We start from the raw sequence: 46,619 nt of genomic DNA on the forward strand, positions 1-46,619 counted from the left end.
ATTGTGGCTCCGCGGCCGGTCGTGGACCGCCGTACCAACACGATCGCCCCGTTCCAGGGGCCCGGGTTCGGCCTGCGCCTGACCGAGGAGGCAGCGCGCTGGACTGCTCTGACCTGGACGGACAGCAGGTCGTGGCTGCCTGTTGCCTCCGGCCTGGGGCAGTTTGTCGGCAGCCGGCCGGTGGGGGCCGATCGCGCAGTTCCCCGCGCCCCTTGAGGGCTGCGCCCATCAAGGGGCCCGGTCTCGTCCCCCATGTCATCAGTTCCGCCGAGAGGAGAGCATCCATGACCGTCCTATTCGAATGCGTGTACGAAGGTGAGCGGTACGTCGGGTTGGGCGAGCCCGAGGACACCGCCCTCACCCTCTTCCCCCTCGCCGGCGCCGACCCGCGTGCCGCGGTCCTGGCGGCCGACGGCGACGTCCCCGCCCTGCTCGCCGCGCTGACCGAGGGCCGCGAGCCGGTGACCGCGGCCGTGACCGACGTACGCTTCCGGCCCCCGCTGCTGCCCGACTCGGTCGGGGACGCGCTGGTCAGCGGGTTCATGGCCACCCACAACGTGAAGGCGGACTCCGGGGCGCCGACTCAGCCCAACTGGTTCTTCAAGGGGCTGGGCGAGGTCCTGAAGGTCTCCGGCGAGCCGCTGCGCGTGCCGCAGGACGCCCTCGCGGTGACCGAGGAGGCCGAGGTCGTCCTCGTGTACGTCGGTGACGCGGACGGCGCTCCGAAGTACGCCGGGTACACCTTCGGCAACGACCTCACCGACATCGGCCGGTTCAAGCGGCACGCGGGGCATCTGTCGTACGCGAAACTGTGCGACGCGGGCGTGGCCCCCTACCTCTTCCTGGGCACCCCGCCGCAGCAGGTCACCGGGCAGGTCACCATCGAGCGGGACGGGGAGCAGGCCTGGCGGGGGCCGTTCGCCACCGGGGTGAAAGCGCTGCACTACGGGCTGCGGGACATGACGGCCGGGCTCTTCGCGAACGCGTCGCTGCTGCACCCCGGCCGCGTGCACTACGTCTACCTCGGCGCGGACCGCAGCAGCTTCCACCACGGCTTCACGATGGCCGACCGCGACCGCGTGACGATCGAGTTCGCCACCCACGGGGTGACGCTGTCCCATCCCCTGCACTGGGGCTGAGCACGGCGAGCGGCGGTCGTACGACGGCTCAGACCGCGCCCGCCGTGACCCGGTTCGTCGTGGCGATCGTCGCCGAGCCGACGACGCGCGTGCCGTCGTACAGGACGATCGCCTGGCCCGGCGCCACCCCGCGTACGGGCTCGGTGAACGTGACCTCCAGGCGGCCGTCGACGAGTTCGGCGCTGACCTCGGTCTCGCCGCCGTGGGCGCGCAGCTGGGCGGTGTAGGTGCCGGGGCCGGTGGGGGCCGCGCCGCACCAGCGGGGGCGGATCGCGGTGAGCGCGTCGACGTCGAGGGCGGCGGCCGGGCCGACCGTCACCGTGTTGTTCACCGGGGAGATGTCGAGGACGTAACGCGGCTTGCCGTCGGCGGCCGGGGTGCCGATGCGCAGGCCCTTGCGCTGGCCGATGGTGAAGCCGTACGCGCCCTCGTGCGTGCCGATCTTCGCGCCCGACTCGTCGACGATGTCACCCTCCGCGCGGCCGAGGCGGCCTGCCAGGAAGCCCTGGGTGTCGCCGTCGGCGATGAAGCAGATGTCGTGCGAGTCGGGCTTCTTGGCGACCGCGAGACCGCGCCGCTCGGCCTCCGCGCGGATCTCGTCCTTCGTGGTGAGGGTGTCGCCGAGGGGGAACATGGCGTGAGCGAGCTGCCGGTCGTCGAGCACCCCGAGGACGTACGACTGGTCCTTGGCCATGTCGGAGGCGCGGTGCAGCTCGCGCGAGCCGTCCTCGTGCGTGATCACCTGCGCGTAGTGGCCCGTGCAGACGGCGTCGAAGCCGAGGGCGAGGGCCTTGTCGAGGAGCGCGGCGAACTTGATCTTCTCGTTGCAGCGCAGACACGGGTTGGGGGTGCGCCCGGCCTCGTACTCGGCGACGAAGTCGTCCACCACGTCCTCGCGGAAGCGCTCGGCGAGGTCCCACACGTAGAAGGGGATGCCGATGACGTCGGCGGCGCGGCGGGCGTCACGGGAGTCCTCGATGGTGCAACAGCCACGCGCGCCCGTGCGGAACGACTGCGGGTTCGCGGACAGGGCGAGGTGGACGCCTGTCACGTCGTGGCCGGCTTCCGCCGCACGGGCGGCGGCTACGGCGGAGTCCACGCCGCCGGACATGGCGGCCAGTACGCGGAGGGGCTGCTGCGAGGTCTGAGTCATAACCCCTCCAGGGTACGGGGCGCCGGGAACCGGGGCGCGCGAGTATCCGTTCTCGCTGACATGGAGGAAACACAGGCTCGGCGGGACACCGCTCGCGGCCTTTCGCGCGATGTCCCCCAGCAGTCGCGCAGCGAGGGCCTCACCAGGGCGTCGCGGGACGGCGACCGGCGGATCGGGCGGCGCGCGCTGCTCATCGGCGGGGCGGTGGCCGCCGTCGCCACGGGCGTGCTCGCGCGCGGTGAGCTGGGGCATCTGTGGTGGCGGGTGCCAGGGGTGTCGAAGCCGCGCAAGGAGGGTGACGTCGACTACGTGGGCGCACGCTGGGTGGCGGCCTCGGCGGCGAACTGGCGGATGGCGGACCGGCCCGACGACTACGACGTGGACCTGGTGATCATCCATGTCACGCAGGGCAGCTACGCGAGCGCGGTGAAGGTCTTCCAGGACCCGGACCACGGAGCGGCGGCGCACTACATCGTCCGCGAGGACGGGCGGATCACGCAGATGATCCGCGAGCTGGACGTGGCGTTCCACGCGGGCAACCGGGAGTACAACGAGCGGAGCGTCGGGATCGAGCACGCGGGCTTCGTGGAGCGGCCCGAGGACTTCACGGACGCGATGTACGCGGCCTCGGCGCGGCTGACGGCGAGGGTCTGCGCGCGGTACGGCATACCCGTCGACCGGGAGCACATCATCGGGCACGTGGAGGTGCCGGGCACGGACCACACCGATCCCGGGCCGGGCTGGGACTGGAAGAAGTACCTGCGGCTCGTCGAAGAGGCGACCAGGGCCCCCGCCTGAGACCCCCATGCGTCTTGGTGACGTGCGTCATGCGTGCGCGACACCGTGAGCAATTCGGGTGTGTCGGCCGCCCCGATGTGTCCCACGCCCCGAAGGTGACCCGCGCATCCCCAATCCCGCCTCGCCGTAGGGGAGTCGGCGTACACGCCGATCGCACAGCCCCCGGTGCGCGCTCCCATTTCCGCCCCGGTCTTTACACAGGGCTTAGCCCAGCGGTCCAAGCCATGACCATGACCCACACCACAGATCCGGCCGACGACACGAACAAGCGGGCGAAGAGCCTGAGCGGCAGGGGCCTGCACCGGCGCAAGTTTCTCGGCGGCTTGGCCGGCCTCGGCCTGGGCGCCGTGGCGGCGGGCGGGTCCTTCGGGCTGATGACCGCCGGGGGGCGCAAGGCCAGCGCGGCGACGAGGACGCGCCCGCTGCCCGTCCCTGACCTCCTGGAGGGCACCGCCGCCCTCGGCACCACCACCTTCACCCTGGAGGCGAAGAGCGGCACCAGCGAGGTGATCCGCGGTGTCAGCAGCACCACCGCCGGCTACAACGGGTCGTTCCTCGGCCCGACCCTGAAGTGGACCACCGGCGAGAAGGTCAGGCTGAACGTCACCAACCGCCTCGCCGAGGAGACCTCCGTCCACTTCCACGGCGCGCACGTCCCGCCCAGGATGGACGGCGGCCCGCAGAACGCCTTCGCCGCCGACGCCACCTGGGCCCCCACCTTCACCGTCCTGGACGAGGCCAAGACCCTCTGGTACCACCCGCACGCCCTGGGCACCACGGCCAAGCAGTCCTCCCGGGGACTGGCCGGGATGATCATCGTGGCGGACGACTCCCCCGCCTCCGCCGCCCTGCCCAGCGACTACGGCGTCGACGACATACCGCTCGTCTTCCAGTGCCTGGCCGTCTCCGCCTCGGGCGACATCAAGTACGACCAGCCCGGGTACCTCGCCTCCGGCCTCCGGTTCCCGGTGCTGGTCAACGGCGCCAACGTCGACGCCACCACACTCACCTTCGATGCCACCAGGACCCGCAACCGCTTCCGGGCGCTCAACGCCTCACCGTCGGACATCATCACCCTGCGGCGCCGCGACGGCGGCAAGCTGACCCAGATAGCCACCGACCAGGGGTATCTGACGAAGGCGACCGAGGTGGACACCATCCGGCTGGTGGCGGGCGCCCGCGCCGAGTTCACCATCGACGTCACCGAGGACGTCATGCTGCAGGCCGTCATCACGACCGGCTGGATCCGCGGCGGCTCCGGCACCTACGACGTCCTCACCGTCGCCGCGGGCGGCGACGACACCCCGGACGACCTGCCGCGCCGCCTCAGGACCATCGAGCGGTACGACACCACCGACTTCACGGCCCGCACCATCACGCTCGGGAACACGGGTCAGGCGATGACCATCAACGGTTCGGCCGGACTGACCATGGACGGCATGGCCATGATCAGTACCACGCTGGGCGCCAAGGAGATCTGGACGATCGCCAACCACTCCCAGCTAGAACACTCGTTCCACCTGCACGACGTGCCCTACCAGATCGTCGCGATCAACGGGTCGCCTCCGACGGGGGTCGAACTCGGCTGGTACGACACGTACGAGGTCGTCGGCGGCGGCTCGATCACGATCGCCATGGAGTTCACCGACTTCGCCGACGACACCTACATGTACATGCTCCACTGCCATCTGCTGCAGCACGAGGACCAGGGCATGATGGCGTCCCTGATGGTGACGGAGAGCTAGCCAGTCGGTCGGGCGGCGCGAGCGGCGCGGCGTTACGCCAGGCCCGCCGCGCGCGCCCGCTCCACCACCGGGGCGATGACCTTGGCGACCGCCTCGACGTCGGCCTCCGTGGAGGTGTGGCCGAGGGAGAAGCGGAGGGTGCCGCGCGCCAGGTCCGGATCGGTGCCGACGGCGAGGAGGACGTGGCTGGGCTGAGCCACCCCGGCGGTGCAGGCGGACCCGGTGGAGCACTCGATGCCCTGGGCGTCGAGCAGCAGGAGCAGGGAGTCGCCCTCGCAGCCCGGGAAGGTGAAGTGGGCGTTGGCCGGGAGGCGGTCCACGGGGTCACCGCCCAGGATCGCGTCCGGAACCGCCGTACGGACGGCCGTCACCAGGGCGTCGCGCAGGGCGCCGATCTCCCGGGCGAACCAGCCCTGCTGCTCGGCGGCGAGCCGTCCGGCCACCGCGAAGGAGGCGACGGCCGGCACATCGAGGGTGCCGGACCGAACGTGCCGTTCCTGCCCGCCGCCGTGCAGCACGGGTACGGGGCTGTACTCGCGGCCCAGCAGCAGCGCGCCGATGCCGTACGGGCCGCCGATCTTGTGGCCGGAGACGGTCATCGCGGCGAGCCCGGAGTCGGCGAAGGAGACGGGCACCTGACCGAAGGCCTGTACCGCGTCGGCGTGCAGCGGAACCCCGAACTCGCCTGCCACATCGGCGAGTTCACGCACCGGCAGGATCGTGCCGATCTCGTTGTTGGCCCACATCACAGTGGCCAGGGCCACGTCGTCGGGGTTGCAGGCGACTGCCTCGCGCAGGGCGTCGGGGTGGACGCGGCCGTACGGGTCGACCGGGAGGTACTCGACGACGGCGCCCTCGTGCTCGCCGAGCCAGTGCACGGCGTCGAGGACGGCGTGGTGCTCGACGGGGCTGGCGAGGACGCGGACGCGGGCCGGATCGGCGTCCCGCCGGGACCAGTACAGGCCCTTGACGGCGAGGTTGTCGGCCTCGGTGCCGCCCGAGGTGAACACGACCTCGCTGGGCCGGGCACCGAGCGACTCGGCGAGCGTCTCGCGGGCCTCCTCGACCGTACGTCTGGCTCTGCGGCCGGCCGCGTGGAGCGAGGAGGCGTTACCGGTGACGGCCAGTTGCGCGGTCATTGCCTCGACCGCCTCCGGAAGCATCGGGGTGGTCGCGGCGTGGTCGAGGTATGCCATGGTGCCGTGATTCTACGGCGCCCCGGTGACCCGCCCGTGGCCGGAGGCCGTGCGCCCGGCGTCCATGTGAAGTACGCCCACATCACGGCGGCAATTCCTGCACGTCCGCTGCGGGCAAACGCCCCTTGAGCCGCAGCCAGGCCTATTACGCTTTTCAAGCACTATTCGGACTCACTGAATGTGGGTAGGAATGACGGTTCAGTCCGTTCAGCGCGCCGCTCGCATCCTGCATGAGCTGGCGACTGCGGGCCCTCGCCTGGGCGTCACGGACCTCGCTGACCGGATCGGTGTCTCGAGGCCCACGGCGCACGCCCTGCTGCGCACCCTCGAGGCCGAGGGTCTGGTGCGCCAGGAGAAGGAGACCAGCAAGTACCTCCTGGGCCCTGCCCTGCTGCGGCTCGGCAACTCCTTTCTGGAGACCCAGGAGTTGCGGTCCCGGTCGGTCGCCTGGGCCGACACCCTGGCCGAGCGCATTGGCGAGGCGGTCTGGGTCGCCGTGCTCGACGGCCGCCTGCGGACCGGGAGCGGCACGCCGTCGCCGTACGCGAGGTGGCGACGCAGCTCTCCCGGGAGCTCGGGGCCGGCCGGGCGTGGCCTGGCGCATCTCGGACTGAACGCCGGCTGACTCAGGCCCGCCGGCGCCCGCCAGCCACAACGACAGTGCCCCGTGCGACGTTTCAGGTCGCCGCACGGGGCACTGCTCGTGACCGGCGCCGGTCAGTGCTGTCGTGGGTGAGCAGATGCGCGAGGGACTTCGCGTCGGTGAGGTCGTTCGCCGCCACGATGTCGAGGTCGGCTCCCTGGGCGAGCGCCGCCCTGAGAAAACCGCGGCCGATGCGGCCGAACCCGTTGACGGCGACCTTGATGCTCATGATTGCTTCGTCTCCTTCTCTGGATGCGGACGGGAACGCGGGCGCTACTTGCGGGCGGTGAGCAGTACGCCGGCGCCGCCCAGGACCAGGCCGATGACCGCCGACAGGCTCAGCGTCTGGCCGATGACGATCCAGGCGAGCAGGGCGGTGACGGCCGGGGTGAGGAAGAAGAGCGTGCCGACGCGGCTGGCGTCCTGCTTCTTGAGCATGAAGTTGAGCAGCAGGAACGTGCCGACCGAGTTGATCAGCACGATCCAGGCCAGCGCCCCGCCGAAGGCACCCCAGTCGGTGACCTCGGGGTCCTCCAGGGTCAGCGTCATCACGCCCATCACCGGGGCGCCCGCGAGGAAGTGCACGGCGGTACCGCTGCGGACGTCCACACCCTGGGTGTAGCGCTTCTGGTAGACCGTGCCGACGCTCAGGCCGAGCAGGCCGACGAAGGACAGCACGATGGCGCTGGTGGAGAAGTGCAGCGCCCCGGCGACGGCGAGCGCGACGCCGGCGCCGCCGATGGCGAAGCCCAGCCACTGCCGCCCGGTGATCTCCTCCCCCAGCAGGAACCCGGCCAGCAGGGCGATCAGCACGGGGTTGAAGCCCTGGATGAGCGCGACGACACCGCCGGGCAGTCCCGCTCCGATGGCCGTGTAGAAGGCGCCGAACTGCACGGCCTGCATCAGCAGACCGACGACGATCACATGGAGCAGCATCCGGCCCTTGGGCCAGGGCGACTTGGTCACGAGGGCGACGGTCGTCAGCAGCACACCGGCGACCGCGAAGCGGGAGAACGTCAGCAGCAGGGGCGGGGCGGCGTCGGTTCCGATGACGGCGGCGATGAACGCGCTGCTCCAGAGGACCACGAAGACGGCGGGGATCGCCGCCGAGACCCAGGCGGGCGCCGTGGCGGCCTGCGGCGCCGCTGCGTCCGCGGCCGCCGGGGTGTCCGTATCGGCCGCCGGGGTGTCCGTATCGGCCTCCGGGAGTTTCAGGTCGTCGCGTTCCATCACGGGGGTGGCCTCTCGTCGAGCAGGTAACCTGTCTATCCAGTTATTCGGACCCTATCGACGGCCGGACAACCAGTCAATGTGGTTACTTCTGAAATCCAGGTAACCATTCAGTGGGGTTATTTCTCACTTCTCGCGACCTGCCCGTGCGGTTACCCTCAACCCATGGAGTTCGCATTCGTCAGCGGCAGCGCGGCCCTTGACTTCGTCGGTACGGTCCAGAACCGACGGGACGACGCGCTGGACCTGCTCACCACACCGGCCGACCTCACGAACTGGTCCGTCGCCTCCGGAGCCCTGGACTCCCCCGCGTCGGCGACCAGGGCGGACCTGGCCACGGCCCTGCACCTGCGCGAGGCGATCTACCGGCTGATGGTCGCCTCGACCGACGGCACCCCGTTCGCCCCCGAGGACTGCGCCGTCGTCAACCGAGCCGCCGGCCGGAGCCCGGTGCGCTGCGAACTGCTGCCCGACCGCACCGTCGTACGCCACGGCACGATCGGGGCCGTCCTGTCGTCGCTGGCCCGTGACGCCGTCGAGCTGATCACCAGCACCCCGGAGCAGGTGAAGGAGTGCGCGGCGCCCACCTGCACCCGGTTGTACGTCGACCGGTCCCACCGCGGCTCCCGGCGCTGGTGCGACATGACGCGCTGCGGCAACCGCGCCAAGGCCGCGCTCTACCGGTCCCGGCACGCCTGACGCGTACGACAGCGGGGGCGGGTGGTCGCCCGCCCGCCCCCGTCCCGGACCGTCTCGCTCACACCACCTGGACCGGGCGCTCCCAGACGACCAGGCCGACGCACCCCTTGGGGCTGCGGGGCGCGTGCACGCTGTTCGGCGGCATGACCAGGAGGCTGCCCGCCGCGTAGACGCCGCCGTCGGTCTCCAGCTCGCCGCTGAGCACGTAGATCAGCTCGAAGCCGGGGTGGAGGTGGGAGGGCGCCTTGGCGCCCGGGAGACAGTGCATGACCGCGGCGGCCGGACCGTCCGGGCCGGAGTGGCGGCCGATCAGCAGGGAGCGTTCGCGGCCGAAGCGGGCGGGCTCGACGTACTCGTAGGTGCCCGGGTCGCTGAGCATGCCCTGCTGGTGGATGCCGGCGGCGGTGCCGAAGACGTACTTGCCGAAGATCGGCTTGTTGCGGGGCTCCTCCAGCCGGCCAGTTCCAGTTTCTGGTCGGGCGTCATCGCGTTGCCCGGTGCCTGCTCACCGTCGCGGAGGGTGGTGTCGAAGACCGATATGCGACGGGGCGTTGCGTGCTCGTTCACTTCTCCCCCAAGGGACCTGGAAAACGCTCGGACACCTCGGCCGAACGGCTCAGATCCTCGGGGCGCGGGCGGGCCGCGTCATCCGCCGATGGAGGAGTGCGGGGGACGGCCGCCTCCACCGGGCGCCACTCCCCGCGTCTTTGGTGGAGCGTGGGTCCGCCAAAGACCGACCCGCCGGCTCGACCTCCTCCGGAGGGCGATGCGGCGGGCGGGGTGCGGTCCTCAGACTTCCGGCGTGGGCGTCACCGGCGAGCGGTCACAGGCTCCAGGAGACAGTGCTGTCGAGCTGTACGAGGGTGACCAGGACGACCAGGTCGGCGATGCCGAGACCGAGGCCGAGCCAGGCACGGCCGGGCCGCCTGGTGCCGCGCCAGAGGGCGACGACGGCCAGCGTGATGGCGACGGGGCCGAGGAAGACGTTGAGGACCAGCAGGCCCAGCAGACCGAGGACGAAGGACGCGACGGCCATGCCGTCGGGGTCTCGGGGAGCGGTGCGGCCGGTGGCCGATGCGGTGAGTTGCATGGTGGTCAGCTCCGACGGGCGAGGCGCTCACGGAGCGCGAAGATGCCCAGCCAGACGGCGATGCCCGCGGCGGCCAGGACGGTGAACGAGAACGGGAGATGGGCGACGGTGCCCATCACCATGCCCAGCAGCAGGAGGGCGGCTACGAGGAAGAACATGGGAGGAGTTCCCTTTCGTTACAGTTCAGTGAACGCTTGTGGCAACACTTGTTCACTGACTCCCAAGCCTAACGCGGTTCCCGGCTTTTCAATTACAGAGAACAGTTGTTAACTGCATGGCATGAGTCACACTCTCGGCATCCGGCAGGCCCAGAAGCAGAAGACCCGCCAGGCGCTCCTGGACGCGGCGCTCGGCCTGCTGGAGGACCAGAGCCTGAGCAGCCTCGGTCTGCGCGAGGTCACCCGCGCCGTCGGTGTCGCCCCCACCGCCTTCTACCGCCACTTCCGCTCGACCGCCGATCTCGGCATCGCCCTCGTCGAGGAGGCGCTCGGCAGCCTCCACCCGATGATCGGTACGACGGTGTCCGGGGCCGGCGACAGCGACGACCGCATCATCCGCGCGGTCGACCTGATCGCCCGCCATGTCCAGGCGCAGCCCGCCCACGTCCGCTTCATCGCGCGCGAGCGGCACGGCGGGGTCCAGCCGGTGCGCGAGGCGATCCGGGACCAGCTGGCCCGTTTCGCCGAGGAGGTGCGGGACGCGCTGGCCGAACAGCCGGAGTCCGAGGGCTGGTCCGGGGAGGACCTGCTGATGCTGGCGGGCCTGTATGTCGACCAGATGCTGATGACGGCCTCCCAGTTCCTGGAGACCCTGGACGCCCCGGCGGCCCAGCGCGAACAGGTGACCCGGCTGGCGACCCGACGGATGCGGTTGATCGCCCTCGGGCGCGGGCACTGGCTGGCCTGACTCCGCCTCACACGGCGACGCGACGCCGGCACGTACGAGGGCGGCGCGCCCGTCCGTCGAGCGCGCCGCCCATGCCGTATCTGTACGAGGCCGTTCTCAGCGTTGCCGCCGAGCCCGGTTCACCCGAGCCGTACGCTCGCCAACTGCCGCGACTGGGCGACGAGCCGGTCCGCGCTGTCCCAGACCTCGGCGTCCTCCTCCAGGAAGCCGCCGGCCAGGTTGCGGGTCGCTATCGAGACCCGCAACGGGCCCGGCGCCGGGCGGCAGCGCACATGCACGGTCAGTTCGACCGTCGGGACCCAGCCGGACACGCCCATCTCGAACGCGGTCGGCGGCAGCGCGTCGACGGCGAGGAGCAGGGAGAGAGGGTCGGGGTCGCGACCGTCCGCGAACCCGAACCAGGACCGCATCTCCCCCTTGCCGGAGGGCGTGCCGAGCGCCCAGCCGAGGGTGGCGGGGTCGAGCTTGAGCATCAGCCGGTCGGTGATGGTGGAACCGCCGGGCGCCGGGGCGGGGGCGTCCTGCGGGCCGAAGCACTGGTCCATGGGCGGGAACACGGGCGGCACGGCGGTTGTGCGGACGTCGTCGGGGAGGGCGTCCAGGTCGCCGTAGGAGGCGAGGACACGGATCCGCTCGATCTCCTGGCCCTCGTCGTCGTACTGGAAGAGGGAGGCCGCGCCGGTCGACAGCGAGCGCCCGGTGCGGACCACGTCCGTGCGGACGACGGCCGGACCCGGGCGGGACGCGGTGAGGTAGTGCGCGGTGACGCTGAACGGGTCGCTGTGCGGAAGGGCGTCCGCGAGGGCGCGGCCCAGCACCGCCAGCAGATAGCCGCCGTTGACGGCACTGATGACGGTCCAGCCGGCGGAGAGTTCGGTGTCGTAGACACCGGGAGCACGCCGGGTGAGGGACGTGTCGCGGTCGAACTCACTGTCGCCGAGGCCGGCTCGCACGGCCTGGGCGGAAGCTGCTTCTGGCATACGTGAACGGTACAGCAGAAACATACTAAGCGGTAGCTTTCCCGGATGTCCGGACACGGCCGCTTGAGATGTCCGGTAACTGCTGCTTGGTAAGTTCCCGGAATTTCTTGGGTAAGGGTTCATCCGCAGGTGTGACCTCAGGCACCGGTTCGCACTCCTACCAGGTATGAGCCTCACCGGTACGCCGTTCCTGATCACGACGATCGTGCTCGCCGCCATCGCCGTAGTGCTGCCCCTGGCCCTCTGGTCCCGGGTGCGGGGGCCCGCACTCGTGCGCGGGGCCGTCAGGCTGCTGATGGTGCTGTTCGCCCAGGCCACGGCGATCACCCTGGTCTTCCTGATGGTGAACAACGCCAACAACCTGTACGACAACTGGGGCGACCTCCTCGGCACGAGCGACCACGTCCAGACCGCCGCCGATCTCGGTGCCGACGGCACCGGCGGAATCTCGCTGCACCGGCTGCCGAAGGTGAAGCAGACGTTCCGCAAGGCCTCCGGGCCGGGGATGCGCGCGGCCGGCGGAGTCCAGGTCACCAAACTCCGGGGTCGGGTCTCGGGCGTCGACGCCGAGGTCTACGTCTGGCTGCCGCCGCAGTACCACGAGGCCGCCTACCGGCACCGCGCCTTCCCGGTCGTCGAACTGCTGCCGGGCTACCCCGGCTCACCCAAGGCCTGGTTCGGTTCGCTGCACGCGACCGCGCAACTGCTGCCGTTGATGAAGAGCGGCCAGATCACGCCCTTCATCCTGGTGGCGCCGCGCACGAGCCTCGTCTCCGACGCGGACACCGGCTGCGCCAACATCCCGGGCCGGGTGAACGCGGACTCGTGGCTCAGCATCGACGTACCGAAAATGGTCATGGACAACTTCCGCGCCGAGAGCGGGCCGGGCGGCTGGGCCGTGGCCGGGTACTCGGCCGGGGCGCACTGCGCGACGAAGCTCGCGGTGGCGCACCCCGACCGCTTCCACGCCGCTGTCTCCATGTCCGGCTACAACGACCCGATGGCCGAACCCGTCTCGCTGACCGCGCAGGACCCTCGGCTGCGGACCGCGAACAACCCGTACCTGCTCCTCAAGAACGCCCGTGTCCCGCCCGCGGTCGCGCTCTACTTCTCCGGCGAGTCCGGCGACGGCTACCAGACCGGCATGGCCATGAAGAAGGTGGCGAAGCCGCCGACGAAGGTGGACGTGGTGTACCTGCCGCGCAGCGCCGGCGGCCACAACATGGCACTGTGGCGGCCCCAGATCACCACGGTGTTCCGCTGGCTGACCCAGCAGTTCGACGCGGGCGACCGGAAGCCGGGCGCCGGCACGACTACCCGGACTCTCCCTCACGAGCCGTCGACCGCCGGTGCCAGGCGCGCGGCGCTCGCCAGTGGAACCGCATCGCGAGCAGCCGTAGTGCGAAAGCCGTGACTACCGCCAGTCCGCTGGTGAACGGGGTCAACGCGTCGTAGCGGATGCACAGGACGACCAGGGCGGAGCCGACGATCGCCGGAACCGCGTACAGGTCACGGTCCCAGCGCAGCAGCGAGGGAACCTCGTTGGCGAGCACGTCACGCAGCACTCCGCCGCCCACGGCGGTCGCGAGACCGAGGGCGGCGGAGGCGGTGAGGCCCAGGCCGTGGTCGTACGCCTTCACCGTGCCCGTGACACAGAACAGCCCGAGCCCCGCCGCGTCGAACACGTTCACGCCCGCCTGGATGCGCTCCACCTCCGGGTGGAGGAAGAAGACGAGCAGCGCGGCGAGCAGCGGGGTCAGGAAATACCCGAGATCCGTGAACGCGGCCGGCGGCACCGCCCCGATGACGACATCCCGCAGCAGCCCGCCGCCCAGCGCGGTGACCTCGGCGAGTACGGCGATGCCGAAGACGTCGAAGTTCTTGCGGACGGCGAGCAGGGCGCCGGAGATCGCGAAGACGAAGATGCCGACAAGGTCGAGGGTGTGCTGGACGGACGGGTTGAAGAGCTGCTGAATCACCCCCATATTCTCACCCAGAAACGACTGTGCACCTCACAAAGCAAGGCTGAAACGTTTGACGGCCTGCAAGACGACCTACAAGACGGGCTACAAGGCGGGCTTGCCGGTCGTGAAGAGCCACGTCTGGAAGAGGTCGTCGAGCTGCTGGCCGCTGACCTTCTCCGCGAGCCGGATGAAGTCGTCCGTGTTCGCGTTGCCGTACCGGTGGAGCTCGGTCCAGGTGGGCAGGAGCTTGAAGAAGGCGGCGTCGCCGATGCGTTCGCGGAGCATCTGGAGGGTCATCGCGCCGCGCTGGTAGACGGCCGAGGCGAACATGGTGTCGCGCTGCGGGTCACCGACGACGATCTGCCAGAAGGCGCTGTCGGCGGGGCGGGAGGTGTACCCGGCGAGGAAGGAGTCGTGCGCCGACCGGGTGCCCTTGTGTTCGGCCCACAGCCACTGGGAGTAGGTGGCGAAGCCCTCGTTGAGCCAGATGTCCTTCCAGCGGTCCACCGACACGGAGTCGCCGAACCACTGGTGGGCGAGCTCGTGCACGATGGTCGTCTCGTTGCGCACGGCCGAGTAGACCGGCTTGGTCTGCGTCTCCAGCGAGAACCCGGCCTCCGGCATGTCGTCGACGATCGCCCCGGTCTCCTCGAACGGGTACGGCCCGAAGACCTTCGACCAGTAGTCGGTGGCCTCGGCGGTCACCGCGTACACGTCGACGTTGTTGCTGTTCGCGAGCACCGGGTCGATGGCCACATAGATCGGCGTCCCGCCGGGCGTGACGCCCGTCTTCACGTCGAACTTCCCGATGGTCGCGGTGGCGAGATAGGTCGCCATCTGCTTCTTCTCACGCCAGTGGGTGTACGTCGAGCCGCCCTTGTCGTACGTCGAGACCAGCCGGCCGTTGGAGACGGCGGTCAGCCCCTTCGGCGCCTTGACCCGGATGTCGAAGGATGCCTTGTCGTAAGGGTGGTCGCTGGATGGGAACCAGGTGGAGGCGGCGTTGGGTTCGCAGGCGACGAAGACGCCGTCGGTCGTCTTCATCCACCCGTACTGGGAGCCGAAGACGATGGGCCCGCTCAGCGGCTCGGGCACGCCGCCGTAGGTGACGGCGACCTGGAAGTCCCGCCCCTTGTACAGGGAACCGCGGGGCGTGACGCGTATCTCGTCGCCCTCGCGCGTGAACTTGGCGGCTCTGCCGTTCACTTCGACCCGCGTGACCTCCAGCTTCTGGAGGTCCAGATCGAAGGACGAGAGGTTCTGGGTGGCGCGGGCGGTGATGGTCGTACGGCCGTCGAGACGGTCGGTGTCCGGGTTGTACGCGAGGTCGAGGGCGTAATGGCGGGCGTCGAAACCGCCGTTGCCGGCTTGAGGGAAGTAGGAGTCACCGATGCCGTCGGCCCCCGGGGCCGGATGGGAGGAGGCCGCGATCACAAGGAAGGAGGCCGCCGCGGTCGCGACGGCCCCTAAACGTGCCGCACGGGAGAGTGCCATGAATCGTCCCTTCAGAGCATGTTCCGATCAGACGGACACCTAAGATCATGTACACGTCGACCCGACCATGTACATGACTTTGCCAACTCATCAGACATTGCGGGTTGATTGACGTCCGGCAGCCCCATCCCGAATTCCGTTATGCTCGAACGGGCGACAGCGATAAGGCAGTTGACCCCCCGTCAGCAAGCTCAACTCTTGCTCAATTCAGTGGAATTCCATTGACCTGCCTCGATCGGGCTTCATAAGGTCACTCTCGACCGGAGCGGTTCTCCGCCACAGCGGGAACCGGAGATCAGCCACATGGGGGAATTTCATGCACAAGAGAGCCAAGATCGCCGCGCTCATTCTTGCCGGGACGATGCCGGCACTCGCGGCAGCGGCACCGGCTTCGGCCCTGGTCACGCCGAAGAGGTCCTGCCCGATCACCTACGGGGTGCTGATCACGTCACACAAGGCCTACCGGATTCCGGCGAAGGGCGCCTACCTCAAGGACGGTCCGGGCGGCACGATGACGGCCTCCGTCACCAGGGCCAGCACCATCACGTACAGCCTCTCCACCTCGCTGGAGGTGTCGGCGAGTTACCTCTTCGCCTCGGCCAAGGCCTCGGTCAACGCCGGCATCACCAAGTCCGTGGCGATCACGACGGGCCACACGTATTCACACGACATCCACGCCAGGAAGTACGGCAACCTGCAGTACGGCTCCAACGGCTTCAAGGTCGGCTGGGAGTCGAACCGTACGAACCCGAACTGCACGACGACCACCCTCGCCAGCGGAACGGCCGTACTGCCCGCGACCTCTGTCGGCTGGCACTACTGGGAAACCAGTTCCTGACCGGCCGGTAAACGCAGGCCGTTGAACGCATATGCCCCGACAGCCATTTCACTGGCGGCCGGGGCATATGCGTTCACACAATCTTTTCGCTAGTTTTTCTCGCCGTCGGTTTCCGATGCCTCGGGATTGTCGGCGTTCTCGGTCTTCACCAGTTCCGCCGCGTCCTTGGCGGCCGACAGCAGCACGGTGTCCTGCGGGGCCTGGTCCTGGAAGTTCTCCGGGTGGTGGCAGGCGACACGCTGACCGGGCTTGAGCTCCAGGAGCGGCGGCTCGACCGTCGTGCAGATCTGCGTCGCCTTCCAGCACCGGGTGTGGAACCGGCAACCGCTCGGCGGTGCGATCGGCGAGGGCACGTCACCCTGGAGCAGGATGCGCTCGCTCTTCGCCGCCCGACGCCTCGGGTCCGGGATCGGCACGGCCGACATCAGCGCCTTGGTGTACGGGTGCATCGGCGCCTTGTACAGGGACTCGCGGTCGGCCAGTTCGACGATCTTGCCGAGGTACATCACCGCGATCCGGTCGGAGACGTGCCGGACCACCGAGAGGTCGTGCGCGATGATCACGTACGTCAGGCCGAGCTCCTGCTGGAGGTCGTCCATCAGGTTGACGACCTGGGCCTGGATCGACACGTCCAGCGCCGAGACCGGCTCGTCCGCCACGACCAGCTTCGGCTTCAGGGCCAGCGCGCGGGCGATGCCGATGCGCTGACGCTGACCGCCGGAGAATTCATGCGGGTAGCGGTTGTAGTGCTCGGGGTTGAGACCCACGACCGACAGCAGCCGCTGGACCTCCTTCTTCACCCCGCCCTCGGGCTCGACGCCCTGGAGCCGGAAGGGAGCGCTGATGATCGTACCGATGGTGTGCCGCGGGTTCAGCGACGAGTACGGGTCCTGGAAGATCATCTGCACGTCGCGGCGCAGCGGACGCATCCCGTTGACACCGAGGTGCGTGATGTCCTTGCCCTCGAACTCGACCGTACCGGCGGTCGGTTCGAGCAGCCGCGTGATCAGCCGACCCATCGTCGACTTGCCGCAGCCGGACTCGCCCACGACACCCAGGGTCTCGCCGGACCTGACCTCGAAGTCGATGCCGTCGACGGCGCGCACCGCGCCGACCTGCCGCTGAAGCAGACCCTTCCGGATCGGGAAGTGCTTCTGGAGGCCGGTCACCTTCAGCAAGGTCTCGCCGGGGGCGGCGTCCTTGGCGAGGACGGCGCTCCCACTCTGCCCGGGATTCGTCACTGCCGCGTCCTCGGATTTCTCGCTCACAGCTTCGGCGCAATCTCTTCGGTCCAGATACGCTCCCGCTGCTCCTGCGTCATGTGGCAGGCGGCCCAGTGCCGACTGCCGACCTCGGCCAGTTCGGGACGGACCGTGCGGGTGACGTTGTCCTTGGGGACGTCCGCGTACGGGCAGCGCGGGTTGAAGGCGCAGCCGGACGGGATGTTGATGAGGGAGGGCGGGGAGCCCTTGACCGGGATGAGGCGTTCCTGCTGGTCACGGTCGAGGCGCGGCATCGAGCCGAGCAGACCCCAGGTGTAGGGGTGCCGCGGCTCGTAGAACACCTTCTCGGCCGGCCCTCGTTCGACGCAGCGGCCGCCGTACATCACCAGGATGTCGTCGGCCAGTTCGGCGACGACGCCCAGGTCGTGGGTGATGATGATGACCGCCGAGCCGAACTCCTTCTGCAGATCACGGATGAGGTCGAGGATCTGCGCCTGGACGGTCACGTCCAGGGCGGTCGTCGGCTCGTCGGCGATGAGCAGTTCGGGGTTGTTGACCAGCGACATCGCGATCATCGCGCGCTGTCGCATACCGCCCGAGAACTCGTGCGGATAGCTGTCGACCCGCTTGTCGGGCTGCGGGATGCCGACCCGGTCGAGCATCTCCACCGCGCGGCGCTTGGCCGTCTTCTTGTCGACCTTGTTGTGGATGCGGTACGCCTCCACGATCTGCTGGCCGATCGTGTAGTACGGGTGCAGCGCCGACAGCGGGTCCTGGAAGATCATGGACATCTCGCGGCCGCGCAGCTTACGGACGTAGTCCGCGTCTGCGGTCAGCAGTTCCGTGCCGTCCAGCCAGATCTCGCCGGACACCTGCGCCTTGCGCTTGCCGTACTGGCCGGCGCTGTGCAGGCCCATGATGCCGAGCGAGGTCACCGACTTGCCGGAACCGGACTCGCCCACGATGCCGAGGGTCTTGCCCTTCTCCAGCTGGAAGGTGAGCCCGTCGACGGACTTGACGATGCCGTCGTCGGTCGGGAAGTGCACCCTCAGGTCGCGCACTTCGAGGAAGGCTGTCGGGGCCGTCAGCGCGGTGGTGGGCTCGCCCACGGCCGCTCCGCTCTTGCTGAGTTCGGTCATGACAGCCTCACTCGGGGGTCGATCACGGCGTACAGGACATCCACCGCGAGGTTGGCGATGAGCACCGCGAGGGAGGTGATCAGGGTGACGCCCAGAATGATGGGCAGGTCCTGGTTCTTGATGCCGTTGAGCACGGCCTGGCCCAGTCCGGGAAGACTGAACGTGGTCTCGGTCAGGATCGCGCCACCGATGAGGGCGCCGAGGTCCATACCCAGCATGGTCAGGATGGGCGTCATCGTCGAACGCATGGCGTGCTTGCTGATGACGGTCTGTTCCTTGAGGCCCTTCGCCCGCGCGGTACGGATGTAGTCCTCGCCGAGGATCTCCAGCATCGTGGCGCGGGTGATCCGGGCGTACATCGCCGCGTAGAGGAAGGCGAGGGTGATCCACGGCAGGATCATGCCGCCGAGCCAGCCCGTGAAGCTCTCCTCGATCGGCACGTACTGCGCGTCGATCCAGCCGAGTCCGTAGGAGAAGATCGCCAGGCTGAGCAGACCGGTGAAGTAGATGGGGAGCGAGACACCGCCGAGGGCGATGACCATCGCACCGCGGTCCCACAGGCTGCCCCGCTTGAGCGCGGAGAGCACGCCCGCCGAGACACCGAAGACCAGCCACAGCACGGCGGCGCCGAGCGCGAGCGACAGGGTCACCGGGAAGCGGTCGGTCAGCAGCGGCCAGATGGCCTGCTCGCTGCGGAAGGAGTAGCCGAAGCACGGAGCGGCGCACTGGGTGACGTCGCCACCGGCCGCGTAGGTGCGGCCCGCGAAGAGACCCTTGAAGAACTCCCAGACCTGGGAGTAGATCGGGTCACCGAGGCCCAGCTTCACCCGGATCGCCTCGACGGCGCCGGGGTCGGCCTGCTTGCCCACGAAGCTCAGGGCGGGGTCCACGCCGGCCCACTTGGGGACAAGGAAGAAGATGCAGAAGACCACCACGATGATGACCACGAGCATCACTGCGGCGGCGAACAGCCGCCTGATGAGATAAGCGAGCACAGCTCTCGGCCCGCTGCCCGAGCGCGGGCCACCGGAGGTTGTCCGGTGGCCCGCGGTCCGGCCGCGCCGGCCTTCACCTGCCTTTCGTGCCGTTCGGCGGGTGTGCCGGGATTACTTCGTGGACTTCAGACCGAGGTTGACGAAGTCGTACACGCCGCTGTAGCCGTCGGTCGTGTAGACGTTCGCCAGTCGGTTGGAGCGCCAGTTGATGTACTTCTCGAAGACGAAGGGCAGGTAGTAACCGCCCTCCATGACCTTGTGGTTGATCTCGGTGGCGATCTTCGCCTTGCCCGCGTCGTCCAGCGTGGTGTTGTACTGGTCGAACAGGCCGTCGATCGCCTTGTCCTTGATCAGGCCGAAGTTGTTGTTACCGCTCTCCAGGATGTACTTGCTGTCCCACAGCGGCAGACCGAAGCCCTGGACGGAACTGAAGTCCGCGCCCCAGCCCATGATGATGATGCCGTAGCCCTTCTTCTTCACGTTCGAAGGGCTGCCGATGATGCCGGAGGTCTGCGAACCGTCGAACTGGTCGATGTCGGCGGTGATGCCGACCTTCTTCAGCGACGCCTGCAGGGACGTGGCCGTGGCCACCTCGGTCGGGCGGTTGTTGCGGACGGCGATGGTGGTCTTGAAGCCGTTCGGCTGACCGCAGGCCTTCAGCTCTTCCTTGGCCTTGGCTACGTTGCCGTTCTTGTTCTCGGTGGCGAGCTTGTACGGGTCGTACTTCTGGCCCTCGGAACCCGGAACGGCCGGCGGCAGCATGTTGGTGCCGATGTCACCACCGGCGACCGGACCACCGCGCGCGGTCTGCAGCGACACGTGGTCGGCGCCGTAGATGACCGCGTTGCGGCAGTGGATGTTGTCGAACGGCTTCACGCTCTGCGGGAAGACGGCGTAGCGGATGTAACCCGAGACCGGGTTGTCCACGTTGGCCTTGTGCTGCTTGAGCGCGGTGGTGCGCCCCTGGGCCTGCAGGCCGGTCTGGCCGATGTCCAGGTCGTAGTCACCGGCGATCAGGCGCGCGTCCAGGTCGTTGGCGTTGCTGAAGAACTTGATCGAGATCTTGTCCGGGTAGGCCTTGCGGACCGGGTCCGAGGCGGCCTTCCACGCGGTGTTGCGGACGAGGACCAGGTCCTTGCCGGGCTCGTACGACTGGAACTTGTACGGGCCGGAGGAGAACGGCTTCAGGCCGTACTTCGACTTGGTGTCCATGTCCTGGCGGACCGGGGACGCCGAGGTGAGTCCCAGCATGTACTCGAAGTCCGAGTTGGCCGACGGCAGCTTGAAGACGATGGTCTTCGCGTCCGGCGTCTCGATCGCCTTCAGGCCGAGCTTGTCCTTGGACGTGTCCTTGTAGGGGCCCTTGTACTCGCCCTTCGGGTCCAGCACGTCCTTCAGGTAGACCGGGCCGCCGGACAGTACGTCCTGCGCCCACACGCGCTCGATGCCGTACTTGATGTCCTGGGACGTGACCGGCTTGCCGTCCTCCCACGTGGCCCCGTCACGCAGCGTGTACGTGTAGGTCTTGCCGTCGTCGCTGACCTTGGCGAGCCCGGTGGCGAGGTCGGGGGTGATCTGGGCGCCGGCCTTGCCCGGTTCCGGCTTGTACGTGACGAGCTGGCGGCTGTAGTAGCGGGCGAAGTTCCACATGAAGCCGTAGTAACCACGCGTGGTGTCCCACGAGTCGGCGTCCTGCGAAGCGGCGAACTTCAGCTCGCCGCCCTTCTTGACCAGCGAGGCCTGGGCGACCTTGTTGTTGGCCGCGTCGAAGCCGGCGGCACCGGTCTTCGAGCCGCCGTCGTCGTCACCGCCTCCGCCGCCGCACGCCGCGGTGGTCAGCAGCGCGGCGACCACAGCGGTAGCGGCCATGGCCTGCTTGCGCCGCCCTGAGGTGCGTTGGGTAGTCACGATCTCGGATCCTCCGAATAGATGAGAGATCCCGTGCAAGGTCCACGGGTCGCTTGGGGTACGGCGGGTCAGCGGGAGCCCTTCGGGTCGAGCGCGTCACGCACGCCGTCGCCGAAGAGGTTGAAGGCAAGAACGGTGATGAAGATCGCCACACCCGGGACCACCATGTACATGGGGTCCGAGTCGTAGTAGTCGATCGCGCTCGAGAGCATCTGGCCCCACGACGACGTGGGCGGCTTGACACCCACTCCGAGGAAGCTGAGGGCCGCCTCGGTGAGGATGTTGGTGGGGATCATCATCGTCGTGTACACGATGATCGGGGCGACGAGGTTGGGCAGCAGTTCCTTGAACAGGATGTAGAACCGCCCGGCGCCGAGGGAGCGGGCCGCCTCGACGTACTCGCGCTCGCGCAGCGAGAGCGTCTGACCGCGCACCACGCGGCCGATGTAGGGCCAGCCGAAGAAGCCGATGACGAGGATCATCACGAACAGCCGTACGCCCGTACCGGTCAGGCCCAGCATCTGGTTCGGCATGACGGAAACCAGCGCGATGATGAACAGCAGCTGGGGGAAGGCGAGCAGACCGTCCATCACCCGGCTGATGGCCGAGTCGACCCAGCCGCCGAAGAAACCGGCCAGGACGCCCAGGATGGTCCCGAGGACCACGGCGACCAGCGCGGACAGGAAGCCCACGAGGAGCGAGATCCGGGCGCCGTAGACGACGCGGGCGAAGATGTCGCGACCGCTGACCGGTTCGACACCGAGGAGATGGTCGCCGCTGATCCCGCCCAGGGAGCCCTTGGGCGTTCCGAAGAGCGGGTCGATCAGGTTCTCGTGGTAGGCGTCGGGGTCCTGCCCGGCGAGCAGCGGTGCGAACACCGCGACCAGGATCAGCAGGAGCACGACGACGCCGCCGCTGAGAGCGATCTTGTCCCGCTTGAGCCGCTCCCAGGCGATCCGGCCCAACGAACGACCCTGGACGGCCTTCGCATCGGCGCTGGCCAACGCCGCTTCCTCGGCCGCACTCGGGGCCGTTTCCGCGGTCGGCTCATGCAATGGTGCCGTCATCTGGCAGGGACCCCTCTCAACCGGCGGGTAGCCGGCTCACACGTGCCGTCGCAGCGGCGTGATTAGTCCGTTGTACGCAGGGGAGAACACCCCCTTGCTGCGGGAGTCTTCAACGGTTCAGCGATCTGTCACCAGACTTGGAGGTGAATGGATGCGTAACCGTGATGCTGTCCTGGGGATTCCGTTATCCGAACGCCGGGTAACGGGGGCCGGACGCACACCAATGGGGACATTACCCGTAAAGTTGAGCATTCCACCTTGATCTACGCGCGGAGACAACGCGGTGGTTCCCATGATCGGCGGCCACCACAGAGTGTCGCGATCACGCCCTGTGGCGGTCAGTAGCGCCCTTGCGCCGGGGGGTAGCCGTAGCCCGCCACGGGAGCCTGCTGGCTCGGGGGCGGGGCGGCGATCGCGTGCGCCTCCCGGTCGTAGAACGGCCGGGCGTTCGCGCGCAGCCACATCACGACCGGGTCCTGCTCGTCCGACATCGCGACCGTCGACACCGGCAGCCCCTCCGGGACCGCTCCGATCGACTGCTGCATCATCGCGCGCACCGAGTCCACGGCCGACGGTGAGGTGTCGTACACGTCGAGGCCGATGGCCAGGTACGGCGCCCCGAGCGCCGGCTGCACCCAGGCGCGGCGCAGGGAGCGGATCGCCGGGGTGCGGTGGGCGTTCTGCGAGAGGAGGGCGTAGAACTGCGGGATCTCGATGCCGGGTTCGGCCAGCCGCAGCGGTCCCGCGGGCTGGCGCTCCAGGCCCGCCGCGATCCGGCGCAGGTCGAGCCAGGGGATGCCGACTCCGCCGCCCGGGGAGTGCGGGTTGAGCCACAGGCCGAACTGGTCGGGGTAGAGGGTGCGGGCCACGTCAAGGCCGTCGACCACCTCGTACGACCTGTTCCAGCCGCTGACCGACAGCTCCTGGGCGGAGGTCACGCAGGGCGCATACCCGTACCCGTCGACCTGCATGTTTCCGTACTGCGCGTCGGGGGAACCGGCCTGGCCGTGCCAGAGCAGCATCCAGATCTGGCCGGAGGACGGGGTCGCGAGGGCGCGCAGCAGCGCCTCGTAGGCGTCGTAACGCCCGGGCGTCACTTGGCGCAGCATGTGCTCGACCTGTCCGGTCGCGGCCGTGCCCGACGCGCTCACCATTACCGCCCCTTCATCACACCGACCGAGTTGTGCGGTTCTTAGCTTAGGCGCTCCGCAGGGTAGGCCGTTGAGAGCTCGGGGCCTGGTGTTGTCGGCGGAGTGCGGGTGGGCTCGTGGCTTGTCGCGCAGTTCCCCGCGCCCCTCAGGGGCTGCCCCTGGGGCCCGTTTGTCAGTATCCGTGTTGATAGAAGGGGCGGACCCGCTCCCGCAGCCAGTCCGTCACCGGGTCCTGGGCCGCGTCCAGGAAGACCAGGTTCACCGGCCAGGGGGCGGGCGTGTGGCCCAGTGCTCTGGCCAGGGCGTCCATCGGGATGGTGCGGGCCACCGGGTCCCAGGGGGAGAGTTCGACGCCTATGAACATCACGGGGGCGCCCGTCTCTATCGTCGCCAGGCAGCGGCGGGCCGTCTGGACGACGCCCGTGCCGGCGAACTCCGTCGCCGCTGCGGTGAGGAAGGCGACGGGGTCCTCCTGCCAGTTGGGCTCGTAGAGGCGGACGCGTCCGCCGACGGCGCCGTCGAGGACGGTGCGGCCGGAGCGGCAGAGTTCGGCGACGGCCGGCGGCGGCAGCGGGACGCCGACCATGCCGTCCGGGTTCACGGCGATGCCGACCTGGGGCGGGAGGCCGCGGGCGAACTCCACGGCGGGAGCCACGGTGTACGACACATGGGCGCCGACGACCTGCCGGTACTGCTCCTCCGAGCTGAAGACCGGTACGTACGCCTGGCCCTGGAGGTCGAGTGTGGGCAGGTCGAGCGGGCCGGAGTAGGGGCCACCGCCGGACGGGAGGGGGACCCAGACGAAGCTGCGGCCGAGGACCTCGACGATGCGGGCGCCCGCGCCGGGAACGCCGAGGGATGCCGAGAGCACCTCCTCCAGCTCGTTGCCGGGCCATCCGCCGTGCGAACGGGGGTGCGCCGGGGTGGGGAAACCCCCGGGAAAGTCCGGGGGGAAGTCCGCCGGGATGTCCATCTGCCTACCGCCTGCTGTGAACCGCTGTCCTGGGTCCCTCGGTGGGAGTCCCTTAATGGGCAAAACCCTAACCGGCCTTGGCGGATACGGCGGTCAGTCCGCGAAGTCGATCCTGCGCAGGACGTCCGCCGCGTCCCGGTCGATCAGCACCGCCGAGCCGCAGCCGTCGGGCAGGTTCCCCTTCTCCACGGACCGCAGCAGCCGCGACGCGGCCTGCCGGTGGCGCAAAAACGCGTACCGCGAGACGCCCCGGCCGCGTTCGCGCTGGCCCTCCAGGGCCTCGCCCGGGGAGACGTCGAGGAGGAGGAGATGCAGGGTGCCGCCCCGGCGGCGGGCCTCGCGGGCCAGCCAGCCGCGCACCCAGGCCTGCGTACCGCAGTCGTGCACGACGACTCCGGCGCCGGAGCGCAGGGCGCGGCGCAGTCCGGCGTAGTGGGCGAGGCGGACGAGGGGGCGGTAGACGGCGTAGGGGAGGAAGGAGGGGGTGCGGGCGTCCCAGTGGTCGCGGGTGTTCTGGGAGTCGATGCCGGTGGCGCGCACCGTCCGGCGCATCAGCGTGGACTTGCCGCTGCCGGGCAGGCCGGTGACCACGACGAGGTCGCGGGCGCCGAAGGTGAGGCCGTGCGGGCTGTGTCCCGCGCGCTCCCGCAGGTCGCGGATCACGGGTGCCGGGCGCACGGCGCACGCCTCCCGGGCGGGGGCGGCGGGCTGCTGGGGCAGGGCGTCGGGCAGCCCGAGGGCCGGGGTCGTCGCGTAGGCCGGGGTCCTGTTCACCGTGATCGTCCTCCCATGGGGTCGGGACGTACCCCATCCCCGTCGAGTGTAAAGAGAAGGTAATACGCGATGCCTCTCGTTTGGGTCCGCTTACTGCAACAGGCCTGCTACAGGGCGATATGTGTGCCCGCGGCAGGGCTCTGCCCCTCCCGTGAAGGGTCCCCCTGCCGGGCCGGAGGAATGCGTGCGATGATGTGCCCGCCAACTGCATACCGGCCGCTTGAATCCGCGCGGGAGAGTTCCGGGACCCCATGGGTACCCGGGCGCCGAAGGAGCAAGTCCCTCCCTTGAATCTCTCAGGCCCCGTTACCGCGCGGGCGAGGCACATCTGAAAAGCGGGCCGCCGGTCGTCGTGACCAGTGGCTCCACCCAAGGTGCAAGTCAGTGACCCGCCGTTCGACCGGCGGTCATGACGAACCTCTCAGGTTCCGATGACAGATGGGGAGGAACGACCTCGCCGTCATGCCCTGGGAGCACTACCGATGAGCAGCACCCCTCTGCGTCTGACCGCCCTCGATGCGCTGCATCGTTCGCTCGGCGCCACCATGACCGACTTCGCCGGCTGGGACATGCCCCTGCGCTACGGCTCCGAGCGCGACGAGCACCTCGCCGTGCGCACGAAGGCCGGCCTCTTCGACCTGTCCCACATGGGCGAGATCACCGTGACGGGGGCCCAGGCCGTCGCCCTGCTGGACCACGCCCTTGTCGGCAACATCGGGTCCGTCGCCGTGGGGCGCGCCCGCTACACCATGATCTGCCGGCCCGACGGCGGCATCCTCGACGACCTGATCGTCTACCGCCTGGCCGAGACCGAGTACCTCGTGGTGGCCAACGCCGGCAACGCGCAGGTCGTGCTGGACGCCCTCGTCGAACGGTCCGACGGCTTCGACGCGCTCGTCCGTGACGACCGGGACGCCTACGCGCTGATCGCCGTACAGGGCCCGGAGGCGCCCGGCATCCTCGCCGCCCTCACGGACGCCGATCTCGACGGCCTGAAGTACTACGCGGGCCTGCCCGGCACGGTCGCCGGTGTCCCCGCCCTCATCGCGCGCACCGGATACACCGGCGAGGACGGCTTCGAGCTGTTCGTGGCACCGGGCGACGCGGAGAAGGTGTGGCAGGCGCTCACCGAAGCGGGCACGCCCGTCGGGCTCGTCCCCTGCGGTCTGTCCTGCCGGGACACGCTGCGCCTTGAGGCGGGCATGCCGCTGTACGGACATGAGCTGACGACCTCCCTCACGCCCTTCGACGCCGGGCTCGGCCGGGTCGTCAAGTTCGAGAAGGAGGGCGACTTCGTGGGCCGCGCGGCCCTGCGCGAGGCCGCCGAGCGCGCTGCGCACGAGCCGCCGCGGGTACTCGTCGGCCTGGTCGCCGAGGGCCGCCGGGTGCCGCGCGCCGGGTACGCGGTCGTCGCCGACGGCCAGGTGATCGGCGAGGTCACCTCGGGCGCCCCCTCCCCCACCCTCGGCAAGCCGATCGCGATGGCGTACGTCGACGCCGCGCACTCGGCGCCGGGCACGGCGGGCGTGGGCGTGGACATCCGGGGCAGCCACGAGCCGTACGAGGTTGTGGCTCTGCCGTTCTACAAGCGCCGGAAGTGATCCTGTCAGGGTCAGCGGCAACCCCTGTCCTGCCCCTTCGCAGGCAGTCCCTGTAGTACCCCATGCATGACCAGTCCCCCGCGTACAGGAGAATTCAGGCCATGAGCAATCCCCAGCAGCTGCGCTACAGCAAGGAGCACGAGTGGCTGTCGGGCGCCGAGGACGGCGTCTCGACGGTCGGTATCACCGAGCACGCGGCCAACGCGCTCGGCGATGTCGTGTACGTCCAGCTTCCCGAGGTCGGTGCCACGGTGACCGCCGGTGAGACCTGCGGTGAGCTGGAGTCGACCAAGTCCGTCAGCGACCTGTACTCCCCGGTCTCCGGTGAGGTCACCGAGGTCAACGAGGATGTCACCGACGACCCGTCGCTGGTGAACTCCGCCCCGTTCGAGGGCGGTTGGCTCTTCAAGGTGCGGGTCTCCGACGAGCCGGGCGACCTGCTCTCCGCAGACGAGTACACCGCGTTCTCCGGCAGCTGAGCCCCCAGGCGTAAGGACGTACTGACCCATGTCGCTTCTGAACACTCCCCTGCACGAGCTCGACCCCGACATCGCCGCCGCCGTCGACGCCGAGCTCAACCGCCAGCAGTCCACCCTGGAGATGATCGCCTCGGAGAACTTCGCTCCGGTGGCCGTCATGGAGGCCCAGGGCTCGGTCCTCACCAACAAGTACGCCGAGGGCTACCCCGGCCGCCGCTACTACGGCGGCTGCGAGCACGTCGACGTCGCCGAGCAGATCGCGATCGACCGGGTCAAGGAGCTGTTCGGCGCCGAATACGCCAACGTGCAGCCGCACTCGGGCGCCTCCGCCAACCAGGCCGCGCTGTTCGCGCTGGCCCAGCCCGGCGACACCATCCTCGGTCTGGACCTGGCCCACGGCGGCCACCTCACCCACGGGATGCGGCTGAACTTCTCCGGCAAGCAGTTCGACGTGGTCGCCTACCACGTGGACGAGGCCGGGCTGGTCGACATGGCCGAGCTGGAGCAGCTCGCCAAGGAGCACCGGCCGAAGGTGATCATCGCGGGCTGGTCGGCGTATCCGCGTCAGCTGGACTTCGCCGAGTTCCGCCGGATCGCGGACGAGGTGGGCGCGTACCTCTGGGTCGACATGGCGCACTTCGCCGGTCTGGTCGCGGCGGGGCTGCACCCGAACCCGGTGCCGTACGCGGACGTCGTCACCTCGACGACCCACAAGACGCTGGGCGGCCCGCGCGGCGGGATCATCCTGGCGAAGCAGGAGTTCGCGAAGAAGCTGAACTCGTCCGTCTTCCCGGGCTTCCAGGGCGGTCCCCTGGAGCACGTGATCGCGGCGAAGGCCGTCTCCTTCAAGGTCGCCGCCTCGGACGACTTCAAGGAGCGCCAGCAGCGCACGGTGGACGGCGCCCACATCCTCGCCGAGCGTCTGGTGCGCGCGGACGTCACCGAGCACGGGGTGTCCGTCCTGTCCGGCGGTACGGACGTCCACCTGGTCCTCGTCGACCTGCGCGACTCCGAGCTCGACGGCAAGCAGGCCGAGGACCGTCTCCACGAGGTCGGCATCACCGTCAACCGGAACGCGATCCCGAACGACCCGCGTCCGCCGATGGTGACGTCCGGCCTGCGGATCGGCACCCCGGCGCTGGCCACCCGCGGCTTCACGGCCGAGGACTTCGAGGAGGTCGCGGACGTCATCGCCGAGACCCTGAAGCCGTCGTTCGACGTCGACAGCCTGAAGGCACGCGTGAAGGCGCTGGCCGACAAGCACCCGCTGTACCCCGGCCTGAACAAGTAGTTCCCTGGCGGGGGCACCCGACGACGTGTGCCCCCGCCCTCTTTGGAGGAGTTCCCGTGGCCATCTCGGTCTTCGACCTGTTCTCGATCGGCATCGGCCCGTCCAGCTCCCACACGGTCGGTCCCATGCGGGCGGCCCGGCTGTTCGCCCGCCGACTGCGCAACGAGGAAGTCCTCGGCGCGGTGGTGTCGGTCCGCGCGGAGCTGTACGGCTCCCTGGGCGCGACCGGCCACGGCCACGGCACCCCCAAGGCGGTGCTGCTCGGCCTGGAGGGCGCCTCACCGCGCACGGTGGACGTCGAGGGCGCCGACGCACGGGTGGAGCAGATCAAGGAGTCGGGCCGGCTGAGGCTGCTGGACGACCACGAGATCGCCTTCTCCTTCGACGACGACCTGGTCCTGCACCGCCGTAAGACCCTCCCCTATCACGCGAACGGCATGACCCTGTGGGCGTTCGACGCCTCGGGGGCCGAGCTGCTGTCGAAGACGTACTACTCGGTGGGCGGCGGATTCGTCGTCGACGAGGACGCGGTGGGCGCGGACCGGATCAAGCTCGACGACACGGCCCTCAAGTACCCGTTCCGCACGGGCGACGAACTGCTGCGTCTGACGAAGGAGACGGGTCTGTCGATCTCCGCGCTGATGCTGGAGAACGAGCGCGCCTGGCGCACGGAGGACGAGATCCGCTCCGGGCTGCTGGACATCTGGCGGGTGATGCAGGCGTGCGTGTCGCGCGGTATGTCCCGCGAGGGCATCCTGCCGGGCGGACTGCGGGTACGTCGACGCGCCGCCATGTCGGCGCGTCAACTCCGGGCGGAGGGCGAGCCGTTGGCGCGCGCGATGGAGTGGATCACGCTGTACGCGATGGCGGTGAACGAGGAGAACGCGGCGGGCGGCCGGGTCGTGACGGCCCCGACGAACGGGGCCGCGGGCATCATCCCGGCGGTCCTGCACTACTACCTCAACTTCGCGGCGGGTGGTGCCTCCGAAGGAGAAAAAGAGGAGGGCGTGGTCCGTTTCATGCTCGCCGCCGGCGCGATCGGCATGCTGTTCAAGGAGAACGCGTCCATCTCCGGCGCGGAGGTCGGCTGCCAGGGCGAGGTGGGCTCGGCCTGCTCGATGGCGGCGGGCGCGCTCGCGGAGGTGCTGGGCGGCAGCCCCGAACAGGTCGAGAACGCGGCCGAGATCGGCATGGAACACAACCTCGGCCTGACCTGCGACCCGGTCGGCGGCCTGGTCCAGATCCCGTGCATCGAGCGCAACGGCATGGCCGCGGTGAAGGCGGTCACGGCGGCACGGATGGCGATGCGGGGCGACGGCTCGCACAAGGTGTCCCTGGACAAGGTCATCAAGACGATGAAGGAGACGGGGGCCGACATGAGCGTCAAGTACAAGGAGACGGCCCGGGGCGGGCTGGCTGTGAACATCATCGAGTGCTGAGGTGGGCGCGAGTCGGCGCGAGGCGTCTCGGCTTGCCCGGCGTCGGCCCGCGAGCGATCCGATCGTGGTGGTCGGCCGGTCCCCTGCCGTCGGGAAGCCCGCTCCTGGGGCAGTTCTGCCGAATTGCCGTCACAGATGGTGTCCCGGTCGCTACGTTGTCGTGAGTTCGCCGTCCCGCCCGGAAGTGGGCTGACGGGCACTCAGCGGGGGGCAGCGTGTTCCGATGGCGCAGGGCCGAACAGCCGACGATCTCCATTCCGGTCCCGGACGACAACGCGGATGTGAGCAGCGTCCGAGGCTGGGAGGTGTTCACCCGGTTCAGCCGTGAGGTGTTCATCTCGGCTCATCCCGAGGACGGGGCCGAGTTCGACCCGATGTTGGCGGAGTTCCGCAAGGACCCCCACGGCGTCCTGCGGTCCCGTCAGCTGCGGCCCAAAGTGGGCAGCGGCGTCATCGTGCAGTCGGCCATCCCCTACGTGCTGCCGTTGGTGTCGTTGCTGGTGGGGGCCGTGGCCGAACGGGCCGCCAACGGCGCGCTCGACGTCATCAGCGACGCCGCCCGCCGCAAGGTCACTCGTCTGCTCGAACAACGCCGCGCGCACACGGCGGCCCCGGCGACTCCGCGGAACGGGGAAACGGATTCGGCGGTGGTGACCGCCACCGCGCCCACGGCCGGGCTCGACCCGGACGAGGAACGGGCGCTGCGCATGCTGCTGACAGGCTGGGCCGCGCAGATGCGCATGGACGAGGCCAAGGCCCGTGAGCTGGCCGACACGATCCTGGACGTCCTACGTCAACGGGGTGAGCAGGCCCCGTGACCGATACCGCCGCATCCGGACCTCCCGCTCTCTCGCCCTCCCCCACCGATAGCCGCGCGACCGCGCGGCACTGGCCCGGTGTCACCTCGTCGGCCGGTGCCCGGTACCTGCTGCTGGTGGCCGTACTGCTGCTCGCCGGCGCCTTCGCCGGGCAGATCATGCACAACCAACTCCTGGGGACCTCGTGGGCGTCGGCCTACTTGCGCTGCTTCGACGAGGCCGTCCGGGCCGTGCCCGGCCAGGGCTTTCCCCAGGACTTCGCGCGCAACACCTACGTCCAGCAGTGCACCCGGCCGGTGCAGCAGCGACTCGCCCTGGTGTCGTTGTCGGGGTCGTTCGTGGTGCTGCTCCTGGGGGTGGCAAGCCTGTGGGTGCTGCCCCGGCGGTTGATGCGGCGAGCGGGTCCTCTGGTGACGGCACCGGCTGAGTGGCAGCACCGCGCGGCCCTGGCCGCGTCGGAGATGGGCGTCCGGCGGGTGCCCGTCGTGGTGTGGGGTTCGGTGTGGCTTCAGGAGGCGTTCACCGCCGGCCGACCGGGCCGGACCAGGATCGTCCTGCCCCGTGGCGTACGGGACCTGCCGCCCGCGCAGGCCGACGCGATCCTCCGGCACGAGCTGGCGCATGTGGCCGCGGGAGATGTCACCTTGGTGTGGCTGACCCGGGGTGTGTGGTGGGCGCTCGCTCCGGTTCTGGTGGTGCCGGCGGTCACCATCGCGGTGCGGGACCGGTCCCAGGACCACCGGGGGCCTCTCGCCGTGCTCGGCACGTCCTTCTGGGGCGAGTACGGCGTCCGGGCCCTGCTGCTGCTCATCGTCGCCGCTCTGGTCTCCCAGCACGTGCTGCGCTCGCGCGAGCACGAGGCCGACCTGCGCTCGCTGCGGGGCCGGACCCGCGAGCCCCTGGAGTCCCTGCTGGCCGGGCAGCCGTCGCCGACGCTGTCGTGGATGGACCGCGCCCGTGCGACCCACCCCACGGCGGCCCGCCGGGTGGCCGCCTTGCGGCAGGCGCGCCTGCCGCTTCCCGTGTCGCTGCTCGACGTCACGGTCACCGGCCTGCTCAGCGCGATGGTCATGAACGCTGTGGCCGATCTGGCCCAGACCGGATTCACCGGCACATCGCTGACAGGCGGGCCGGCGCGGCTGCTCAGCGCCCTGGTCACCGGATCGCTGCTGTCGGTCGGATGGGGCATCGCGGTGTGGCGCGGCACTCCGGCCGACGGCGGTGCCGGGCCGTTCCCCCGAGGAGCCCTGCTGGCCCTGGCAGCGAGCACGGCTGTGGGGCTGGTGGCGCAGTTGCAGAGCACCGGCGTCAGTGGAGAGGGTCCCTCAGGCCGGTGGCCGCTCATCGTGACGCTGCCGTTGGCAGTGGCGGGCGCGGGTGCGCTGAGTTCGGCTCTCGCCCGGTTGTGGGTCCGTCGCGGTGGCGCCGCGCCCGGCTCACGGTGGGGATGGGCCGGGGCGGTCGGCGTCAACCTCGTACTGTTCACAGGCGCCCTGCGGATCGCGCAGGAAAGCGCCGTCTTTCTCCACGTGACCGGCTGGCGGAAGGCGGTCGACGCGCTCGCGCTCAGCGGCATGTACTCGGCCTCGGCCGATTCCACCACGCTGGGACTGGCCGGTGTCGCCCTGTTCGCACTCTGGCTCGCCCTGCGGGGCGACCGGACGCTCCCGGTGCCCGGCGCCCCGGCCAGTGCGGGTCGGTACGTGGTGTGGACGGTGGCGGCAGCGGCCGGCGCGGCGGTGGCCGCTCGATGGGCGTACGAACCGGTGGTGCCCCAGGGTGGCTCCATGGCCGCCACCCAGTTCGACTGCTGGGCGGCAACCTGCGCGGGACTCGCCACTCTGGCCGCCCTGCTCGCCCTCAAAGGAGCCTCGGGCCTCGGTGACGCCCTGTACGCGGCGCCGCTGTCCGCCACGCTCGCCGGAGCGGTCATGTGGGCGCGCTACCTCACCTCCTGGCATCACCCCCTCCAAGCAGCCGCCCTCTACACCACCGACCCCTTGTCCCAGCTCGCGCTGCTCCTGCTCGCGCTCGCACTCCCCGCGGCCTTCCTCCCCACCCCCACCCACGGCCCCGCTCGCCGGTGGGTGGCCGGCCTGACTCCCGTCCTGGCCGCCGTCCTCGCGGCAGCGAGCGTCCTGGCGGTCCTCCACTCCGGGGACCGCCTGCTGTTCGTCCCCCCGACGGGCACCGCGCCCTGAACCACAGGCAGCCTCCCCGGCCGCGCCCGGAGCGGGAGGTGCTTCCGGCACGGTCCGGTCACCGAGGGACGCGCCGCCCGTGAGCGCCCGGTGCTTGGATGGCGGCATGGGCGCTCCTCGTTCGCAGCCGCATCGTGACGATCTGGCAATCGCCTTTGCCGGGCTGGCCGGTGGTCTGTTGTTGTGGTTGCTCGGGCAGCACACCCAGGCCGGTCAGCCGCTGGGCGGGGCGTGGGTGCTGGTGCCGCTGACCGTGACCGCCGGGCTCGAGGTGCTACGGCGCGTCAGGCCGCAGACCGCCCTGGTTCTGGGCTTTCTCGCCCTGGTGGGGGACCAGTTCACCTCGGGCAGTCTGGCAACGGTGCTGATGTTCACCGATCTGGTGTACGCCGCCGTCCTCTACGGCAGCCACTCTGCCGCCCAGCGGATTCCGGTCGTCGCCGGGCTGGTCACGGTCACCGCGACCCTGGGCTTCATCGCTTGGTACGGCATCTCGGACGCGGTGGTCATCGGCGTGGTCGTCGGCCTGGTCACCCTCGTCCCGGCGGCCACGGGAGCCATCGTCCGCAACCACCGGGAGGCTGCCGAGGCTGCCAGGCTTCAGGCCAGGCAGAGCATCCGGTTGGCCGAGATGGACCGGGCGCAGGCGATCACCGCTGAGCGCACGCGGATGGCCCGTGAACTGCACGACGTGGTCGCCGACCGGCTCACCGCGATCGCCCTCCACTCCACCGCCGCGCTCTCGCTGGGCGACCTGGTGAGCGCCCAGAACGCGCTGTCGGTGATCCGGGAGAACGGCGTCGAAGGCCTGTCGGAGATGCGTCGCCTGGTCGGGCTGCTCCGGGACCGGGGCGGCGAGTGGGATCCGGCGCCGGTGCCGACCCTGGACGGCCTGGGCGCCCTTGTCGCGCGCGCCCGCGCCAACGGTCTGGACGTCACCGTGGACGACGCTCGTCCGCCCGGTCCGGAACTGCCCTCGCCGGTCGACTTCGCCGCGTACCGGATCACCCAGGAGTCCTTGACCAACGCACTCAAGCACGCCGCCCCGGGACCGGTCGTCGTGCGCCTCGCCCAGCAGGACGCCGTGCTCACCGTGCAGGTGAGCAGCCCCTTCGTCGACCGCTCGGAGCAACCCCAGGTCCCCGGAGCCGGTATGGGCCTGGTCGGGATGCGGGAACGCGTGGCCCTGTTGCACGGCTCGTTCCGGGCCGGCCCCCAGGTCACCGTCGACGGCACCTGCTGGCAGGTCCACGCCTCCCTCCCCATCGGCCGGCCCGTTCTCTCCGCCCCTGCGGAGGGAACACCGGCACTCGGAGTCGATCAACGGCCTTGACGTGCCCGCCGGCTGGGTTTCCGTCCGGCGCCGCTGCCGGGTCGGTCCAGCTCGCGCCACTCGCGGCGCAGCCCGGCGAGGTGCGTGGTGACGAGGTACGCGGCCCCGACGGCCAGCAGCACCGGTACGAGTCCGGCCGCCGTCACCGCCGTCCCGGCGAGCAGCCCGCCCAGGGGGACGTCTGCGTGGGCCACGGAGTCGCCCACGGCGTTGACCCGGCCCAGCAGTCGGCGCGGTATCCGTTCGTAGAGGACGGCGCCCAGGACCGGGCCGAGGAAACCCGCAACACCGCCTGGTTTAGGCGACCAAGGCGGCGCCGAGGGACTGGGCAACCGGATGAAGGACCCGGCACCGGCAACCGTCGACTGACGGGTGACGGCCGTCATATCCTCTGCACAGCCGCACACCTGGACCGGGGGCGTTCCATGGCCGAGACGGGCACCGACAGCGGCCGGCCGGCCGCCTTCTGGCAGTCCCTGGCCCCCGCCGACCGGGACGCGCTGCTCCGGGTGGCGACCCGGTTGTCCCTGCCCGCCGGCGAGCAGTTCCTGGCGCAGGGGGACGACTCCGACCATCTGGTGGTGCTACTGCGCGGCTGGGTCAAGGTCGTCGCCCAGTCGCACGCCGGCTACCGTGCGCTGCTCGCGCTGCGCGGCCCCGGTGAACTCCTCGGCGAGCAGGCGGGGTTGGAGCGCAGACGCCGCTCGGCCTCGCTGCTCACGGCGACGACGGTCGACCTGCTGCAACTGCCGGCCGCCCGCTTCCGGACGCTGGCCCGGGCCGACGGCGGGGTGGCCTCGGCGCTGGAACAGACGCTGTCCGGGCGCCTGCGCGAGGCCGACGTCCAGCGCACCGGCATCACCGAACCGGTGCCGGTGCGCCTGGCCGCGCTCCTCCTCGACCTGGCCGAACGCTGCGGCCACCCCGACCCGGACGGCACCGGCGTACGCATCGCACTACCGCTCTCCCAGGACGACCTGGCCGGGCTGGTGCTCAGCTCGCGGCGCACGGTGAGCCGGGTGCTGGAGCAATGGCGGGGCCGTGGCTGGATAGTGACGGGGCGTCAGTCGCTGCTGATCCGGTCGGTCGATCAGCTGAAGGGGCAGGCGTTCGGGGGGTGAGCGTGGGCGGCGGAACCGGGCTCCCCGTGCCGGTTCCGCCGCCAACTCTTCCCGCTCCGCCGCCCGGGGCCTGGGCTCCCCCTGGTGCCCGGCCGGGCGGCTCCCCCGGATTCACGGGAAGTCCTGGTGGCGCCGCATAGCCATCGAACGTCCGGGGCCATCCATGCAACGGCCATACATCAGCGATGTCTACGCCAACTGGCGCACAGCGTGGCTGATTTGACACATCGGCATCTTTTCCGACATGACGCCACACAAACAATTAAGAGGACGCTTGCCCCGTTTACCCGGCTTCACCAACTCGCTTGAGTGGGCGACGCGACAACGTGAAGGGGCGCCCACCGACGATCCGGCGGGCGCCCCACACGCACTGCTTCGCTCTACTTGTTCAGGTACGTCCAGAACTCGTCGAACGACAGGAGCCTGTCGCCGTCGAGGTCGCGGGCGGCGATGATGACCTCGGCCACGGACTCGGTGACGTTCCAGTCGCCCGCCTGCGCCAGGGCCGTCTTGAACTCGGCGGCCGTGATGACCCCGTCACCGTTCGTGTCGATGCGCTCGAACTGCTTGCGTGCTTCCTCGATGTCCGCCACCGGGACCCGCCCCTTCATGTACGTACTGCTGACGGGGTCAGATTAGCTGGCCAAATGCGCGCGCATCGCCGCGGCCACCCAGGCGAACTCCGCACGGTGCGCGGCGGGCGGTCGCAGGTCCCGCAGGACATCCGCCGCCTCCGGATCGCCGGGCGCCCCCGTCGGACCAGTGACAAAGGTCCGTACCGTCAATCCGGTGGCCCTGGCCGGCTCGCCGATGGTGAGATGTCCGGTGCCGTCGTCGATCATGTTCGCGAGTCCGGGCTGGGCCGGGAGGAGCACTGTGGGGGAAACACTGAAGGACGTCCTCGACGCCGTGGCGCGAGGCGTCTTCCCGGACCCCGACGGCCGTACGACCATCGTGCCCCAGGCGTCCCACCGCGACGCCGGGGTCCTCGCCTTCACCGCGCACGCGGTCGTCTTCACCGACGAGGACCCCGACTGGGTGCGCCGGACCCTGGCCGGGGTGGCCAGCGACCCGCTCTCCGCGCCCATGAACCCGCGCTTCCTGGCCGCCCTCATGGACCGTACGGGCCGCTCGAACGAGACGATCGACCTGCTCGCGGTCGCCTCCCCCCTCCAGGGCGATCCCCCGCTGACGCTGACGGAGATCGACGATCCCGCTCATCACCGGGTCGCCCGCGCCCACCGGCACCGGGACGACGTCCGGGTGTGGGCGGCCGACGGCGGGGTGCTCATCCTCGGGCGCGGGGTCGCCGGGCGGCTGGAGGCCGCGGTGGAGGTGACGGAGACGGTACGGCACCGGGGTCTGGGCCGGGCGCTGGCGTCCTCGGCGCGGTACCTGAGCGGCGGGGAGCCGGTCTGGGCCCAGCTGGCGCCGGGGAACGCCCGCAGCGTACGGGCGTTCCAGGCGGCGGGGTTCACACCGGTGGGCGGAGAGGCGTTGCTGCTCGCCCCTTGAGCGGGCTCAGGGGACTCGGGCGGCGGTGCCCGTGCCCCAAAGGGGCGCGGGGAACTACGCGACCAGCCACGACGGACCCGCAGATTTCACACCGCGCCTCCAGCGGACCCCATAAGCACCTTGGCTTGGCTCAGTGCCAGGCCTCGAAGTGCGGGTTGCTCTGGCAGCCGCTCATGATCTCGACCTTGGTGGTCTTGTTCACCGGGCAGACGCCGATGATGTACTTCCGCTCGATACCGCCGGGAAAGGCGACCTCGACCTGGTCGGCCCACTTGTGGGTGTCGCCGATGGTCTTGTTCACGTCCACGCCGCCCGGGGCGTCGATGTAGTAGTTGTAACCCGACTTCCACCATGTCTTGTACAGGTCGTGGTCGTAGGTCGTGGAGACGTACGGGGAGGGCTGGTTGACCAGGACGTACTTCTCGATGTCGTACTGGCCGTTGATGACGTCCCTGGGCTTGAGGCCCTCCGCGAAGACGATCTCGGGGCCGCGGCCGTCGCTGCGGTAGAGGGTGCCGCAGGTCTTGCGCCACACCGGCTCGGGGGTGATGCGGTCGACGTCGACGCGGCGGTCCACGGCGGCCTTGATCGGGTCGTCGAACTGGGGACAGGTCGGGGCAGCGGCCCTGGTGAAGGCCTTCGGGGCGGCTGCGGGCGGGGTGGCGGCCGAGGTCGCGAAGACGGCGGCCAGGGAGAGGACGACGGCAGCGGTCCGCCGCCGCAGGCGAGTTGTGATCACGGGTGCACCATGTCGGGTCTGCGGCGGCGGGCCGGGGATCGTCACTCGATCGGCGGCGTGTCACACGGGGTGTCGGCGGCGGCCAACTGGGTGCGGATCAGCGGAAGATGCCGGTGTGGCCGAGTGAATAGCGGCCGGGCTGCGGGTAGACGGCGAGACCGTGCGGTCCGCTGCCCACCTTGATGCGGGCGAGCTGCTTCCCGGTCCGGGTGTCGATGGCGTACACCTCCGCGTTGTAACGTCCCGACAGCCACAGGACCTTGCCGTCGGCGGAGACGCCGCCCATGTCGGGGCTGCCGCCGTGGGGCAGATGCCACTTCTTCGTGACCTCGCCCTTCGCGAAGTCGAAGACGGAGACGGTGCCCTCGCCCCGGTTGGAGACGTACATCTCGCGGGAGTCGCGGCTGACGTACAGCCCGTGGGTGCCCTTGCCGGTGGGCAGGAGGGTGGGCCGGGTGAACCTGTCGCCGTCCAGGATCCACATGCCGTCGGCCATCATGTCGGCGATGTAGAACCGTCTGCCGTCCGGCGAGATCTTGACGTCCTGCGGCATGGCACCCTCGTAGGGCAGCTTCTGCTGCGCGACGACCTTCATCTTCTCGGTGTCGACCTTGAGCAGTTCGCCGCTGAACTCGCAGGACACGATGAAGTACCGGCCGTCGAGGGAGAAGTCGGCGTGGTTGACGCCGTAGCAGCTGACGGGCACGGCCTTGGCGATCCTCATCGTGTGCGGGTCGCGGAAGACCAGCTGGCGGTCGAGGGAGGCCATGACGACGGCGTATTTGCCGTTGGGCGTGAAGTAGAGGTTGTAGGGGTCGTGGACGTCGACCGGTTCGCCCGCTTTCCCGGTCCTCGGGTCGATGGGTGTGAGGGTGTGACCGCGGTCGTTGTTGACCCAGAGGGTCTTCAAGTCCCAGGAGGGTACGACGTGTTGGGGCTGGCGGCCGACGCGGATCGTCTCGATGACCTCGTACGTCTTCGGGTCGATGACGGAGACGGTGTCGGACTCGGTGTTGGGCACGTAGACCCGGGACGGGAAGTCCCGGACGACCGGCGAGAGCTTGCCCGGCCGGTCGGCGGCGTACACATCACGCGGGAGGAGGACGGGCGGCATCCCGGGCAGCCCCTGGAAGGCGGGCCTGACCGGCACGGCGGGTTTGACGGGCAGGGCGGGCTTGACCGCGCCGATGGGCCGGTGCGGCTCGTCCTGGGCCTCGGTGCCGCAGCCGGCGAGTCCGGCGAGGACGGTGAGGGCGGCTGTCGTGACGAGGGCGCGGGCGATGACGGTGAGGGGCATCAGGTCAGCAACTCCGTGGTGGTCACCGCGCGCAGGCCGCGGCGGTCGAGTTCGTGCAGGAGGCCGGGGAACGCGGCAACGGTGTCCGCGTATCCGAAGTGCAGGCTCACGATCGATCCGGCGCGGACGTCGGCCATGACGTTGGCCACGACGGCGGGGGCGCCCGGCGAGGTGAAGTCGAGGGAGTCGACGTCGTACGACAGGACGTGCGGATAGCCGGCCCGGCGGGCGAGCCGTTCGACGAGCGGCGAGGCGCGGGCGCCGCGCGAGGGCCTGAACCAGGTGCCGACGGACCCGGTGAGCGCCTTCAGCCGCTGGGCGCACCCCCGGATCTCGGCGTCGGCGTCCGCCTCCGGCATGGCGTTGATGTCGAGGTGGCGCAGGGTGTGGTTGCCGAGTTCATGACCGCCGCCGAGGACGCTGCGAGCGAGGCCGGGGTGGGCGTCGAGCCAGGTCCCGACGGCGAACACGGTGACACGGGAGCCGTGTTCCTCGGCGGCGGCGAGCACCGCGTGCGCGGTGGCGGGGTCGCCGCCGCCGTGGAAGGTGAGGGCGACCCGGGGGCGGTCGCGGGGGCCGTGGGAGATCTGGGCGGGGTAGTGGAGAAGGGGCGCGGGCGCGGGGGTGTGGGAAGCCGGGGTACGGGAGGAAGGGGCAGGGGAGGCAGGGGTACGGGGGGAGGCTGCGGTGCCGGGTGCGCACCCGGTGGTCAGCGCCCCCGAGGCAACGATCCCGGCGCCCGCGCGCAGCACCGCTCGACGGTCGGTCGTGGTCACCCGCACCATTTAAGGGGGGGTTGGGGAGGAAAACAGGCGATTAGCCCGATCGGCGGCCCGCCCATACGGTAGGGGCGGCCTCACACCCGGTCGCGCGCCCTGGGCCCTGTCGTCTGGATCATCTCGGCGTCGCGCGCCCTACCGGTCGGCGACGCGCATCTCGAACCAGGTCGTCTTTCCGCGCGGCAGCAGGTCGACGCCCCACCGATCGGAGAGCTTGTCGACCAGCATCAGCCCCCGCCCGCTGATGTCCATCTCCTGAACCGGCATCAGACACGGCAGCCCCCGCGAGGGGTCGCGGACCTCGACGCGGATCCATCCCCGGCGCCGGCGCATCCGCAGGCCGAACGCTTGCGCGCCGGTGTGCCGCACCGCGTTGCCGACCAGCTCGGAGACGAGGAGCACCACGTCCTCGGTCATCTTGGGGGACAGCCCCCACTGGCGCAGTACGACGACCTGGGCGAGGCGGCGGGCGCTCGCGGCGGACTCCGGGCGGGACGGCAGTCGAACCTCGGCGCCCGTCGGGTCTCCGAACAGCTCGAGCGCCTTGAGTGCCCGCTCGTCCTCCACCGCGGGCGACCAACGCGCCGCCGTCGCACGGCCGTGCCCCCGCGGCTGTTCCATGCCCTCCAGCCCCGCCATGCCCCCATCATGGCCGCCCGAGCCATCCGCCGGGGCCGTTCCGGAGGAATACGCCCCCCGGAACGCGTCATTCCGAGTAGGTCCACCGGCATATGCCGACGGCATTCCGTCGGCCGCTAAAGGCCCTCCCACCTGCGACGGAAGCTCACTTTCGGGCAAGCGACAGGCCCCCTCGACACGACAGGCTTAAGGTTGGCCCAAGGTTCCCATAAACCGCCCTATCGAGGGACCCGGATAAGACATCGCGTCAACTGCAAGCGCTTCAGCGGAACTTCGCCTTACCGGGACCTTCGTCCACGAAGCTCCGCATCCCGGTCTCCCGGTCCTCGGTCGCGAACAGACCGGCGAACCAGTTCCGTTCGATCGCCAGTCCCGTTTCCAGGTCCGTCTCCAGACCCGCGTCGATCGACTCCTTCGCCGCGCGCAGCGCGATCGCCGGACCCTGCGCGAGTTTCGCCGCCCAGGCGTGCGCCTCGGCGTACACATCGGCGGCCGGTACCACCCGGTCCACCAGACCGAGGGCCAGCGCTTCGTCGGCCTTGACCATCCGCCCGGTGAAGATCAGGTCCTTGGCCTTGGACGGCCCGATCAGCCGGGCCAGTCGCTGGGTGCCGCCCGCGCCGGGGATCACACCGAGCAGGATCTCCGGCTGACCGAGTTTCGCGTTGTCGCCGGCGATGCGGTAGTCCGCGCAGAGCGCCAACTCGCAGCCGCCGCCGAGGGCGTAGCCGGTCACCGCGGCGACGACCGGCTTGGGGATACGCGCGACGGCACTGAAGGAGTCCTGAAGATCCCTGGACCGGGCGACCATCGCCGCGTGGTCCATGGCCTGCATCTCCTTGATGTCCGCGCCGGCCGCGAACACCTTCTCCCCGCCGTACAGGACGACCGCCCGGACGTCCTCCCGCCGGGTGGCCTCCTGCGCGAGCTCCTTGAGGCGGTCCTGGGTGGCGATGTCCAGCGCGTTCATCGGCGGCCGGTCCAGCCGGAGCGTGCCCACACCTTCGGCGACTTCGAGATGCACAGTCATGGAGGCAGGTTAACGGGGGCTAACGGGAACTGGGCCGGTGCGGTCGGTCACACTCGGCGGGGGCCCGGGGGTTGTCCCCCAGGCAGACACAGCAGGAACACTGACGACAACGGGCCCGCTGCTGTCGGTCACACCGGGCCCGCGACGACGTAAGCCGGGGTTACGCCTTCCACTTCTCCCAGGACATGTTCCAGCCGTTGAGCCCGTTGCCCGCGTCGACGACGCGGTCGTTGGAGTTCTTCACGATCACCACGTCGCCGGTCATCGACCGGTCGAAGAACCAGGCCGCCGCCACCCCGCTGTCGTAGCCGCCGCGTACGTCCCTGAGGCCGATGCAGCCGTGGCTGGCGTTGTAGTTGCCGAAGGCGTCGCCGCCCCAGTAGTTGCCGTGGATGAAGGTGCCGGAGTCGGTCAGGCGCGAGGCGTGCGGGACGTCCTTGATGTCGTACTCGCCGCCGTAGCCGACCGTCTCGCCGTTCATCCGGGTCACCTCGAGGCGCTCGCTGATGACCATCTGGCCGTTCCAGGTCTCGTAGCCGGGCTTGCCGGTGGTGACGGCGAGGGTCTTGATGGCCTTGCCGTCCCGTCGTACGACCATCTTCTTGGTCTTGACGTCGACCGTGGAGACCTGGCTGCGCCCGATGGTGAAGGAGACCTGCTTGGCCTGTTTGCCGTAGACGCCGGGGCGTCCCTCGACGCCGTCGAGAGCGAGGGCGACGGTGACCTTCGTACCCGGCTTCCAGTACTTCTCGGGGCGGAAGTCGAGACGGTCGTTGCCGAACCAGTGGCCCTCGACGTCGACGGCCGGTTCCGTCTTGATCGTGATGGCCTTCTCGACGTCCTCGGGGTGCGTGATGCCCCGGGTGAAGCGGATCGAGAACGGCATGCCCACGCCGACCTTGGAACCGTCCTCGGGCGTGAACCTGCCGATGAACGTGTTCTTCGGGGTGAGGGTGGTGAAGGAGGACTCCTCCGCCGCCGTACGTCCCTGGCTGTCCTTCGCCACGACGTGCACCTTGTACGTGGTGGACGCGGCGAGATGCGCCGTGGGCGCCCACTTGGTGTCGCCGGCGGTCAGCGTGCCCTCGACCGCGTTGCCCTTGGGGTCCTCGACCTTGACCCCGGTCAGCTTGCCCTTGGCGGCGCTGACCGTGAGGGCGCCGCTGGTGTCCACGGACTTCGCGCCGTCCTTGGGCGCGATCGTCACGACCGCCTGCGACTGCTGGGTCGGCGCGGTGGAGGAGTCCTTGCCCTTCGGCTTGGCGTCGTCGGTGCCGGAGCCCGAACCGCCGCCCACGCACGCGGTGGCGGCGACGAGCACGACGCCGGCGAGCAGTGCCAGTGGCCCTCTGCTCCCCCGCCTCCCGCCCCGCCGTGCCGCCGCCGAAGTCGCCGATATCGGTCGCGCGTTCAAGCTTTCTCCCCTCCCGGGGCCTGACTCAGGCCCAATTCCCCGGCGCATACGCGCCCCCCCGGCCGCATATTAAGCACAAGGTCACACCCCCTGGCGGCCCCCGAAGGTCACTGTTTCGTCCCAACATCATCAGATTGTCGGATCCGACTGTTCACTTCACGGCGCCGCCCGCCTTCCACTCCTTCCAGCCCATGTTCCATCCCCCGAGCCCGTTGTCGGGAGCGATCTGCTTGTCCTTGCTGTGGACGACCTCGACGACGTCACCGACCAGACTCCGGTCGAAGAACCAGCCCGCCGGACTGTCCGAACTGCCGCCCTTCACATCCCTCAGTCCGACGCAGCCGTGGCTGACGTTGGTCCTGCCGAAGGCGTCCGGCGCCCAGTAGTTGCCGTGCACGAAGGTGCCGGAGGTGGTCAGTCGCATCGCGTGCGGCACGTCCGGGATGTCGTACTCGCCGTTGCCGTCCTTCTTCTTGAAGCCGACGGTGGCGCCGTTCATCCGGGTCAGCTCCAGCATCTCCAGGACCACCATCTTCCCGTTGTACGTGGTGGTCCTGGGCGCTCCCGCCGTGATCGGCACGGTGGCGAGCAGATCGCCGTCGCGCCGCACCTCCATGGTGTGCGCGGCGGCGTCGACCAGCGAGACCTGACTGCGGCCGACGGTGAAGGTGAACGTCTTCTGCTGGATCCCGTACACCCCCGGCGCCCCCTCGACGTCCCGCAGCGCGAGATCGACGGTGACCTCGGTGCCCGGTGCCCAGTACTCCTCGGGCCGGAAGTCGAGGCGGTCGTCGCCGAACCAGTGCGGGCGGATCTCGACGGCGGGCTTCGCGGTGACGTGGACGGCGCGTTCCACCGCGGCGCGGTTCTGTACCTCACGGTTGAACTCCAGCGACACGATCATTCCGGTGCCGACGGTGGAGCGGTTCTCCGGGGTGACGTATCCGATGAACCGCTCATCGGGCACGTACGTGGTGAAGGTCGTGTGCCGGGCCGAACGGTTCCCCTGGCCGTCGAGCGCCACGGCGTCGACGGTGTATCTGGCGGCCAACGCGAGCCGCGCGTCGTCGGGCCGCCAGGACAGCCCGTCCTCGGCGATCCGCCCGGGGACCACCGACTCCTGCGCGTCCTGCGACCTGACGACCTTCACCGATTCCAGGCGCCCGCCGGCCACCCGTACGAGAAGGGGGTTGTCGGGGCGCACGGCGCGGCTGCCGTCGTCCGGGACGACGCGGATCACGTCCTTCGGCGCCCGGGGTTTCCCGAACATCGAGTCCGTCCCGTGCACCCCCTCCGAAGTACAGCCGGCGGCTCCGGCCAGCAGTCCTGCCCATGTCAGTACGGCGGCCAGCCCGGCCTTCGCGCGCCGAGCGCGCCCTGTTACGTGCCTCACGCAGGACCCAACGACGCGGCCCGCCCCGGGGAAACGTGAGTGCGAGCCACGCGATGGGCAGAACAGGGGGGAGAAACGACGCGACAGGGCACCTCGGCTGGGACGCCGTACGCCTGTTCTCGCTTCGTTCCACGAGTCGCGGGAGGTGGAGAGGTGTCCAGCGCAGCCGAGCAGAAAGCGGTGGCCCAGCAGCGCGCCGTAGAGACCGGGCACCCCGACACGGCGTCGCCCGACGCCGCGCTGCCCGCCACCGTGCTGAACGGCGCGCCACGCGCCGCGCTGCCCGCCGTACCCGTGTGGCCGGGAACGCCCATGCCGTTGGGCGCCCGTTTCCGCACGGGCCCGGACGGGGTGTCGGGCACCAACTTCGCGCTGTGGGCGGGCGGGGCGGAGGCGGTGGAGCTGTGCCTGTTCGGCGAGGTAGGGGACGGTGATGAGGGCGGCGGGGAGGTGGAGACCCGGGTCGCCCTCACCGAACTGACGCACGAGATCTGGCACGGCTTCGTGCCCGGGGTCATGCCGGGGCAGCGCTACGGCTACCGCGTGCACGGCCGCTGGGACCCGTGGACCGGCGCCCGCTGGAACCCGGCGAAGCTGCTCCTGGACCCGTACGCGCGGGCGGTGGACGGCGATTTCGACCTGCCACCCGAGGTGTACGGGCACGTCAGGGACTGGCCCCAGCAGCAGGTCGCGGACACCGTGCGCGACGACCGCGACTCGGCGCCGTACGTCCCGAAGGGAGTCGTCGTCCACGACGACGCCCCCGACGACGAGTGGGCGGACGACCGCCGCCCGAAAACCCCGTGGGCCGACTCGGTGATCTACGAGCTCCACGTCAAGGGCTTCACCAAGCTGCACCCGGGCATCCCGGAGGAGTTGCGGGGCACGTACGCGGGCCTGGCCCACCCGGCGGCGATCGAGCACCTGACGAAGCTGGGCGTGACGGCGGTCGAACTGCTGCCGGTGCACCAGTTCGCGCACGAGGACCATCTGCTGCGCCGGGGCATGAAGAACTACTGGGGCTACAACTCGATCGGCTACTTCGCCCCCCACGCGGGCTACGCGGCGACGGGTACGGCCGGACAGCAGGTCGGCGAGTTCAAGCGCATGGTGCGCGCACTGCACGCGGCGGGCATCGAGGTCATCCTCGACGTGGTCTACAACCACACGGCGGAGGCCGACGAACACGGCCCGACACTGTCCCTGCGGGGCATCGACAACCGGGGCTACTACCGGCTGCAGAACGACCCCCGCCGCTACTCCGACTACACGGGCTGCGGAAACACGCTCCACGTGGTCCAGCCGCACGTACTGCGCCTGATCACCGACTCGTTGCGGTACTGGGTGACGGAGATGGGCGTGGACGGCTTCCGCTTCGACCTCGCGGCGGCGCTGGCCCGCTCGATGCACGATGTCGACATGCTCTCCCCCTTCCTCGCGGTGATCGCGCAGGACCCGGTGCTGCGCCGGGTGAAACTGATCGCGGAACCGTGGGACGTCGGCTCCGGCGGCTACCAGGTCGGCGCGTTCCCACCCCTGTGGACCGAATGGAACGACCGCTATCGCAACGCGGTACGGGACTTCTGGCGGGGCGCGCTACCGGACGTACGGGACCTCGGGTACCGCCTGTCGGGGTCGAGCGACCTGTACGCGTGGGGCGGCCGGCGCCCCTACGCCTCGGTCAACTTCGTGACGGCGCACGACGGTTTCACCCTCCGGGACATGGTGTCGTACGAGCGCAAGCACAACGAGGCCAACGGGGAGGGCAACCGGGACGGTACGGACGACAACCGCGCCTGGAACTGCGGCACGGAGGGCGAGACGGACGAAGAGCCCGTACAGGCTCTGCGCCGACGCCAGTTGAGGAACCTGCTGACAACCCTGCTGCTGTCGACGGGCGTTCCGATGCTGGTCGCGGGCGACGAGCTGGGTCGCACCCAGGGCGGCAACAACAACGCGTACTGCCAGGACAACGAGATCAGCTGGGTGGACTGGGGCCTGCTGGAGAACCCCGGCTGGCGAGCCCTGACCGAACTGACGGCCCGTCTCATCGAGTTGCGACACCGCCATCCCGTACTACGCCGCCGAGCGTTCTTCTCCGGCCGCGCACACTCGGCGGACGGGCTGCGGGACCTGGCCTGGTTCACGGCTCGGGGCACGGAGATGACGGAAGGGGACTGGTACGCGCCGGCGGCGACGGTGGGCATGTACCTCTCGGGCCGCGACATCCCGGGCCGCGACGCCCGGGGCGCCCCGATCACCGACGACAGCTTCCTGGTGATCCTGCACGCGGGCGCCGCCCCGACGACCTTCGCGCTGCCGGGGGCGCCCTGGGCGCAGCGGTACGAGGTGGTCGTCGACACGTCACGGGAGGAGCAGGGGGCGGCGCCGGGGGTGGGGTATCGGGCTGGGGAGGAGATCGGGG

At 70.0% G+C, this 46,619-nt stretch carries 44 protein-coding genes, 3 pseudogenes and 1 riboswitch (1 of these 48 running past the window's edge); of the genes and pseudogenes, 19 read left to right on the forward strand and 28 right to left on the reverse strand.

Features of this window, described 5'->3' with window-relative positions; all coding sequences use genetic code 11:
• Both ADL01_RS00780 and ADL01_RS00785 read left to right on the forward strand, forming a co-directional pair.
• Nucleotides 1-216 carry the 3' portion of a mandelate racemase/muconate lactonizing enzyme family protein gene (locus tag ADL01_RS00780; protein ID WP_063783425.1) on the forward strand. It extends 1,035 nt beyond the left edge of the window, so the window shows 216 of its 1,251 coding nt (coding positions 1,036-1,251); the start codon falls outside the window, past its left edge; the stop codon is at nt 214-216.
• 68 nt (nt 217-284) lie between these two features.
• Nucleotides 285-1,139: an FAH family protein gene (locus ADL01_RS00785; protein ID WP_053739867.1), complete on the forward strand. Its 855-nt coding sequence runs from the start codon at nt 285-287 to the stop codon at nt 1,137-1,139.
• Nucleotides 1,140-1,167: 28 nt separating this feature from the next.
• On the opposite strand, the gene mnmA is transcribed toward ADL01_RS00785, so the two are convergent.
• Complete coding sequence (gene mnmA / locus ADL01_RS00790; RefSeq protein ID WP_053739868.1) at nt 1,168-2,292, reverse strand: tRNA 2-thiouridine(34) synthase MnmA; 1,125 nt, start codon at nt 2,290-2,292, stop codon at nt 1,168-1,170.
• A 60-nt stretch (nt 2,293-2,352) separates the two neighbouring features.
• Here mnmA and ADL01_RS00795 point away from each other — a divergent pair, with 60 nt between their 5' ends.
• Both ADL01_RS00795 and ADL01_RS00800 read left to right on the forward strand, forming a co-directional pair.
• Nucleotides 2,353-3,090, forward strand: coding sequence for an N-acetylmuramoyl-L-alanine amidase (locus ADL01_RS00795; protein ID WP_234354441.1), 738 nt, complete (start codon nt 2,353-2,355; stop codon nt 3,088-3,090).
• Between the two features lie 230 nt (nt 3,091-3,320).
• Entirely contained in the window at nt 3,321-4,835 is a 1,515-nt protein-coding gene (locus tag ADL01_RS00800) for a multicopper oxidase family protein (RefSeq protein ID WP_053739915.1), read from the forward strand.
• Nucleotides 4,836-4,867: 32 nt separating this feature from the next.
• Here ADL01_RS00800 and ADL01_RS00805 read toward each other — a convergent pair whose 3' ends face one another.
• Nucleotides 4,868-6,031 carry a cysteine desulfurase family protein gene (locus ADL01_RS00805; protein ID WP_053739869.1) on the reverse strand — a complete coding sequence of 388 codons (1,164 nt, stop codon included), beginning with the start codon at nt 6,029-6,031 and terminating at the stop codon, nt 4,868-4,870.
• Between the two features lie 190 nt (nt 6,032-6,221).
• On the opposite strand from ADL01_RS00805, the gene ADL01_RS00810 reads away from it, so the two are divergent.
• Nucleotides 6,222-6,656 carry an IclR family transcriptional regulator gene (locus ADL01_RS00810; RefSeq protein ID WP_078960244.1) on the forward strand — a complete coding sequence of 145 codons (435 nt, stop codon included), beginning with the start codon at nt 6,222-6,224 and terminating at the stop codon, nt 6,654-6,656.
• Between the two features lie 85 nt (nt 6,657-6,741).
• Here ADL01_RS00810 and ADL01_RS00815 read toward each other — a convergent pair.
• Nucleotides 6,742-6,903: pseudogene (locus tag ADL01_RS00815) on the reverse strand (glyceraldehyde 3-phosphate dehydrogenase NAD-binding domain-containing protein); the annotation flags it as partial.
• Nucleotides 6,904-6,947: 44 nt separating this feature from the next.
• A complete protein-coding gene (locus tag ADL01_RS00820; protein WP_078960245.1) occupies nt 6,948-7,904 on the reverse strand; it encodes a DMT family transporter in 957 nt (318 codons plus the stop codon).
• Between the two features lie 165 nt (nt 7,905-8,069).
• Between ADL01_RS00820 and ADL01_RS00825 the strand changes: the two genes are divergently transcribed.
• On the forward strand, nt 8,070-8,603 hold the full coding sequence (locus ADL01_RS00825) for a CGNR zinc finger domain-containing protein (RefSeq protein WP_053739871.1): 534 nt from the start codon (nt 8,070-8,072) through the stop codon (nt 8,601-8,603).
• Between the two features lie 58 nt (nt 8,604-8,661).
• Here ADL01_RS00825 and ADL01_RS00830 read toward each other — a convergent pair whose 3' ends face one another.
• The 3 genes from ADL01_RS00830 to ADL01_RS45170 form a co-directional block, all read right to left on the reverse strand.
• Nucleotides 8,662-9,057: a cupin domain-containing protein gene (locus tag ADL01_RS00830; protein ID WP_107090773.1), complete on the reverse strand. Its 396-nt coding sequence runs from the start codon at nt 9,055-9,057 to the stop codon at nt 8,662-8,664.
• Nucleotides 9,058-9,426: 369 nt separating this feature from the next.
• Nucleotides 9,427-9,693 carry a hypothetical protein gene (locus tag ADL01_RS00835; protein ID WP_053739873.1) on the reverse strand — a complete coding sequence of 89 codons (267 nt, stop codon included), beginning with the start codon at nt 9,691-9,693 and terminating at the stop codon, nt 9,427-9,429.
• Between the two features lie 5 nt (nt 9,694-9,698).
• Nucleotides 9,699-9,851: a hypothetical protein gene (locus ADL01_RS45170; protein WP_199834717.1), complete on the reverse strand. Its 153-nt coding sequence runs from the start codon at nt 9,849-9,851 to the stop codon at nt 9,699-9,701.
• A gap of 121 nt (nt 9,852-9,972) precedes the next feature.
• Here ADL01_RS45170 and ADL01_RS00840 point away from each other — a divergent pair, with 121 nt between their 5' ends.
• Nucleotides 9,973-10,599, forward strand: coding sequence for a TetR family transcriptional regulator (locus ADL01_RS00840; protein WP_053739874.1), 627 nt, complete (start codon nt 9,973-9,975; stop codon nt 10,597-10,599).
• Nucleotides 10,600-10,718: 119 nt separating this feature from the next.
• On the opposite strand, the gene ADL01_RS00845 is transcribed toward ADL01_RS00840, so the two are convergent.
• The gene (locus ADL01_RS00845; RefSeq protein WP_053739917.1) at nt 10,719-11,579 is read right to left on the reverse strand and encodes a thioesterase family protein; all 861 of its coding nucleotides are present in this window, start codon (nt 11,577-11,579) and stop codon (nt 10,719-10,721) included.
• A 166-nt stretch (nt 11,580-11,745) separates the two neighbouring features.
• Here ADL01_RS00845 and ADL01_RS00850 point away from each other — a divergent pair, with 166 nt between their 5' ends.
• Nucleotides 11,746-12,993, forward strand: a complete 1,248-nt coding sequence (locus ADL01_RS00850; RefSeq protein WP_053739875.1) for an alpha/beta hydrolase — start codon at nt 11,746-11,748, stop codon at nt 12,991-12,993.
• On the opposite strand, the gene ADL01_RS00855 is transcribed toward ADL01_RS00850, so the two are convergent.
• Both ADL01_RS00855 and ADL01_RS00860 read right to left on the reverse strand, forming a co-directional pair.
• On the reverse strand, nt 12,893-13,558 hold the full coding sequence (locus tag ADL01_RS00855) for a trimeric intracellular cation channel family protein (protein ID WP_053739918.1): 666 nt from the start codon (nt 13,556-13,558) through the stop codon (nt 12,893-12,895). The genes ADL01_RS00850 and ADL01_RS00855 overlap by 101 nt on opposite strands.
• An 87-nt stretch (nt 13,559-13,645) precedes the next feature.
• Nucleotides 13,646-15,037, reverse strand: coding sequence for a M1 family metallopeptidase (locus ADL01_RS00860; protein ID WP_053739876.1), 1,392 nt, complete (start codon nt 15,035-15,037; stop codon nt 13,646-13,648).
• Between the two features lie 316 nt (nt 15,038-15,353).
• On the opposite strand from ADL01_RS00860, the gene ADL01_RS00865 reads away from it, so the two are divergent.
• Complete coding sequence (locus ADL01_RS00865; protein ID WP_053739877.1) at nt 15,354-15,875, forward strand: hypothetical protein; 522 nt, start codon at nt 15,354-15,356, stop codon at nt 15,873-15,875.
• A gap of 89 nt (nt 15,876-15,964) precedes the next feature.
• Here the strand turns inward: ADL01_RS00865 and ADL01_RS00870 are convergent, their stop codons facing one another.
• The 8 genes from ADL01_RS00870 to ADL01_RS00905 all read right to left on the reverse strand — a co-directional run bounded on the left by ADL01_RS00870 (nt 15,965) and on the right by ADL01_RS00905 (nt 25,111).
• Nucleotides 15,965-17,143 (reverse strand): ABC transporter ATP-binding protein, encoded by a 1,179-nt coding sequence (locus tag ADL01_RS00870; RefSeq protein WP_234354442.1) that lies wholly within the window; start codon nt 17,141-17,143, stop codon nt 15,965-15,967.
• The gene (locus ADL01_RS00875; RefSeq protein ID WP_053739878.1) at nt 17,140-18,237 is read right to left on the reverse strand and encodes an ABC transporter ATP-binding protein; all 1,098 of its coding nucleotides are present in this window, start codon (nt 18,235-18,237) and stop codon (nt 17,140-17,142) included. Before ADL01_RS00875 ends, ADL01_RS00870 begins: the two co-directional genes overlap by 4 nt.
• Nucleotides 18,234-19,232 (reverse strand): ABC transporter permease, encoded by a 999-nt coding sequence (locus ADL01_RS00880; protein WP_053739879.1) that lies wholly within the window; start codon nt 19,230-19,232, stop codon nt 18,234-18,236. Before ADL01_RS00880 ends, ADL01_RS00875 begins: the two co-directional genes overlap by 4 nt.
• Nucleotides 19,233-19,343: 111 nt before the next feature.
• Complete coding sequence (locus tag ADL01_RS00885) at nt 19,344-21,140, reverse strand: ABC transporter substrate-binding protein (RefSeq protein ID WP_053739880.1); 1,797 nt, start codon at nt 21,138-21,140, stop codon at nt 19,344-19,346.
• A 68-nt stretch (nt 21,141-21,208) separates the two neighbouring features.
• Nucleotides 21,209-22,207, reverse strand: a complete 999-nt coding sequence (locus ADL01_RS00890) for an ABC transporter permease (RefSeq protein ID WP_053739881.1) — start codon at nt 22,205-22,207, stop codon at nt 21,209-21,211.
• A gap of 338 nt (nt 22,208-22,545) precedes the next feature.
• Nucleotides 22,546-23,358 carry an enhanced serine sensitivity protein SseB C-terminal domain-containing protein gene (locus ADL01_RS00895; protein ID WP_053739919.1) on the reverse strand — a complete coding sequence of 271 codons (813 nt, stop codon included), beginning with the start codon at nt 23,356-23,358 and terminating at the stop codon, nt 22,546-22,548.
• Between the two features lie 172 nt (nt 23,359-23,530).
• Nucleotides 23,531-24,331, reverse strand: coding sequence for an enhanced serine sensitivity protein SseB (locus ADL01_RS00900; RefSeq protein ID WP_053739882.1), 801 nt, complete (start codon nt 24,329-24,331; stop codon nt 23,531-23,533).
• A gap of 93 nt (nt 24,332-24,424) precedes the next feature.
• Nucleotides 24,425-25,111 carry an AAA family ATPase gene (locus ADL01_RS00905; RefSeq protein WP_053739883.1) on the reverse strand — a complete coding sequence of 229 codons (687 nt, stop codon included), beginning with the start codon at nt 25,109-25,111 and terminating at the stop codon, nt 24,425-24,427.
• Nucleotides 25,112-25,326: 215 nt separating this feature from the next.
• A riboswitch (glycine riboswitch) is annotated at nt 25,327-25,427 on the forward strand.
• 160 nt (nt 25,428-25,587) lie between these two features.
• Between ADL01_RS00905 and gcvT the strand changes: the two genes are divergently transcribed.
• The 7 genes from gcvT to ADL01_RS00940 all read left to right on the forward strand — a co-directional run bounded on the left by gcvT (nt 25,588) and on the right by ADL01_RS00940 (nt 34,267).
• Nucleotides 25,588-26,706: a glycine cleavage system aminomethyltransferase GcvT gene (gene gcvT, locus ADL01_RS00910; RefSeq protein ID WP_053739884.1), complete on the forward strand. Its 1,119-nt coding sequence runs from the start codon at nt 25,588-25,590 to the stop codon at nt 26,704-26,706.
• A gap of 101 nt (nt 26,707-26,807) precedes the next feature.
• Nucleotides 26,808-27,185 carry a glycine cleavage system protein GcvH gene (gcvH, locus tag ADL01_RS00915; RefSeq protein ID WP_053739885.1) on the forward strand — a complete coding sequence of 126 codons (378 nt, stop codon included), beginning with the start codon at nt 26,808-26,810 and terminating at the stop codon, nt 27,183-27,185.
• Between the two features lie 28 nt (nt 27,186-27,213).
• Entirely contained in the window at nt 27,214-28,476 is a 1,263-nt protein-coding gene (glyA, locus tag ADL01_RS00920) for a serine hydroxymethyltransferase (RefSeq protein WP_053739886.1), read from the forward strand.
• 56 nt (nt 28,477-28,532) lie between these two features.
• Complete coding sequence (locus tag ADL01_RS00925) at nt 28,533-29,915, forward strand: L-serine ammonia-lyase (protein ID WP_053739887.1); 1,383 nt, start codon at nt 28,533-28,535, stop codon at nt 29,913-29,915.
• A gap of 281 nt (nt 29,916-30,196) precedes the next feature.
• Nucleotides 30,197-30,733 carry a hypothetical protein gene (locus tag ADL01_RS00930; protein WP_234354443.1) on the forward strand — a complete coding sequence of 179 codons (537 nt, stop codon included), beginning with the start codon at nt 30,197-30,199 and terminating at the stop codon, nt 30,731-30,733.
• Complete coding sequence (locus tag ADL01_RS00935) at nt 30,730-32,934, forward strand: M48 family metalloprotease (RefSeq protein ID WP_053739889.1); 2,205 nt, start codon at nt 30,730-30,732, stop codon at nt 32,932-32,934. The genes ADL01_RS00930 and ADL01_RS00935 overlap by 4 nt, the downstream gene beginning before the upstream one ends.
• 106 nt (nt 32,935-33,040) lie before the next feature.
• The gene (locus tag ADL01_RS00940) at nt 33,041-34,267 is read left to right on the forward strand and encodes a sensor histidine kinase (RefSeq protein WP_053739890.1); all 1,227 of its coding nucleotides are present in this window, start codon (nt 33,041-33,043) and stop codon (nt 34,265-34,267) included.
• Here ADL01_RS00940 and ADL01_RS00945 read toward each other — a convergent pair.
• Nucleotides 34,255-34,551: pseudogene (locus tag ADL01_RS00945) on the reverse strand (MFS transporter); the annotation flags it as partial. The gene ADL01_RS00940 and the pseudogene ADL01_RS00945 overlap by 13 nt on opposite strands.
• A 141-nt stretch (nt 34,552-34,692) precedes the next feature.
• Here ADL01_RS00945 and ADL01_RS00950 point away from each other — a divergent pair.
• Complete coding sequence (locus ADL01_RS00950) at nt 34,693-35,388, forward strand: Crp/Fnr family transcriptional regulator (protein WP_078960246.1); 696 nt, start codon at nt 34,693-34,695, stop codon at nt 35,386-35,388.
• Between the two features lie 380 nt (nt 35,389-35,768).
• On the opposite strand, the gene ADL01_RS00955 is transcribed toward ADL01_RS00950, so the two are convergent.
• On the reverse strand, nt 35,769-35,981 hold the full coding sequence (locus ADL01_RS00955) for an EF-hand domain-containing protein (RefSeq protein WP_053739921.1): 213 nt from the start codon (nt 35,979-35,981) through the stop codon (nt 35,769-35,771).
• A gap of 133 nt (nt 35,982-36,114) precedes the next feature.
• A pseudogene (locus tag ADL01_RS43315) lies at nt 36,115-36,230 on the reverse strand (MerR family transcriptional regulator); the annotation flags it as partial.
• Between the two features lie 34 nt (nt 36,231-36,264).
• Between ADL01_RS43315 and ADL01_RS00965 the strand changes: the two are divergent.
• Nucleotides 36,265-36,903 carry a GNAT family N-acetyltransferase gene (locus ADL01_RS00965; RefSeq protein WP_234354444.1) on the forward strand — a complete coding sequence of 213 codons (639 nt, stop codon included), beginning with the start codon at nt 36,265-36,267 and terminating at the stop codon, nt 36,901-36,903.
• 130 nt (nt 36,904-37,033) lie between these two features.
• Here the strand turns inward: ADL01_RS00965 and ADL01_RS00970 are convergent, their stop codons facing one another.
• The 7 genes from ADL01_RS00970 to ADL01_RS01000 form a co-directional block, all read right to left on the reverse strand.
• Nucleotides 37,034-37,642 (reverse strand): ADP-ribosyltransferase, encoded by a 609-nt coding sequence (locus ADL01_RS00970; protein ID WP_053739894.1) that lies wholly within the window; start codon nt 37,640-37,642, stop codon nt 37,034-37,036.
• Between the two features lie 97 nt (nt 37,643-37,739).
• The gene (locus ADL01_RS00975) at nt 37,740-38,939 is read right to left on the reverse strand and encodes a YncE family protein (protein WP_053739895.1); all 1,200 of its coding nucleotides are present in this window, start codon (nt 38,937-38,939) and stop codon (nt 37,740-37,742) included.
• Nucleotides 38,939-39,724, reverse strand: coding sequence for a polysaccharide deacetylase family protein (locus ADL01_RS00980; protein ID WP_053739896.1), 786 nt, complete (start codon nt 39,722-39,724; stop codon nt 38,939-38,941). The genes ADL01_RS00975 and ADL01_RS00980 overlap by 1 nt, the downstream gene beginning before the upstream one ends.
• A gap of 129 nt (nt 39,725-39,853) precedes the next feature.
• Nucleotides 39,854-40,357 carry an ATP-binding protein gene (locus tag ADL01_RS00985; RefSeq protein ID WP_053739897.1) on the reverse strand — a complete coding sequence of 168 codons (504 nt, stop codon included), beginning with the start codon at nt 40,355-40,357 and terminating at the stop codon, nt 39,854-39,856.
• A gap of 262 nt (nt 40,358-40,619) precedes the next feature.
• A complete protein-coding gene (locus ADL01_RS00990) occupies nt 40,620-41,387 on the reverse strand; it encodes an enoyl-CoA hydratase/isomerase family protein (protein ID WP_053739898.1) in 768 nt (255 codons plus the stop codon).
• 160 nt (nt 41,388-41,547) lie between these two features.
• The gene (locus ADL01_RS00995; RefSeq protein WP_053739899.1) at nt 41,548-42,801 is read right to left on the reverse strand and encodes a L,D-transpeptidase; all 1,254 of its coding nucleotides are present in this window, start codon (nt 42,799-42,801) and stop codon (nt 41,548-41,550) included.
• A 151-nt stretch (nt 42,802-42,952) separates the two neighbouring features.
• Nucleotides 42,953-44,194, reverse strand: a complete 1,242-nt coding sequence (locus ADL01_RS01000) for a L,D-transpeptidase (protein ID WP_053739900.1) — start codon at nt 44,192-44,194, stop codon at nt 42,953-42,955.
• Between the two features lie 153 nt (nt 44,195-44,347).
• Here ADL01_RS01000 and glgX point away from each other — a divergent pair.
• Nucleotides 44,348-46,619 (forward strand): glycogen debranching protein GlgX (glgX, locus tag ADL01_RS01005; protein WP_053739901.1); only part of this gene is annotated, 2,272 nt, incomplete at its 3' end.

Source organism: Streptomyces sp. NRRL WC-3618, assembly GCF_001280005.1.
Lineage (GTDB): Bacteria > Actinomycetota > Actinomycetes > Streptomycetales > Streptomycetaceae > Streptomyces.

Coding starts and splice junctions, on each gene's coding strand:
- ADL01_RS00785 (WP_053739867.1), top strand. CDS start 285: ATGACCGTCCTATTCGAATGCGTGTACGAAGGTGAGCGGTACGTCGGG.
- mnmA (WP_053739868.1), bottom strand. CDS start 2,292: ATGACTCAGACCTCGCAGCAGCCCCTCCGCGTACTGGCCGCCATGTCC.
- ADL01_RS00795 (WP_234354441.1), top strand. CDS start 2,353: ATGGAGGAAACACAGGCTCGGCGGGACACCGCTCGCGGCCTTTCGCGC.
- ADL01_RS00800 (WP_053739915.1), top strand. CDS start 3,321: ATGACCCACACCACAGATCCGGCCGACGACACGAACAAGCGGGCGAAG.
- ADL01_RS00805 (WP_053739869.1), bottom strand. CDS start 6,031: ATGGCATACCTCGACCACGCCGCGACCACCCCGATGCTTCCGGAGGCG.
- ADL01_RS00810 (WP_078960244.1), top strand. CDS start 6,222: ATGACGGTTCAGTCCGTTCAGCGCGCCGCTCGCATCCTGCATGAGCTG.
- ADL01_RS00820 (WP_078960245.1), bottom strand. CDS start 7,904: ATGGAACGCGACGACCTGAAACTCCCGGAGGCCGATACGGACACCCCG.
- ADL01_RS00825 (WP_053739871.1), top strand. CDS start 8,070: ATGGAGTTCGCATTCGTCAGCGGCAGCGCGGCCCTTGACTTCGTCGGT.
- ADL01_RS00835 (WP_053739873.1), bottom strand. CDS start 9,693: ATGCAACTCACCGCATCGGCCACCGGCCGCACCGCTCCCCGAGACCCC.
- ADL01_RS45170 (WP_199834717.1), bottom strand. CDS start 9,851: ATGTTCTTCCTCGTAGCCGCCCTCCTGCTGCTGGGCATGGTGATGGGC.
- ADL01_RS00840 (WP_053739874.1), top strand. CDS start 9,973: ATGAGTCACACTCTCGGCATCCGGCAGGCCCAGAAGCAGAAGACCCGC.
- ADL01_RS00845 (WP_053739917.1), bottom strand. CDS start 11,579: ATGCCAGAAGCAGCTTCCGCCCAGGCCGTGCGAGCCGGCCTCGGCGAC.
- ADL01_RS00850 (WP_053739875.1), top strand. CDS start 11,746: ATGAGCCTCACCGGTACGCCGTTCCTGATCACGACGATCGTGCTCGCC.
- ADL01_RS00860 (WP_053739876.1), bottom strand. CDS start 15,037: ATGGCACTCTCCCGTGCGGCACGTTTAGGGGCCGTCGCGACCGCGGCG.
- ADL01_RS00865 (WP_053739877.1), top strand. CDS start 15,354: ATGCACAAGAGAGCCAAGATCGCCGCGCTCATTCTTGCCGGGACGATG.
- ADL01_RS00875 (WP_053739878.1), bottom strand. CDS start 18,237: ATGACCGAACTCAGCAAGAGCGGAGCGGCCGTGGGCGAGCCCACCACC.
- ADL01_RS00890 (WP_053739881.1), bottom strand. CDS start 22,207: ATGACGGCACCATTGCATGAGCCGACCGCGGAAACGGCCCCGAGTGCG.
- ADL01_RS00900 (WP_053739882.1), bottom strand. CDS start 24,331: ATGGACATCCCGGCGGACTTCCCCCCGGACTTTCCCGGGGGTTTCCCC.
- gcvT (WP_053739884.1), top strand. CDS start 25,588: ATGAGCAGCACCCCTCTGCGTCTGACCGCCCTCGATGCGCTGCATCGT.
- gcvH (WP_053739885.1), top strand. CDS start 26,808: ATGAGCAATCCCCAGCAGCTGCGCTACAGCAAGGAGCACGAGTGGCTG.
- glyA (WP_053739886.1), top strand. CDS start 27,214: ATGTCGCTTCTGAACACTCCCCTGCACGAGCTCGACCCCGACATCGCC.
- ADL01_RS00940 (WP_053739890.1), top strand. CDS start 33,041: ATGGGCGCTCCTCGTTCGCAGCCGCATCGTGACGATCTGGCAATCGCC.
- ADL01_RS00950 (WP_078960246.1), top strand. CDS start 34,693: ATGGCCGAGACGGGCACCGACAGCGGCCGGCCGGCCGCCTTCTGGCAG.
- ADL01_RS00975 (WP_053739895.1), bottom strand. CDS start 38,939: ATGCCCCTCACCGTCATCGCCCGCGCCCTCGTCACGACAGCCGCCCTC.
- ADL01_RS00980 (WP_053739896.1), bottom strand. CDS start 39,724: ATGGTGCGGGTGACCACGACCGACCGTCGAGCGGTGCTGCGCGCGGGC.
- ADL01_RS00985 (WP_053739897.1), bottom strand. CDS start 40,357: ATGGCGGGGCTGGAGGGCATGGAACAGCCGCGGGGGCACGGCCGTGCG.
- ADL01_RS00990 (WP_053739898.1), bottom strand. CDS start 41,387: ATGACTGTGCATCTCGAAGTCGCCGAAGGTGTGGGCACGCTCCGGCTG.